The 57,443-nt window shown below is 61.2% G+C and carries 52 protein-coding genes (1 of these 52 only partly in view); 19 read left to right on the top strand and 33 right to left on the bottom strand.

The window, feature by feature from the left end:
- A protein-coding gene (locus tag BN1130_RS17015; RefSeq protein WP_042043426.1) for an MFS transporter crosses the window boundary here: on the top strand, positions 1–1,061 show its 3' portion. The gene continues 112 nt to the left of window position 1, outside the view; only the last 1,061 of its 1,173 coding nucleotides appear in the window; the start codon falls outside the window, past its left edge; the stop codon is at positions 1,059–1,061.
- A gap of 61 nt (positions 1,062–1,122) precedes the next feature.
- On the opposite strand, the gene cydX is transcribed toward BN1130_RS17015, so the two are convergent.
- From cydX to BN1130_RS17000, 3 genes are read right to left on the bottom strand one after another with little or no spacing between them, the layout of a single operon-like run.
- A complete protein-coding gene (gene cydX / locus BN1130_RS17010) occupies positions 1,123–1,236 on the bottom strand; it encodes a cytochrome bd-I oxidase subunit CydX (protein WP_005310033.1) in 114 nt (37 codons plus the stop codon).
- Between the two features lie 27 nt (positions 1,237–1,263).
- Positions 1,264–2,391, bottom strand: a complete 1,128-nt coding sequence (cydB, locus tag BN1130_RS17005) for a cytochrome d ubiquinol oxidase subunit II (protein ID WP_042043425.1) — start codon at positions 2,389–2,391, stop codon at positions 1,264–1,266.
- On the bottom strand, positions 2,391–3,962 hold the full coding sequence (locus BN1130_RS17000) for a cytochrome ubiquinol oxidase subunit I (protein WP_042043423.1): 1,572 nt from the start codon (positions 3,960–3,962) through the stop codon (positions 2,391–2,393). The genes cydB and BN1130_RS17000 overlap by 1 nt, the downstream gene beginning before the upstream one ends.
- Before the next feature lie 120 nt (positions 3,963–4,082).
- Here BN1130_RS17000 and BN1130_RS16995 point away from each other — a divergent pair, with 120 nt between their 5' ends.
- Positions 4,083–5,510: an aminotransferase-like domain-containing protein gene (locus BN1130_RS16995; protein WP_042043422.1), complete on the top strand. Its 1,428-nt coding sequence runs from the start codon at positions 4,083–4,085 to the stop codon at positions 5,508–5,510.
- 43 nt (positions 5,511–5,553) lie between these two features.
- On the opposite strand, the gene BN1130_RS16990 is transcribed toward BN1130_RS16995, so the two are convergent.
- Positions 5,554–6,012, bottom strand: coding sequence for a GNAT family N-acetyltransferase (locus tag BN1130_RS16990; RefSeq protein ID WP_042043421.1), 459 nt, complete (start codon positions 6,010–6,012; stop codon positions 5,554–5,556).
- 187 nt (positions 6,013–6,199) lie between these two features.
- Positions 6,200–6,850, bottom strand: a complete 651-nt coding sequence (locus tag BN1130_RS16985; RefSeq protein ID WP_042043419.1) for a tellurite resistance TerB family protein — start codon at positions 6,848–6,850, stop codon at positions 6,200–6,202.
- A 62-nt stretch (positions 6,851–6,912) separates the two neighbouring features.
- On the opposite strand from BN1130_RS16985, the gene BN1130_RS16980 reads away from it, so the two are divergent.
- The 5 genes from BN1130_RS16980 (at position 6,913) to BN1130_RS16965 (ending at position 9,377) form a co-directional block, all read left to right on the top strand.
- Positions 6,913–7,764: a DMT family transporter gene (locus tag BN1130_RS16980; protein ID WP_042043417.1), complete on the top strand. Its 852-nt coding sequence runs from the start codon at positions 6,913–6,915 to the stop codon at positions 7,762–7,764.
- Positions 7,761–8,075 (top strand): hypothetical protein, encoded by a 315-nt coding sequence (locus BN1130_RS16975; protein WP_157014071.1) that lies wholly within the window; start codon positions 7,761–7,763, stop codon positions 8,073–8,075. The genes BN1130_RS16980 and BN1130_RS16975 overlap by 4 nt, the downstream gene beginning before the upstream one ends.
- 70 nt (positions 8,076–8,145) lie before the next feature.
- The gene (locus BN1130_RS16970) at positions 8,146–8,613 is read left to right on the top strand and encodes an acyl-CoA thioesterase (RefSeq protein ID WP_042043416.1); all 468 of its coding nucleotides are present in this window, start codon (positions 8,146–8,148) and stop codon (positions 8,611–8,613) included.
- Between the two features lie 86 nt (positions 8,614–8,699).
- The gene (rsmS, locus tag BN1130_RS21805; RefSeq protein WP_084218245.1) at positions 8,700–8,855 is read left to right on the top strand and encodes a pleiotropic regulatory protein RsmS; all 156 of its coding nucleotides are present in this window, start codon (positions 8,700–8,702) and stop codon (positions 8,853–8,855) included.
- 54 nt (positions 8,856–8,909) lie between these two features.
- Entirely contained in the window at positions 8,910–9,377 is a 468-nt protein-coding gene (locus BN1130_RS16965; RefSeq protein WP_042043413.1) for a GyrI-like domain-containing protein, read from the top strand.
- A gap of 3 nt (positions 9,378–9,380) precedes the next feature.
- On the opposite strand, the gene BN1130_RS16960 is transcribed toward BN1130_RS16965, so the two are convergent.
- Positions 9,381–10,232 (bottom strand): LysR family transcriptional regulator, encoded by an 852-nt coding sequence (locus BN1130_RS16960; RefSeq protein ID WP_042043411.1) that lies wholly within the window; start codon positions 10,230–10,232, stop codon positions 9,381–9,383.
- 106 nt (positions 10,233–10,338) lie between these two features.
- Between BN1130_RS16960 and BN1130_RS16955 the strand changes: the two genes are divergently transcribed.
- Positions 10,339–10,815: a nucleoside deaminase gene (locus BN1130_RS16955; protein WP_042043410.1), complete on the top strand. Its 477-nt coding sequence runs from the start codon at positions 10,339–10,341 to the stop codon at positions 10,813–10,815.
- On the top strand, positions 10,808–12,061 hold the full coding sequence (locus tag BN1130_RS16950) for an MFS transporter (protein WP_042043409.1): 1,254 nt from the start codon (positions 10,808–10,810) through the stop codon (positions 12,059–12,061). The genes BN1130_RS16955 and BN1130_RS16950 overlap by 8 nt, the downstream gene beginning before the upstream one ends.
- A gap of 43 nt (positions 12,062–12,104) precedes the next feature.
- On the opposite strand, the gene rluF is transcribed toward BN1130_RS16950, so the two are convergent.
- On the bottom strand, positions 12,105–13,100 hold the full coding sequence (gene rluF, locus BN1130_RS16945) for a 23S rRNA pseudouridine(2604) synthase RluF (RefSeq protein WP_042043408.1): 996 nt from the start codon (positions 13,098–13,100) through the stop codon (positions 12,105–12,107).
- Positions 13,101–13,760: 660 nt separating this feature from the next.
- Between rluF and gdhA the strand changes: the two genes are divergently transcribed.
- Positions 13,761–15,104, top strand: a complete 1,344-nt coding sequence (gdhA, locus tag BN1130_RS16940; protein ID WP_042043407.1) for an NADP-specific glutamate dehydrogenase — start codon at positions 13,761–13,763, stop codon at positions 15,102–15,104.
- Between the two features lie 382 nt (positions 15,105–15,486).
- Positions 15,487–18,630, top strand: a complete 3,144-nt coding sequence (locus tag BN1130_RS16935; protein ID WP_042043406.1) for a DEAD/DEAH box helicase — start codon at positions 15,487–15,489, stop codon at positions 18,628–18,630.
- A gap of 200 nt (positions 18,631–18,830) precedes the next feature.
- Here BN1130_RS16935 and BN1130_RS16930 read toward each other — a convergent pair whose 3' ends face one another.
- From BN1130_RS16930 to BN1130_RS16915, 4 genes are all read right to left on the bottom strand, one after another.
- The gene (locus BN1130_RS16930) at positions 18,831–19,079 is read right to left on the bottom strand and encodes a DUF1272 domain-containing protein (RefSeq protein WP_042043405.1); all 249 of its coding nucleotides are present in this window, start codon (positions 19,077–19,079) and stop codon (positions 18,831–18,833) included.
- Between the two features lie 130 nt (positions 19,080–19,209).
- Positions 19,210–19,752, bottom strand: coding sequence for a DUF4823 domain-containing protein (locus BN1130_RS21800; protein WP_042043404.1), 543 nt, complete (start codon positions 19,750–19,752; stop codon positions 19,210–19,212).
- A gap of 36 nt (positions 19,753–19,788) precedes the next feature.
- Positions 19,789–20,094, bottom strand: coding sequence for a hypothetical protein (locus BN1130_RS16920; protein WP_232302042.1), 306 nt, complete (start codon positions 20,092–20,094; stop codon positions 19,789–19,791).
- A 206-nt stretch (positions 20,095–20,300) separates the two neighbouring features.
- Entirely contained in the window at positions 20,301–20,681 is a 381-nt protein-coding gene (locus tag BN1130_RS16915; protein ID WP_042043402.1) for a VOC family protein, read from the bottom strand.
- 435 nt (positions 20,682–21,116) lie between these two features.
- Here BN1130_RS16915 and BN1130_RS16910 point away from each other — a divergent pair, with 435 nt between their 5' ends.
- Complete coding sequence (locus BN1130_RS16910) at positions 21,117–23,183, top strand: putative bifunctional diguanylate cyclase/phosphodiesterase (RefSeq protein ID WP_042043400.1); 2,067 nt, start codon at positions 21,117–21,119, stop codon at positions 23,181–23,183.
- 145 nt (positions 23,184–23,328) lie between these two features.
- Here the strand turns inward: BN1130_RS16910 and speA are convergent, their stop codons facing one another.
- Complete coding sequence (speA, locus tag BN1130_RS16905; RefSeq protein WP_042043399.1) at positions 23,329–25,233, bottom strand: biosynthetic arginine decarboxylase; 1,905 nt, start codon at positions 25,231–25,233, stop codon at positions 23,329–23,331.
- 1,040 nt (positions 25,234–26,273) lie between these two features.
- On the opposite strand from speA, the gene pepT reads away from it, so the two are divergent.
- Positions 26,274–27,497, top strand: coding sequence for a peptidase T (pepT, locus tag BN1130_RS16900; protein ID WP_042043398.1), 1,224 nt, complete (start codon positions 26,274–26,276; stop codon positions 27,495–27,497).
- A 144-nt stretch (positions 27,498–27,641) separates the two neighbouring features.
- On the top strand, positions 27,642–29,393 hold the full coding sequence (olsF, locus tag BN1130_RS16895) for a bifunctional ornithine lipid synthase OlsF (RefSeq protein ID WP_042043397.1): 1,752 nt from the start codon (positions 27,642–27,644) through the stop codon (positions 29,391–29,393).
- Between the two features lie 64 nt (positions 29,394–29,457).
- On the opposite strand, the gene BN1130_RS16890 is transcribed toward olsF, so the two are convergent.
- The 4 genes from BN1130_RS16890 to BN1130_RS16875 form a co-directional block, all read right to left on the bottom strand.
- Positions 29,458–29,769, bottom strand: coding sequence for an Rdx family protein (locus tag BN1130_RS16890; protein WP_042043396.1), 312 nt, complete (start codon positions 29,767–29,769; stop codon positions 29,458–29,460).
- A 78-nt stretch (positions 29,770–29,847) separates the two neighbouring features.
- On the bottom strand, positions 29,848–30,969 hold the full coding sequence (locus tag BN1130_RS16885) for an adenosylhomocysteinase (protein WP_042043395.1): 1,122 nt from the start codon (positions 30,967–30,969) through the stop codon (positions 29,848–29,850).
- A 210-nt stretch (positions 30,970–31,179) separates the two neighbouring features.
- Positions 31,180–31,917 (bottom strand): hypothetical protein, encoded by a 738-nt coding sequence (locus tag BN1130_RS16880; protein WP_042043394.1) that lies wholly within the window; start codon positions 31,915–31,917, stop codon positions 31,180–31,182.
- Positions 31,917–32,477 carry a YceI family protein gene (locus BN1130_RS16875; protein ID WP_042043393.1) on the bottom strand — a complete coding sequence of 187 codons (561 nt, stop codon included), beginning with the start codon at positions 32,475–32,477 and terminating at the stop codon, positions 31,917–31,919. Before BN1130_RS16875 ends, BN1130_RS16880 begins: the two co-directional genes overlap by 1 nt.
- 108 nt (positions 32,478–32,585) lie before the next feature.
- Here BN1130_RS16875 and BN1130_RS16870 point away from each other — a divergent pair, with 108 nt between their 5' ends.
- Positions 32,586–33,491: a LysR family transcriptional regulator gene (locus BN1130_RS16870; protein WP_042043391.1), complete on the top strand. Its 906-nt coding sequence runs from the start codon at positions 32,586–32,588 to the stop codon at positions 33,489–33,491.
- A 43-nt stretch (positions 33,492–33,534) separates the two neighbouring features.
- Here the strand turns inward: BN1130_RS16870 and BN1130_RS16865 are convergent, their stop codons facing one another.
- Positions 33,535–33,939 carry a hypothetical protein gene (locus BN1130_RS16865; protein ID WP_042043389.1) on the bottom strand — a complete coding sequence of 135 codons (405 nt, stop codon included), beginning with the start codon at positions 33,937–33,939 and terminating at the stop codon, positions 33,535–33,537.
- 66 nt (positions 33,940–34,005) lie between these two features.
- Here BN1130_RS16865 and BN1130_RS16860 point away from each other — a divergent pair, with 66 nt between their 5' ends.
- Positions 34,006–35,745, top strand: coding sequence for a formate--tetrahydrofolate ligase (locus BN1130_RS16860; protein ID WP_042043388.1), 1,740 nt, complete (start codon positions 34,006–34,008; stop codon positions 35,743–35,745).
- 215 nt (positions 35,746–35,960) lie between these two features.
- Here BN1130_RS16860 and BN1130_RS16855 read toward each other — a convergent pair whose 3' ends face one another.
- Both BN1130_RS16855 and BN1130_RS16850 read right to left on the bottom strand, forming a co-directional pair.
- On the bottom strand, positions 35,961–38,048 hold the full coding sequence (locus BN1130_RS16855; RefSeq protein ID WP_042043387.1) for a methyl-accepting chemotaxis protein: 2,088 nt from the start codon (positions 38,046–38,048) through the stop codon (positions 35,961–35,963).
- Positions 38,049–38,345: 297 nt separating this feature from the next.
- Positions 38,346–39,995, bottom strand: coding sequence for a methyl-accepting chemotaxis protein (locus BN1130_RS16850; RefSeq protein WP_042043386.1), 1,650 nt, complete (start codon positions 39,993–39,995; stop codon positions 38,346–38,348).
- A gap of 3 nt (positions 39,996–39,998) precedes the next feature.
- Between BN1130_RS16850 and BN1130_RS22385 the strand changes: the two genes are divergently transcribed.
- Positions 39,999–40,313, top strand: coding sequence for a hypothetical protein (locus BN1130_RS22385; protein WP_157014070.1), 315 nt, complete (start codon positions 39,999–40,001; stop codon positions 40,311–40,313).
- On the opposite strand, the gene folE is transcribed toward BN1130_RS22385, so the two are convergent.
- Entirely contained in the window at positions 40,310–40,966 is a 657-nt protein-coding gene (gene folE / locus BN1130_RS16845) for a GTP cyclohydrolase I FolE (protein WP_042043384.1), read from the bottom strand. The genes BN1130_RS22385 and folE overlap by 4 nt on opposite strands.
- A gap of 217 nt (positions 40,967–41,183) precedes the next feature.
- Here folE and moeA point away from each other — a divergent pair, with 217 nt between their 5' ends.
- Both moeA and moeB read left to right on the top strand, forming a co-directional pair.
- Positions 41,184–42,410: a molybdopterin molybdotransferase MoeA gene (gene moeA / locus BN1130_RS16840; protein ID WP_042043383.1), complete on the top strand. Its 1,227-nt coding sequence runs from the start codon at positions 41,184–41,186 to the stop codon at positions 42,408–42,410.
- Entirely contained in the window at positions 42,407–43,201 is a 795-nt protein-coding gene (gene moeB, locus BN1130_RS16835) for a molybdopterin-synthase adenylyltransferase MoeB (RefSeq protein ID WP_042043382.1), read from the top strand. The genes moeA and moeB overlap by 4 nt, the downstream gene beginning before the upstream one ends.
- A gap of 48 nt (positions 43,202–43,249) precedes the next feature.
- Here the strand turns inward: moeB and BN1130_RS22680 are convergent, their stop codons facing one another.
- The 13 genes from BN1130_RS22680 to moaE all read right to left on the bottom strand — a co-directional run bounded on the left by BN1130_RS22680 (position 43,250) and on the right by moaE (position 57,203).
- Complete coding sequence (locus tag BN1130_RS22680; RefSeq protein ID WP_232302040.1) at positions 43,250–43,669, bottom strand: DUF1214 domain-containing protein; 420 nt, start codon at positions 43,667–43,669, stop codon at positions 43,250–43,252.
- Between the two features lie 11 nt (positions 43,670–43,680).
- Positions 43,681–44,709 carry a DUF1254 domain-containing protein gene (locus BN1130_RS16830; protein WP_198135298.1) on the bottom strand — a complete coding sequence of 343 codons (1,029 nt, stop codon included), beginning with the start codon at positions 44,707–44,709 and terminating at the stop codon, positions 43,681–43,683.
- Between the two features lie 9 nt (positions 44,710–44,718).
- Positions 44,719–45,897, bottom strand: coding sequence for an OmpP1/FadL family transporter (locus BN1130_RS16825; RefSeq protein ID WP_052448256.1), 1,179 nt, complete (start codon positions 45,895–45,897; stop codon positions 44,719–44,721).
- Positions 45,898–45,935: 38 nt separating this feature from the next.
- Positions 45,936–47,378, bottom strand: a complete 1,443-nt coding sequence (locus BN1130_RS16820) for a DUF1254 domain-containing protein (RefSeq protein WP_052448253.1) — start codon at positions 47,376–47,378, stop codon at positions 45,936–45,938.
- Between the two features lie 55 nt (positions 47,379–47,433).
- Positions 47,434–49,002, bottom strand: a complete 1,569-nt coding sequence (locus BN1130_RS16815) for an arylsulfatase (protein ID WP_052448252.1) — start codon at positions 49,000–49,002, stop codon at positions 47,434–47,436.
- A 35-nt stretch (positions 49,003–49,037) separates the two neighbouring features.
- On the bottom strand, positions 49,038–50,069 hold the full coding sequence (locus tag BN1130_RS16810; protein WP_198135297.1) for an anaerobic sulfatase maturase: 1,032 nt from the start codon (positions 50,067–50,069) through the stop codon (positions 49,038–49,040).
- 734 nt (positions 50,070–50,803) lie between these two features.
- Complete coding sequence (locus BN1130_RS16805; RefSeq protein WP_052448251.1) at positions 50,804–51,862, bottom strand: hypothetical protein; 1,059 nt, start codon at positions 51,860–51,862, stop codon at positions 50,804–50,806.
- Complete coding sequence (parM, locus tag BN1130_RS16800) at positions 51,855–52,898, bottom strand: plasmid segregation protein ParM domain-containing protein (RefSeq protein WP_232302038.1); 1,044 nt, start codon at positions 52,896–52,898, stop codon at positions 51,855–51,857. Before parM ends, BN1130_RS16805 begins: the two co-directional genes overlap by 8 nt.
- Positions 52,899–53,004: 106 nt before the next feature.
- Positions 53,005–53,781 (bottom strand): alpha/beta fold hydrolase, encoded by a 777-nt coding sequence (locus BN1130_RS16795; RefSeq protein ID WP_042043378.1) that lies wholly within the window; start codon positions 53,779–53,781, stop codon positions 53,005–53,007.
- A gap of 225 nt (positions 53,782–54,006) precedes the next feature.
- The gene (gene modC, locus BN1130_RS16790; RefSeq protein ID WP_042043377.1) at positions 54,007–55,062 is read right to left on the bottom strand and encodes a molybdenum ABC transporter ATP-binding protein; all 1,056 of its coding nucleotides are present in this window, start codon (positions 55,060–55,062) and stop codon (positions 54,007–54,009) included.
- Positions 55,059–55,739, bottom strand: coding sequence for a molybdate ABC transporter permease subunit (modB, locus tag BN1130_RS16785; RefSeq protein ID WP_042043375.1), 681 nt, complete (start codon positions 55,737–55,739; stop codon positions 55,059–55,061). The genes modC and modB overlap by 4 nt, the downstream gene beginning before the upstream one ends.
- Positions 55,740–55,944: 205 nt before the next feature.
- The gene (modA, locus tag BN1130_RS16780; protein ID WP_042043373.1) at positions 55,945–56,673 is read right to left on the bottom strand and encodes a molybdate ABC transporter substrate-binding protein; all 729 of its coding nucleotides are present in this window, start codon (positions 56,671–56,673) and stop codon (positions 55,945–55,947) included.
- A gap of 50 nt (positions 56,674–56,723) precedes the next feature.
- Positions 56,724–57,203: a molybdopterin synthase catalytic subunit MoaE gene (gene moaE / locus BN1130_RS16775; protein ID WP_042043371.1), complete on the bottom strand. Its 480-nt coding sequence runs from the start codon at positions 57,201–57,203 to the stop codon at positions 56,724–56,726.
- Positions 57,204–57,443: the final 240 nt, after the last annotated feature.

Below are 57,443 nucleotides of genomic sequence, written 5' to 3'. Positions count from 1 at the left end.
CCTCGGCGGGCCTGCTGGTCAGCCTCTATGCCCTCGGCGTCGCCATCGGTGCGCCGCTGCTGACCGCGCTCACCGGCAAGCTGCCGCGCAAGTGGTTGCTGGTGGGGTTGATGGCGCTGTTCACCATTGGCAACCTGCTCGCCTGGCAGGCGCCGGGTTACGAGAGCCTGATCGTCGCCCGCATCCTCACCGGCCTGGCCCACGGGGTCTTCTTCTCGGTGGGCAGCACCATCGCCACCGGTCTGGTGGCCAGGGAGAAGGCGGCGAGCGCCATCGCCATCATGTTCAGCGGCCTGACCGTGGCGCTGGTGACTGGCGTGCCGCTTGGCACCTGGATTGGCCAACAGTTTGGCTGGCGCGAAACCTTCCTGGTGGTGAGCCTCTTGGGCCTCATCGCCATGGTGGGCAGCCTGCTGCTGATCCCGAGTAACCTGCCCAAAGGTGCTGCTTCCAGCATCCGTGAGCAACTCTCGGTGCTGACCAAGAAGCCGCTGCTGCTGGTCTACGCCAAGACGGCACTGGGCTACGGCGGCGCCTTCACCGCCTTTACCTTCCTCGCCCCCATACTGCAACAGGTGAGCGGCTTCGGCGCCAATGCGGTGAGCCTGATCTTGCTGGTGTACGGAGTATCTGTTGCGTTCGGCAACATCTGGGGCGGCAAGCTGGCGGACAAGATGGGCCCACTGCCCGCCCTGAAGCTGATGTTTGCCGGGCTGGCGCTCATCTTGCTGATGCTCACCTTTACCGCGCCCCATCCGGTGCTGGCGGTGCTGACCGTGCTGGTGTGGGGCGCCTTCGCCTTTGGCAACGTGCCGGGACTACAAGTACTGGTGGTGAAACAGGCCGAGATCCATACCCCCAACGCCGTGGACGTGGCCTCCGGCCTCAACATCGCCGCCTTCAACGTCGGCATAGCGCTGGGATCCGTGGTCGGTGGTCTGGTGGTGGAACACCTGGGGTTGATGCACACCCCCTGGATTGGCGCGCTGATCGTGCTGCTGGCCTACGGCCTGACCCACGTCAGCGAGCGGCGCGAGGCCAAATTGGCGCTGGCGGTCTGAGCGCTGACAGATAAAAAAGGCCGACACCTGGTGTCGGCCTTTCTCGTTTTCAGGGGCGGGCTCAAGACTCCTTGAGATCCTCGTCCGCGGCCCAGCGCGCCTCCAGCCAGAGCAGGTTGACCAGGCCGCACAGCAGGGCAAAGCCCAGCCCCAGAATCCAGGTGAAATACCACATGTTGAAACTCCCTTGAGGTGAAGGCGGTTAGTAGAGGCTATGGCCCTGTTGGCGAACCTGCTGCGTGCTGACCTTGCCGCGCACCACCCGGTAGACCCAGAGGGTGTAGCCGATGTTGATGGGCATCAGCACCCCGACTATTCCCAGCATGATGAGCAGGGTGCCCTCGCTGGAGGTGCCGTCCCACAGGGTCAGGCTGCTCGACGGATCCAGCGACGAGGGCAGCACGAAGGGGAACAGCGCAATGGCCACTGTCAGCATCATGGCGGCGCAGGCGCCGCCGCTGGCAAGGATCGCCAGCCGCGATCTGCCGAGGTGGCTTGCCAAGGTACTCATCAACGGCAGCAGCAGGCCCAAGGCAGGCACAGCCCAAAGTACCGGGTGCGCCACGAAGTTGCCAAACCAGCCATCCGGCGCCGTCATCACCTGCTTCATCAGCGGCGTCAGGGCGCTGTTGAGATCCCCTATCTCCGCAATCTGGTATCCCCACATCTGGCTGAGCCAGACGCCGCCAAGGGCGAACAGGCCGCTGGCCAGGGGCCCGAGCCAGAGGCTGTGGCGGGCGCAGCGCTCGGCTATCACCCCCTGGGTCTTGCACTGCAGGAAGCTGGCGCCGTGGAGCATCAGCAGGGCCAGCGCCGTGCCCATGCAGGTCAGCAGCAGCGGCCAGTTAAACTCGAAGGCGCCGTAGTGGATGCGAAGGTGCGAGTCGAAGCGAAACGGCAAGCCTTGCAACAGGAAGCCCAGGGTCGCGCCAAACACCAGGGTCGGCAGCAGGGCGCCGGTCACCAGGGCGCGGTCCCACCAGCGGCGCCACTGGGCCGATTCCAGCTTGCTGCGATAGTCGAAACCCACCGGGCGCAGGAAGAGACCGAACAGCAGGAACATGAAGGGCACATAGAGGGCCGAGAAGGCGGCGGCATAGACCAGCGGCCAGGCGGCGAACAGGGTACCGGCGCCGGCGATGAGCCACACCTGGTTGCCCTCCCACACCGGGCCGACACTGTTGAGCAGCACCCGCCGCTCCTCATCGGTTTTGCCGACGATGGGCAACAGCAGGCCCACCCCCAGATCGAAGCCGTCCATCACCACGAAGCCGATGAGCAGGAACAGCACCAGACCCCACCAGATCACTTTCAGGGTTTCGTAATCCATCAGAGCGCACTCCCGCTTGCCAAGACTTCACCTTGATAACGACCCGTCTGCAGGCTGGCGGGCCCTTTGCGGATCACATGACGCAACAAGAACAGCTCCACCACCAGCAGGCTGGTATAGATGAGGCTGATGGCGATGAGGCTGAACCAGATCTGGCCCGGCTGCAGCAAGGAGACCGAGGCCGACACCGGCAACACCTCGCTGATGGTCCAGGGCTGGCGACCAAACTCGGCCACGAACCAGCCTGCCTCTATGGCAATCCAGGGCAGCGGTATGCACCAGAACAGCGCCTTGAGCAGACGCGGCGACTGCACCAACCGGCCTCTACACAGTTGCAGGAAGGCGGCGGCAAACAGCAGCAGCAACACCACCCCTATGCCCACCATCAGCCGGAAGCTCCAGAACAGCGGCGCCACCTGGGGCACGGAATCCGCCACCGCCCGGGCGATGGCCCCTTCGTCCGCCTTGGCTATGTCTTTGGCATGGGGGGTGAGCAGCAGGCCGTAGCCGAGATCGGCGCGGTGGCGCTCGAAGGTGGCGCGGGCGGCGCCGTTGCCACCATCCTGGCGAAGCGCCTCAAGCGCGCCATAAGCCAGCATGCCGCTGCGGATGCGCACCTCATGCTGCGCCTTGAGATCTTTGATGCCGGTCACCTGCTCATCCAGGGAGCGGGTGGCGATGATGCCCATCAGGTAGGGGATCTTGACAGCCCCGTGGGTGGTCTCGGCGCTCTGATCCGGCCAGCCGAACAGGGTGAAGGCTGCCGGGGCGGGCTCGGTCTCCCACTCCGCCTCGATGGCGGCGAGCTTGACCTTCTGCACCTCCCCGGTGCGATAGCCCGACTCGTCCCCGAGTACGATGACCGAGAGGATGGCGGCCAGACCAAAGCCGGAGGCGATGGCGAAAGAGCGCAGGGCGAAGCGCACCTCCATGGAGCGCAGCAGATACCAGCTGCTCACCCCCATCACGAACAGGGACGCGGCCACGTAACCCGCCGCCACAGTGTGCACGAACTTGACCTGGGCCACCGGGTTGAACAGCACGGCGGTGACGTCGGTCAGCTCCATGCGCATCGTCATGGGGTTGAACTCGGCACCGACCGGGTTCTGCATCCAGCCGTTGGCGATGAGGATCCAGAGGGCGGAGAGGTTGGAGCCGAGCGCCACCAGCGCCGTCACCAGCAGGTGCTGGCCCCGGGAGAGCCTGTCCCAGCCGAAGAAGAAGAGGCCCACCAGGGTGGACTCCAGGAAGAAGGCCATCAGCCCCTCCACCGCCAGGGGGGCGCCGAAGATATCGCCGACATAGTGGGAGTAGTAGGCCCAGTTGGTGCCGAACTGAAACTCCAGGGTGATCCCCGTGGTCACCCCCATCACGAAGTTGATGCCAAACAGCTTGCCCCAGAAGCGGGTGATGTCCTGGTAGATCACCTTGCCGGTCATCACGTAGGCGGATTCGGCGATCACCAGGATCCAGGACAGCCCCAGGGTGAGGGGTACAAACAGGAAGTGAAACATGGCCGTGGCCCCGAACTGCAATCGGGACAGGCTTACCACATCATCCAGGTTAATCATGCAGGACTCTCTATGTTGCATTTAACAGACAGCTTTTCGCCCGTTAAGTACAACACGCCCTATGACACCTATAACAGATGCAGTTATAGTGAAATACACCTATAACAGTTTAAGCCCACCATGTCCCGCTACGGCCAGCTGGCAGCCCTGCTGCAACAACAAATAGAGACCGGCCTCTGGCAGCCGGGGGAGCGCATTCCCTCCATTCGCCAGAGCTGCAAGACCCACACCCTCAGCCCCATGACGGTGCTGCAGGCCTACCAGCTGCTCGAAAGCCGTGGCCTCATCCTGGCGCGGCCCCAGTCCGGCTACTACGTCAAGGCCGCCAGCTCACCGCTGCGAGCCAGCGCCCCGCAACAGGCGCACTACACAGGCTCGGTGGATATCAACGATCTGGTGTTCGAGGTGCTGCAGGCGAGCAAGTCCCGGGAGCTGGTGCCCCTCGGTATGGCGGTGGCGGGTCCCGCCCTCTTCCCCCACCCCCAGCTCGGCCGGGCGCTGGCCAGCTGCATGCGCCGCCTCGACCCCTTCAGCACTGTGGCAGATCTGCCCCCCGGCAACGAGGCGCTGCGCCGCGCCATCGCCCAGCGTTATGCCAGCGACGGCCTGGCGGTGGACCCTCAGGAGATCATCATCACCACAGGGGCCATGGAGGCCCTCTCCCTCAGCCTGCAGGTGTTGACCGAGCCCGGAGACTGGGTGGTGGTGGAGTCTCCCACCTTCTACGGCGCCCTGCAGGCCATAGAGCGGCTCAAGCTCAAGGTGGTGGAGATCCCGGTGATCCCCGGGGTCGGCATCGATCTCGCCCTGCTGGCCGAGGCGCTCGCCCAGCGTCCCATCAAGGCGTGCTGGCTGATGGGCAACGTCCAGCACCCCCTGGGCCACACCATGCCGGATGGCCACAAGCAGGGGCTGATGGCGCTGCTCAACGCCCATGAGGTGCCCCTGGTGGAGGACGACGTCTACGCCGAGCTCTACTTTGGCCGCGAGCGCCCCAGCCCCATCAAACGCTGGGACGCCCGGGGCGACAGCCTGCTGTGCGGCTCCTGGACCAAGTGCCTGGCGCCGGGTTTTCGGGTCGGCTGGGTGGTGGCGGGACCCCATGCAGAGCGCATCCAGCGGCTGCAGCTGATGTCGACCCTGTCGACCAATGTGCCGAGCCAGCTGGCGCTGGCCGACATGCTGCGCCAGGGCGGGGTGGATGCCCACTTTCGCCGCCTGCGCCACACCCTGGCCCAGCGCCAGCAGCAGATGCGGACGGCCCTGCTGCGCCTCTTCCCGGATGAGGTACGCATCTCGATCCCGGATGGCGGCTACTTCCTCTGGCTGGAATTTGATGCTCGGCTCGACAGCCGGGCGCTGCATGCCCAGGCGCTGGCCTGCGGTTTCTCGCTGGCGCCGGGGGCGCTGTTCTCGAGCCAGGGCCAGCACAACCACTGCCTGCGCCTCAACAGCTCCCACCTCTGGCGCCCTGAGCTGGAAGCGGCCCTCACCCGGTTGGCGGCGCTGATCCAGCAGCAGCTCGGCCGCCATGAAAGCCGGACATAACAAGGCCCCATGACGGGGCCTTGTCTCCTGAGGGGAGGAGCGCTTATCGGGCGTAAATTTCGGACTGACGGGTGAAACCCAGGGATTCATAAAACGACCTGGCCCTGTCGTTGAAGGACATCACCTCCAGCCGGATTTGGCTCGCATTCTGGGCCTTGGCCCACTGATCGCAATGGGCGATCAATGCCTTGCCGATGCCGCCGGATCTGTGCTGCTCATCGACTACCACTGTGGTGATACGACAGATGGGGAGCTTGCTGATAAAGGGAATGGCTTCATTGATGTCAATTCTTGCCACCAGAAACCCCAGCACCTGAGCATGCTCCACCGCCACACAAAACAGCCGCTCTTCGCTGCCGATGGCGGCGAGCAGAAAGTCGCGGTCCTCCGCAGAGGGGCCACAAAACACCTCGGGGACATGTTCAAAGTGCATCACGCATATTTGCCGATTCAGTTCCGCGAGGGCGTCGATATCGCGCGCGGTTGCCTTGCGTATTTCCAATGATGGCTCCTTGCCGGTGAGTGACACATTCATCCCCTGCGATCTCTGGAGAAAGGCCAATCATAGGGGGAGTCAGCCACAACAAAAAGGGTCAATCGCATCCCAAATGGGCAGTGCCGCCAGGCAAACACAAAACATAACGCCCCGTGATTGGGGCGTTATCGACTATCCCGCTATTTGCCAACGGTCAGCTCGGGGCTCCCAGCTGGGCCACCTGTCGCTCTATGCTGCCCTTGAGGTTGTCATCGAGCTTGAGGGCCCTCGCCAGCTCGTCCAGGTAGCCGCGCTCCATGAAGTGATCCGCCTCTATGGTGAGCAGGGAGGCGAGGTAGACCTCGGTGGCCTGCTCCATGTCGGTCACTTCCCGTGCCAGCGCTTGCGGGTCGAGGGGGCGCGCCAGTTCGGCGTCAATCCAGCGCGCCGCATCGCTCTGACCCTGCTCGGTCAGATACTGCTGGATCTTCTGGCGCTCGGCGTCGTCGATGTGACCGTCAGCCCTGGCCGCCGCCACCATGGCGCGCACCAGCAAGGTGGCGCGAGCATCCAGCGCCTGGCCCTGCAGGCTGTCCAGTGGCTGGGTCGGTTGCGCAGCCCCGCCCTGCTGGGCCTGCCAATCCTGATAGAGCTTGTAGGCGAGGCCGCCGAGGGCCGCCGCGCCGCCCACCGCCGCCACCTTGCCGCCATATTTGCGGATCTTCTTGTTACCCAGCAACAAGGCCATGGCCCCGGCGGCCAGGCCACCTTGCGCCATGCCCTTCATCTGCGCCTTGCGGCTGTCACCGCCATCGTTCAGCCAGCTCTTGCCGCTGCCCAGCAGTTGATCGAGTATTTGTTTCATAGGCCCTCCTCGTTGCATAGTGACCCATGCTGGGTCGCGTCCACTGAACTCAAGGTGAATAAATGCCACTGCCACGCCTGCTGCTGCTGACCCTGTTGACGCTGATGGCGTTCGCAGCCAATTCGCTGCTCTGCCGCCTTGCCCTGTTCGACGAGCGGATGGATCCGGCGCTGTTCACCCTGCTGCGCCTGACCAGCGGCGCCCTGATGTTGCTGCTGCTCTGTGCGCTCCGTCGTCCCCCACAGCCCCGCCAGGGGGACTGGGGCGGCGCCCTGGCCCTCATCGGCTATGGTGCGGCCTTCTCTTTTGCCTACCTGACCCTGACCACGGGCACCGGCGCCCTGCTACTGTTTGCCGCCGTGCAGCTCAGCATGCTGGCCCCGCCCCTGCTACGCGGTGAACGCCTGCCCCCTCGCCAGTGGGCCGGTTTGCTGCTCGCCATGGCGGGACTGATCCTGCTACTGCTGCCCGGCATCACGGCGCCGGATCCTCTGGGGGCGGCTTTGATGATAGCCGCTGGCATCGCCTGGGCCTGCTACACCCTGCGGGCCTCACGCTTTGCCGATCCCATCGCCGCCAATGCCGGCCACTTCCTGCGCGCCAGTCTGCCGGCGGCCCTGCTCTACCTGTGGCTTGGGCACCTTGAGGCCAGCCCGCTGGCCATCGGCTACGCCCTGACCTCGGGGGCGCTGGCCTCCGGGCTCGGCTATGCACTCTGGTATCGGGTGCTGCCCCAGCTGGGCCGCACCCTGGCCGCCAGCGTCCAGCTGCTGGTGCCTCTGCTCGCCGCCCTCGGCGGGCTCATCTGGTTGGATGAGTCATGGTCAATGCGGCTGTTATTGTCATCCATAGCCATCTTGGGGGGCATCGCCCTGGTCATATGGGGACGGCCCTCTGCTGGAGACAAGTCATGAAGACGCACATTATGAAGCTCGCCATACTGCTGCTGGGTGGCAGCCTCTCAACCGGTCTGCTGGCCGCACTGGAAGATAGGGAAGCCCAGCAGAGTCAGCTGGACAGAGCCTGTCTCAACGCCCAACAGGCGTTGATCGACGAAGGTAAGGCCCAACGCATCAAGGCATGTGAGGAGCAAGGCGGCAAGGCCGCCAACTGTACGCAGACCTTTGCCAGCTTCGGGCAGCGTGAGGGAAACAAACGCCCGAACTTTGGCCAAATACCGGCCTGCCAGCAGGCCGAGCAGTACCGACAAAGCTATCGTCAGTGACATCACTACCCCGGGCAGGATCATCGTTATCTACAGCTCTTGCCCCCATTCGACCCCAGAAGGAAGTGCCATGAGTGCCCGTGAACTGACCCTGCAATTTCTCGCCGAGCCCGCCGATGTCAACTTCGGTGGCAAAGTCCATGGCGGCATGGTGATGAAGTGGATCGATCAGGCCGGCTACGCCTGCGCCGCCGGCTGGTGTGGCGGCTATGCCGTCACCGTCTATGTGGGGGGCATTCGCTTTTTGCGTCCCATCCAGATAGGCCAGCTGGTCGAGGTCCATGCCAAGGTGATCCACACAGGTACCACCAGCATGCACCTGGCCGTGGATGTCTATAGCCGCCACCCCACCGACCCGGCTCGCCACAAGACCACCCACTGCATCATCATCTTCGTGGCCATGGACGAGCACGGCAAGCCGAGCCCCGTGCCCCAGTGGCAGCCGGTGAGCGAGCAGGATCTACGCTTGCAGCAGTACGCCAAGAAGCTGATGGCCCTGCGTGAAGAGCTCGACAAGGAGATGCGTCAGCACATGTGAAGCCCTTCAAGTCCCGGGCAACCGGGGCGTGTCTTCACGGCCCGCGGCGGTATAATGGCGCCCCCTCAGCCCCATGAGAAACCAAGATGTCACTGGAAAATGCCCCCCCCGAGGTCAAACTCGCGGTGGATCTGATAGAACTGCTGGAAACCAACCAGATTGCCCCGGATCTTGTCCTGGCGGCGCTCGCCATCGTCCGTCAGGACTATGAGCGCAAGCTGGCCGCAGGGGCCGAGCACTAATCCCAAGACGGTTTTAGCCCGAGACCGCCCCCATTCCCGTCGAGGAAGCACAGCATGAGCCAACCCCAGCGTTTCGAACAAGGCCGTCCTATGTTGCTCGGCGGCCTGCGCCGTCAGCACGACGCAGCCAGTGCAGACATTGAGCGCCAATGGCGGGATGCCGGTCAGCTCTGGCCCCTGCCCGGCCAACTCGGTGAATATGCCTACGGGGTGATGTGCGGGGGCGATGACAGCCGTTTCGAATATATGTGCGCCCTGGAAGTGGCCAGCCTGGCGGCGCTGCCCACGGGGCTGGGGCGGATGCGGATCGAGGCCCAGACCTACGCGGTATTCGGCCATCAGGGCCATGTCAGCGCCCTGCCTGCCCGCTGGCAAGAGGCGCTGGCCTGGCTGGCAGCGTCTCAATATCAATCAGCCCATAAACCCGATTTCGAGCGCTATCCCCCGCAGTTTGATGGCATCAACGGCATCGGCGAGATGGAGATCTGGCTCGCCGTGGTGCCGCGTCAACAACTCGCCTGAGCCTCAATGCCGGTCATCCACAGTCATCACCTCATCACACAGGGTGATCAGCGCCTCGGCGAGCCGGGCCAGGGGCTCGCCCCGCTCACGGCTCACATGCAGGGCCAGTTCGACCGGGGCGAGGGCGGGCCAGTCACTCAGGCTAACCTGCCCCTCCTGCAACAACCGTTGGGGTAACAAACTGACCCCGATCCCGGCGCTCACCGCCCCCTGCAAGCTGGCCAGGCTGGCACTGACATAGGCGATGCGCCAGCGCAGCCCCATGGCGTCCAGCGCCGCCGTCATCTCGTCGCGATAGAGTCCTGCGCTTGGAAAGGCCACCAACGGCAGGGGATCCCGTCCTGCCGCAGGCCAGTCGCGGCTGTCGACCCAGGCGATCGGTTCGGGCCAGATTGCCCTGGGTTGGCCCTGGCCCCGCCTCTGCTTGACCAGCGCCAGATCCAGCTCCCCTGCGGCAAAGCGTTGCCACAGCTCATGGCTGAGTCCGCTCATCACCTCGAGCCGCACCTGGGGATAGTCCCGAGCGAAGCGGGCCAACACCCGGGTCATGGCGCCTGCGGCAAAATCTTCCGGCACTCCCAGCGTGAGCTGCTGGCTCGCCTCTGCCACCTGTTGCTCCGCCTGGGCGAGCAGATTCAGGATGCGCCGCGCCGTGCCAAGCAGGGTCTCCCCCTGAGCCGTCGCCGTGACCTGACCGCCGCGCCTGTCCAACAAGGCGCAACCGAGTTGAGTCTCGAGTCGCCGCATCTGCTGGCTGATGGTGGATTGGGTCAGATGAACCCGTTCACCGGCGCGGGTGAAACTGCCGGTATCGACGATGGCAACGAAGCTGCGCAGCAATTGGGGATCCAGCATGGGTGACTCCATTTGAAAAATTACTGATTGGCATTGAATCATTTAATTTCCCCATAATAGCGCGAGCGGCTAGCCTGTCACCAGACTCCACAAGCGGCCACCCCATATGACTGACACTTCCATACCCGATGGCTCCCTGGCGACCCATCAAGCCTGGCTGGTACAAACGGTCGAACTTGCCCTTGATCACCGACGCCAGGGGGGGCGCCCCTTCGCGGCCCTGCTAGTACGCGATGGTCAACTGCTGGCCAGCGCCGTCAATTTGATGCACCTGGCCGGGGATCCCACCCGCCATGCCGAACTCGAAGCGCTGCGCACCGCCAGCCAGCACGGCGCCCTCAAGGGCGCCGTGGTCTACGCCAGCGGCCACCCCTGCCCCATGTGCCTCTGTGCGTTGGTGATGAACGGCATCAGCGCCGTCTACTACGCCTTCGACAATCAGGATGCGGCCCCCTTCGGCTTTGACAGCGCCGCCAGCTACGCCCGGCTGAGGATCCCCCTGTCGCCCCCGCCGCTACCGCTCATCAAGCTGCCGAGCCCCATCAGTGCCGCCGCCCTCTACGGCCCTGACGCCGATGAGTAAGCCATCTATTCAGGAAGGCCGCGGTGCCCTGCTGGTGCTGGTGATGCTGATTGGCATCAACCTGCGCCCCTTCCTCACCGCCATCGGGCCGCTGGCGGAGCGGATCGACGGGCGTCTCGCGCTTGGCATGGACAATCTCGCCTGGGTGACCCTGCTGCCGCTGCTGCTGATCGGGGTCGGTGTGCTGTTCACCCCGGCCCTGCTGCGCCTGGCCAGCCCGCGCCAGCTGCTGGCCACGGCGTTGCTGTTGCTGGCACTCGGCAGCGTCCTGCGCTTCGATGTGAGCAGTGGCGCCCTGCTCATCGCCAGCGCCGCCCTCTGTGGCCTCGGCTCGGCCCTGGTGCAGGGGGTGTTGCCCGGTCTCATCAAGGGGGCCTTCGCCCAGCGGGTCCCGCTGGTGATGGGGATTTTTTCTGCCTGCATGATGGGGGGCGGGGCACTGGGCGCCATCCTCAGCCCCCAACTCGCGAGCCAGCTGGACTGGTCGCGGGTGCTCGCCCTGTGGAGCCTGCCGGTGCTGCTGGCGCTGATCTGGCTCGGCTGGCGGGTACGATTACCTGTGGTGGCCAAGGCCCTGCCACCACCGGGGGAGCCGCGATTGATAGGCCTGCCCCGCAGCTGGCTGCTGATCGGCTGCTTTGGCATCATCAACAGCGGCTATGGCATCGTCGTGGCCTGGCTGGCACCGGCCTACATGGCGCAGGGCCTGAGTGCCCAGCAAGGGGGAGAACTGGTCGCCTGGCTGGCACTGGCCCAGACCCTGAGCGGCCTCGGCCTGCCGCTGCTGGCGGCGCGCAAGCTGGACAGGCGCCCCTGGATGGGGCTCGCCATCTTGTTGCAGGTCGCGGGATTTGGCGGCCTCTGGCTCGCCCCGGAAGTAGCCCCCATCCTCTGGTGCCTGCTGTGCGGCGCAGGGCTCGGCGGCAGCTTCTCTCTCATCATGGTGATAGCGCTCGATCACCTGCCAGACCCCAGACGCGCCGGTAGCCTGAGCGCCCTGATGCAGGGATTTGGCTTCATCTTGGCGGCCACCGGCCCCTGGGTGGCGGCGCGCCTGCACCACTTGAGCGGTGACTTCGCCGCCGCCTGGCAGTGGCAGCTCGGCGGATTGGCGCTGATGAGCCTGTTGGTGCTGCGCCTCAACCCCTTGCACTACCCGAGCGCGATGCGACTGCCCGCAGTGCCCGCAGTGCCCGAGAGTGATGCCCCGGCCCCGCTGCCCGCCCATAGCAATACACCGGCCTGAGGCCGGTGTATTGGGAGAGATCACTATGGGATGAGGGGCGAGCTTAGCGCCCCTTCTTCTGCCGTCCAGCCTGGGGGGAACGCGGTTTGCCCGCAGCCGGTTTGCCACCCTTGGCCGGAGCGCCCTTGCCAGCGGCGCCTTTACCGGCCGCGACCTTGCCCGCTGGGCTCTTGTTCTCAAACGCCGAGGGGCCCGGCACGTTGGGACGGCCGCCAATCTCGTGGTCATCGTCCCGGCGCGGCTTCTTGCCCTGGGCCGGTTTGGCGCTTTGCGCCGCCGGGGTCTTGGGCTTCTCCCCCTTGGCCGGTTTCACCTCGGAGGAGGAGTCTTCAATCAGCTTGAACAGCTCGATCAGCTCATCGTCGGTGAGATCGCGCCACTCCCCCACCGGCAGCCCCTTGAGGCTGACGTTCATGATGCGGATGCGTTCTAGCTTGGTGACCTCGAAGCCGAAATGTTCGCACATGCGGCGGATCTGGCGATTGAGCCCCTGCACTAGGGTGATGCGGAACACGAAGGGGGCCTCTCGCTTCACCTTGCACTTCTTGGTGATGGCACCGAGGATCGGCACCCCGGCGCCCATGCCGCGGATGAACTCATCGGTCACCGGCTTGTCGACGGTCACCAGGTACTCTTTCTCGTGATCGTTGCCCGCCCGCAGGATCTTGTTGACCAGATCCCCGTGGTTGGTCAGGAAGATGAGCCCCTGGGAGTCCTTGTCGAGTCGGCCGATGGGGAAGATACGGGTGCTGTGGTTGACGAAGTCGACGATGTTGTCCTTCTCCCCCGCCTCCGTGGTGGAGACGATGCCCACCGGCTTGTTGAGCACGATGAACACCAGGCTGTCGGCTTCTCGCGCCTCGATCACCTGACCGTTGACCAAGACCCGATCCCCGGCAAACACCTGATCGCCGATCCCGGCCCGCTTGCCATTGATGAAGACCTGGCCCTGCTCGATGAAGCGATCGGCCTCACGACGGGAGCAGATGCCGCTCTCGCTGATGTATTTGTTCAGGCGCATGGATTCATCAGCCAGCATGGGTCACCTGCCAGAATATGGGGTTGAGGAGGGTTGTCGGCTGAGTCAGCCAGGTCATGGTCGGGTTAGTCTGCATACATGTCCATTTACAAAAAGAATCTACAAAAAGCATCTGCAAAAAAGCGTCTTCAAAAGGGTCAAAGCCTGCGCATTCTTCAAAAAAGCGCCGCTACAGTAGCATATTGCCCCGATCCATTCGCCGGATACTTCTCCCCCGCCCTCCCCAATAACGCGATCGCAAGGCCCGATATGAGGCCCGCAACGGCACAAGCACCCACTCCCACATTCAGCGGAGCACAGAGTGCGGCCAACAATGGGCACATCAAGACGCGGTGCAGGCCGATGACCTTGCCCACACTCCTCGCACGAGACCCATTCACTGGCTATGCAGCCAGCTTGCCCCTGTGTCACTTGGCACCAACAAAAACTTGCTATTTATTAATCAAAAATGCATAAAAAGATTTTCGTTCACGCGAATTATCTTGCTGTAAGCGCCACGATCGCCGTGGCTTTGGGCCCAAATAAAATATTATTTTTAAAACGGGCCATGGATTCGAATATTTACCCGCACTGACTACCAATTAAAAAATAACCTTTCATGCGGGGCCTGACTCGCTTTCTGACAGACGCCTATTTCATCATCCCATACAGGAGTTACCGATGAGCCATTCCCTTTCCCAGACGGATTTCCTGGCCCAGCTGGCCAACCGCAATCCTCATCAGCCCGAGTTCATCCAGGCCGTGAGTGAGGTGGTTGCCTCCATCTGGCCCTTCATCGAACGTCACCCCCACTATTTGCAGCACGGCCTGTTGGAGCGGCTGGTAGAGCCGGAGCGCCTGATCCAGTTTCGAGTGAGTTGGGTGGATGATCGGGGTCAGGTGCGGGTCAACCGTGGTTATCGTATCCAGCACAACTCGGCCATCGGCCCCTTCAAGGGGGGCATGCGCTTCCACCCCTCGGTGGATCTCTCGGTGCTCAAGTTCCTCGCCTTCGAGCAGACCTTCAAGAATGCCCTCACTACCCTGCCCATGGGCGGCGGCAAGGGCGGCAGTGATTTCGATCCCAAGGGCAAGAGCGAGGGAGAAGTGATGCGTTTTTGCCAGGCGCTGATGCTGGAACTCTATCGCCACCTGGGCGCCAACACCGATGTGCCAGCCGGTGACATCGGGGTGGGCGGGCGCGAGGTGAGTTACATGGCGGGCATGATGAAGAAGCTCACCAACAGCGCCGAGTGCGTCTTCACCGGCAAGGGACTCTCCTTTGGCGGCAGCCTCATTCGCCCGGAAGCCACCGGCTACGGCCTGCTCTACTTCGCCCAAGCCATGCTGGCCAATCGCGGACAATCCCTCGCAGGCATGACGGTCTCGGTATCGGGTTCCGGCAACGTGGCGCAATACGCCATCGAGAAGGCGATGGCGCTCGGCGCCCGGGTCATCACCGCCTCTGACTCCGGCGGCACCGTCTTTGATCCCGACGGCTTCACCCCCGAGAAACTGGCCCGCCTGATGGCGCTCAAGAACGAGCAGCGCAAGCGGGTCGCCGATTACGCCCACGAGCTGGGGTTGGAGTTCTTCACCGGCCGCTCCCCCTGGCACTTGCCGACTCAGATCGCCCTGCCCTGCGCCACCCAGAACGAGTTGGGGGAAGAGGATGCCGCAACCCTCATCACCAACGGCGTGCAGCTGGTGGCGGAGGGCGCCAACATGCCAAGCAGCGCTGCCGCCATTCAGCTCTTCCATGAGGCCAGGGTACTGTTTGCCCCGGGCAAGGCGGCCAACGCGGGGGGCGTGGCCACTTCGGGTCTGGAGATGAGCCAGAACGCCCAGCGCCTCGGCTGGAGCCGGGACGAGGTCGATGCGCGCCTCAAGGAGATCATGACCAGCATTCACGCCACCTGTGTACGTTATGGCCAGGATGACGACCATGTGAACTACGAAAGCGGCGCCAATATCGCCGGCTTCGTCAAGGTCGCCGACGCCATGCTGGCGCAGGGGGTCTGCTAATACTGCGGGAATGGCTTAGGGCCGATGCCTCAAGCACCCAAACACAACGCGGCAGCCCTTGGGCTGCCGCGTTTTTTATGTCAGCCAACGTGGGAGTATCACTAGGGGCTACAGACGTTTTCAGCTGATTTTTCAGAACTGAAAGACGGCGACTCATCCTCATCGTTAGTTCACCATAAGCGTTTGGACTCGGTGCCTGAATCGCCCCAGTTCCCTAGAAACCGGTACCATCACCTCCTCCTTGTCGCTAGCTACCGTCTGTTTGTACCGCTAGCCATCAGATTGATTTTCAAAGGAGTAGTATAAGAGAACAGCTTACTGATTTAGTTACAAAAAATGATATTCTGCTCTCCCTTATGCACAAGACTCAAGGTCAGCAGCGATGCAACAATGTGGTATTTATGAACAACTCATCACTCAACTGCTGACATCTCGACTCGACCGCGAGCGCTTTTACGTAGGGGAACGCCGGCTTGAATCAACCGAAGCGGCCGTCTGGTTATCACGTTTTCTTAGCCGGGTTTTGGAATATGCGGTGGGCTCGGTCACGGGAGAGGATCAGCTACAACGGCAGATTGAACTGGCTAACCAGTTATTACTGTGGCTAAAAGATCGCACGCAAGACCCGGACTTTATTAGCGAGAATCTCATCGATAGCCAGGGGAAAATACTGACAGCGCTCTACCAGTTGGATAACCCCATCTCAGCCAATTTAAAGCAATATGCCGAAGATGTTTTCCCTCTAACGGGCCTGACCCAGAGTGAGCTTTTTTGCGGCAGCAATGCGGGTTTGTCGATGGAATCAGAGATCAAACGGGAGATATTATCGGCAGATAGCATCTGCTGGCTGGTCTCATTTATCAAATGGGCAGGTATCCGTATTTTCCGCCATGAGCTCGAGGAGTTCACCCGCAGCGGCCGCCAATTAAAAGTGATTACCACTTCTTATATGGGGGCAACCGACGCCAAGGCAGTTGAATTTTTAGCCAGCCTGCCCAACACCGAAGTCAAACTCAGCTACAACACCCAGCGCGAGCGGTTGCATGCCAAGAGCTATCTCTTTTGCCGAAATACCGGCTTTCATACCGGCTATATAGGTTCATCCAACCTCTCTCATTCTGCCCTCACCAGTGGCTTGGAGTGGAACCTAAAAATCACCTCGCAAGAGATCCCTCATATTATCGAGAAATCCCTGAGTACCTTTGAAACCTATTGGGAATCCGATGATTTTGAACTGTTTGATGGCAAGCTAGAAAGCCGCACAAAATTACAGCATGCGCTGCAAGAGGCCCGTGGGGATGGGGATAAAAATAGTCCTGCCTATTTCTTTGATATCACGCCGTTTCCCCATCAACAGGAGATTCTTGAGCAATTGGCGATGGAGCGCTCTATACATCAGCGCTTTCGTAACTTGGTTGTGGCGGCCACCGGTACGGGAAAAACCCTGATCTCCGCCTTTGATTTTGCGCGTTTTCTGAAAACAAAACCCGACGCCAAGTTTCTGTTTATCGCCCACAAAGAGGAGATCTTGCGCCAGGCATTGGCCTCCTACCGCGGTGTGCTCAAGCAATCCAATTTTGGTGAACTCTTGGTCGGTGGCGCCGTGCCTACCCACTACCATCAGCTTTTTGCCTCGGTGCAATCCTTGAATAATCAGCTGACTAATTTTCGTCTTAGCCCAAACTATTTCGATTACATCGTCATCGATGAGGTTCACCATATTGCGGCAGACAGTTATCGTGGCTTGCTCGCCGCCTTTTCCCCTCACATTCTCTTGGGATTGACCGCCACGCCTGAGCGCCACGATGGCGGTGATATTCTTGCGGACTTTTGTGGCGTGATCGCAGCCGAAATCCGCCTACCAGAAGCCATCAATCGTCGCCATCTTTGTCCATTCCAATATTTTGGCATCGACGATGATACAGATTTACGCCAAGTCGCTTGGAAAAATGGCCGCTATGACATCACAGAACTCACCAATCTCTATACCCATAATCAGCAACGGGTGCAGAAGATAGTCCAGAGCCTCGATGAGATCGTCACCGATATTACCAAGATCAAAGCACTGGCATTTTGCGTGAGCCGGGACCATGCCGCCTTTATGTGTAAGGCCTTTTTACTCAAGGGCATCAAGGCGGACATTCTCACCAGCGATAACCGCGACGAGCGGCATAGTAAACAACAAGGTTTGCGCATAGGCGTTATCAACATTCTCTGCGTAGTGGATATTTTCAACGAAGGTGTCGATATCCCCGAAGTCGATACCTTGCTGTTTTTACGGCCAACGGAAAGCCTCACCATCTTCTTACAGCAATTAGGGCGTGGCCTGCGACTGGCAAACGATAAAGAGTGCTGCACAGTGTTGGACTTTGTTGGCAATGCCCGTGCGGAGTATGACTTTGCCCAGAAATTCCGAGCATTGGTGGGTAAAACCAATAAGGCAATTAGCCACGAAATCAAACAGGGCTTCCCCCATGCCCCCTTGGGATGCCGCATCGAGCTCTCGAAGCAAACTCAAGAGTTGATCCTGAGCAATATCAAGAAGGCGATCCTCAATACCTCGCGACTCATGGGCCTGATCCGCCGTTTCTCACAGGATTGCGATTTACCGCTGACCCTGGCGAACTTTTTGAACTTTTACCCTCATATCAGCCTTGAGGAGATCTACAAGCGCGGTAACTGGAACGTCTTGGTCAAAGAGGCTCACAACCACACCGTTTCTGAATTCACCGATGAGAAGTTGCACACCCTCTACACCCGTGCCATCAAAACTCGGCTGTTGGGCTGTGATGCGCTCCATTACCTTCAGTTCTTGCAGGCGTTGGTCGCAGGACACTTTGCACTCACTCCTGATCTGGATGAACGCATGGCCCTGATGTGCCATTACGACTTCTGGCAACAGAGCGGTCCCAAGGCGGGTTTTGCCACCCTGGCGCAGAGCCTTAAGCGGCTCGAACACCCGGAGCTCAGGGCTGAACTGGCAGACCTGTTACCCCTGTTGATCAATCGGGTTCAACACGAGCAGTTAGCAATGCCCCACCTTCCCGACAATCCGCTACGGCTACATGCCCGTTATGCCAGAGAGCAGGTGTTAGTTGGTTTTGGTGCCACCAATTTCGAACAGCAACCGTCAGCTCGTGAAGGGGTGTTTGTTATTGCAGAGCAGAATATTGAGCTGCTGTTTGTGACCCTAAACAAAACGGAGCAGCACTTCTCTCCCACCACCCGTTATCACGACTACGCCATTAACGAGTCGCTGTTCCATTGGCAAAGCCAAAATAGCGCTCGTCCAGATCGTGGTAAGGGGTTGAGTTATATCCAGCACAGAGATAGCGGTAAACGCATGTTTTTGTTTGTTCGTGAGCAGAGCAACGATGAGTTTGGCCGCACTCTTGGCTTCGTGAACTTTGGAGAGGTGGAGTTCGTCTCCCACAGCGGCAGCCAGCCAATGAACATTAAATGGCACCTCACCACTCCGATGCCACCCTTTATGTGGAAAGAAGCGGCCAAACTGGCAGTTGGTTAACTCCTGTTAGATAAATACCTCGCTCATCCGCGAGGTGTTTTCATGAGGGCTGGTACCCAATCATGTCGATACTGTCATCGATCAGTTTGCAGAAGATGTTTTGCGGCAACTTTTGTACCTAGGTTGTGACATAGTCGAGGTCAACATCGCCGCTAAGCAGACCAAATAACGATAGATCGGCCCCCATCAACCCCTCTCCTCTATCCTTGCTTGGCGCAGCCGGTGGCCTTGAGCACTCGCCGCCTGGAGGCTGGGTCTTTGAGCAGCCGCGCCGCCGGGCGAATAGGCCGTGCCACCAGGTTGCCGCCACAGTTGGGGCAGATCCCCCCAAGCCGCTGCTCGGCGCAGGAGGCGCAGAAGGTACATTCATAGCTGCAAATCAGCGCCTGATCCGACTCAGGGGGCAAATCCCGATCGCAGCACTCACAGTTGGGTCTCAGTTCCAGCATCTTGACTCCTGAGCCACCCCTTGAGGGCGACTGGTTGCTAAGGGCTATGGCTTCATGTGTATCGATTCAATCCCATCACCGCCGGACAGGATATCAGGCGAACGTCCGATGAAGGAGGCAGGGAGCCTCCTCAGAACAGGCTGTCTGTAAACGCCTCAAGGGGCGCGGGCAAGAGATCCTGGGGATGATCCCCCCCAAAAGTAGCGAGGCCGCTCTGGCCTTCAATCAGGGCCGAACGCAGCGCATTGGCACTGGCCACCTCGAACAGGGTCAGTTTGACGGTCACCTTGTCGGAGCGGGCGGACCACTCGGTAGCCCTGTCTTCCCAGTGCAGGATCTGGGGGTAGCAGAGCAGGTCATATCCCCCCTTTCGGGCACTAGACAGGGCTTCATTCAGGTTCTCTGTATGACGCGCCAACTCGACCCGGGTTAGCCGCTTGAGCAGCGGCGTGGCTATCGCCTGACTCAACATCAGACCGGAGCCCGGGTAATGGTGCTCTCCATAAGCGCCATCTCTGGCGAGGGCCACATAGAGGCTCTGCCCGGCCTGGATCCTGGGAGATGGCAGCTCTGGGGAGAGGTGCACCTGATGGCTGTCGGCACATCCCGTAAGCAGTTGGCCGACCCACACCAAGGCAAGCCAGAATCCAATATTGTTCGCAATCTGCCTCATCACGCCTCCTTGGCCATCATTGATGATGTCTGTTAGCTACTCAATACCGTCACATAACGTGTCGCGTCGAGCCAGCAGTCGCTCATCCGCAGAGTTCGTGGCCACGAGGATTGCCTGATTGCAGGCACGCTCTGCCGCTTGCTCTGACGTGGTACTGGCGCGACCAATCTCGGCGATCATGGGTTTGTCATTCAGGGCGGCGTGGCAATAGATCCGCTTGATGTTGGGACTGACCGCGTCCTGTTTGGCTGTCAGCGTCTGACAAAGCTCGCCAAAGAGCGAGGCCGCCTTGACGGTGCAGTGGCTAAACCGCACCACATCCTGCTCGTAGCGGCGGCACACGCTCTGCTCATTGACCCGCCAACGCACAGGTAGGAGAAGGGCACCTGCTCCCCTTGATATTCCACTACCTGAGTATTGAGTTCGGTTCCCATGCTATCGGTCAGCTGCTGCACCAGATTGAGATACGCCGAAAACAGATAACTGACCGGATCCACCCTCACCTCCTTGTGCATGACGCTCGGGCAACACGCGTCACTGTGCGCCCATTAGTTCCGAGACTCAGGATAGACGCTCACTTCGATCAGGTTGGCATCGGGGTCGAGGAAATAGACTGAACAGATCTCTCCCATGGCACCGGACTTGGTCACCGGCCCCTCAATCAGAGGGATCCCCTGCTCACTCAGATGGCGCATCACCTCGCCAAGGGGCCATTGGCTGATGAGGCAGAGATCCCCCGATCCCACCTGAGCCCGGTTACGCGGCTCCTGCCCCAGCAGCTGTAAATTGATCTTCTGGTTGCCAAAGCGCAGCGCCCGCCGTCCCGCTCCGAAGGTGATGGGCTCCATCTTGAAGACGCGGCTGTAAAACCCCACCGCCCGCTCTATGTCGCTGACCGTCAATACCAGATGGTCGATGTGACTGATCATGATGACTCCTTGTCTGCTCCGGTTACACCCTCTGCCATCATAACGACTCCGCAATCCCGGCGTCAGCTCATAGTCGATGCCGAGACTGAAATAACGGCGCAGCGCGTCGGCCTATCTATTTGTCACCAAACAGTGAGCGCAGCGCAATAACCATTTATTTCCAGTGGGAATATTTGGAACCCAGCAACCAGCAGTGCCACTGCCAAATATAAAAAGCCATGTGAAAGCGGTGATAATGAATATTAAATGTCATTAATATCAACTAGATGTGCAATACCTTCCGAAAGATGCTTTAACGTCACTCTCCGCCTCTATATCTCGCTGATTTATACCCGGCCTGGTGTACAATCGCCGCCCAATTTGCCAGATCACCTTTGCCATGGCTCAGGCCGGCGATTCATCCCAGGGTTATTAGACGTGCTCATGACGCCTCCCATGCTCGACAGTTATTACAGCCAGGAACTGGTTTTTTTCTCCATTCTGGTGGCGGTGCTCGCCTCCTATACGGCGCTGAACATGACGAGCCGGGTCAGCCAGAGTCAGGGGCGCGCAGCCGCTTTCTGGCTCACCGGGGGCGCCTTTGCCATGGGGCTTGGCATCTGGTCCATGCATTTCATCGGCATGCTCGCCTTCAAGCTGCCCATCGCCCTCGGTTACGATCTGGCATTGACCGGTCTCTCCCTCATCACGGCCATCGGCTCGTCCGCCTTCGCGCTCTGGCTGGTGAGCCGCGCCACCCTGCCCTTGAGCCATATTGCAGGCGGCGCCCTCTTGATGGGGCTGGGCATCGCCGCCATGCACTACATCGGCATGGCGGCGATGATGATGACCCCCGCCATTCACTATCTGCCGAGCCTGTTCGCACTCTCTATTGTCATCGCCGTGCTCGCCTCCGGCGCCGCGCTCTGGATAGCCTTTCGCCTGCGAGAGCACACCCAGCGCGCCTTCTTCAGCAAGGCGCTCGCCTCCCTGGTGATGGGATTTGCCATCATCGGCATGCACTACACCGGCATGGCGGCGGCCCAGTTCCCGGCCGATAGCCTGTGCGGCGCCCTCTATACCGGGCTGGATGCCAAGTGGCTGGCCCTGGTGGTCATCATCGTGACCCTGACGGTGTTTGCCATCGCCCTCATTCTCTCCATGCTGGATGTGCAAAATGCCCGCCTCTCCTCCTCCTTGCACCAGGCTCATGACGAGCTGGTCAAGCTGGCGCTCCATGACAGCCTGACCCGCCTGCCAAACCGCTTGTTGTTTGCCGATCGGCTGGCCCAGAGCATCAAGCGCTGCCAGCACAGTCGGCAGCGCTTCGCCCTGCTGTTTCTCGATCTCGACGGCTTCAAGATCATCAACGACGCCCACGGTCATCACACCGGCGATCTGTTGCTGCTCGACGTCACTGAACGCATCAAGGGGCTGCTCGGCAGCGGCGATACCGCCTCGCGCTTTGGGGGGGACGAGTTCGTGCTGGCCCTGGCGCCGGGAGAGATGGCCCAGACCCGCTTGTTCGCCGAGCGACTGCTGGCCGAGATAGCCAGACCCTATCAGCTCGAACACCACCACCTGCACATCACGGTCAGCATCGGCATCGCCATTTATCCGGATAATGGCACCAGCCTGCACGAGCTGACCCTCAATGCCGATGCCGCCATGTATTACGCCAAGGAGCGGGGCCGCAACGACTACTACTTCTTCGACAGCGCCATGAACGCCAATGCCCACCAGCAGTTTTTGCTGCAACAGGATTTGAGCCACGCCCTGGAGCGGGGCGAGCTGGCACTGCACTATCAACCCAAGTACGAGGCCAAGGGGGGCCAGGTGATCGGCGTCGAGGCGCTGCTGCGCTGGCAGCATCCCATCCATGGTGCCATCTCCCCCGCCACTTTCCTGCCGCTGGCGGAGAAGACCCGGCTCATCATTCCCATCGGCAACTGGGTCATCGATGAAGCCTGCCGCCAGATGAGCCGCTGGCTGGCGGCAGGCCATGAGCAGTGGAGCCTGGCGGTGAACCTCTCCACCATACAGCTGGCCAGTCCGGGATTGCTGGGGGTGGTCGAAGAGGCCCTGTGCCGTCACCGGCTGGAGGCCCGCCACCTGACCCTGGAGATCACCGAGTCCACCGCCATGGAGAATGCCGAGGAGAGTCTGCTCATCCTCAACCGGCTGGCCGAGCTGGGCGTCAAAATATCCATCGATGATTTCGGCACCGGCTACTCCAGCCTGCTCTATCTCAAACGCTTCCCCGCCAATGAGCTCAAGATAGACAAGGGGTTCATCACCTCCCTCGGCCAGACGGGAGAGGATACCGCCATCGTCAGCGCCATCATCGCCCTCGGCCACACCCTGGGGATGCAGATAGTGGCGGAAGGTGTGGAGACGACCCAGCAGCAGGCGCTGCTGGTGCGCCTTGGCTGCGACACCCTGCAAGGTTATCTGCTCGGCCGCCCCATGCCCGCAGACCGCTTGCTGGCCCACTGCGCCGCCAACGAAGCCATCCCGGCCTGAGGCTGGGCCCTTGTCCAGACTCGCAACCACTGATCTGCTGCTTGCTTTGCCATGAGCCAAGTGTTCAGGCCATAAAAAACGGCGCCAAGAGGCGCCGTTTTTGATCCCCGTCTTTCTACCGTGACGGGATGAACAAGCCGCTGGCTTATTCGTCTTCCAGATAGGCATAGCCTTGCAGACCCAGATCCAGCTCTTCGAGCAGGGCCTTGCGGGTCTCATCGTCCAGGGCAGGATGGGAGACGATGCGCTGATAGCTCTCGCGGATCACGGAAGGATCGATGTTGACGTAACGCAGCAGCTGCTCGACGGTATCGCCGCGCACCACGTTACGGATGTCCATCTTGCCTTCGTCATCCAGCCACACTTCCGCGCAGTGGGTGTCGCCGAACAGGTTGTGCAGATCCCCCAGGATCTCCTGATAGGCGCCGACCAGGAAGAAGCCGACGTGGCACTCTTCGTGCTCGCCATATTCCGGCATCGGCAGGGTGCTCTCCACCCCCAGGCCATCCACATAGTGCTCGACCTGACCGTCGGAGTCGCAGGTGATATCCATCAGGATACCGCGACGGGTCAGCGGGCGATCCAGGCCAGCCAGGGGCATAACTGGGAACACCTGACCTATGCCCCAGGCATCGGGCAAAGACTGGAACAGGGAGAAGTTGGCGAAACACTTGTCGGCCAGCTTCTCGTTCAAGTCATCGGCCAGGGCGCGGTGGCTGCGGTTGACCGGGTTGAGCTTCTCTTTGAGCTTCAAGCAGGTGTTCTGGTGCAGCGTCTCGGCCCAGGCCCGTTGCTCCAGGTTGAGCAGACCCATGGTGTACTGGGCGTTGACGTCGGTCAGGTCGGCCAGGGAGTCATGGAACAGCTCCAGCAGGGAGGGATCTTCCTCGTGATTGAGCTCAAGCCAGCCTTTCCACATGTTCTGCAGCAGGGTTGGTGCATCCGCATCAGGCGCATGTACCTCGCTCATCTCGGCCCCTTCGGCGCCGATGATGTTGGTGACCAGCACCGCATGGTGGGCGGTCAGTGCCCGGCCAGATTCACTGATGATGGTCGGGTGCGGCAGGTCAAACTCACGGCAGACGTCGCCGATGCCCCACACCACGTTGTTGGCGTATTCGGACAGGCTGTAGTTGGCGGAGCAGTGGCTCTGGGAGCGGGTGCCCTCATAGTCCACACCCAGGCCACCGCCCACATCGACCACGTCGATATCGGCGCCCAGACGACGCAGCTCGGCGTAGAAGCGGCCGCACTCGCGGATGCCACCCTGGATGTCACGGATATTGGCAATCTGTGAGCCCAGATGGAAGTGCAGCAATTGCAGGCAGTCAAGCTGGCCCAGGCCGCGCAGACGCTCGACCAGCGCCAGGATCTGGGAGGCGGAGAGACCGAACTTGGACATGGCGCCGCCGCTCGATTCCCACATGCCGGAACCGGTGGAGGCCAGACGGGCACGCACACCTATGTTCGGCTTGATGTTGAGGCGCTTGGCTTCATCGAGCACCAGCTCCAGCTCGGAGGGCTTCTCGACCACGATGTAGACCTTGTGGCCCATCAGGTTGCCGAGCAGGGCGTGACGCACGTATTCACGGTCTTTGTAACCGTTGCAGACGATGACGGAGCCGCGATCGTGATGATGGGACAAGACGGCCAGCAGTTCGGGCTTGGAGCCCGCTTCCAGACCCAGACGCGGTTTGTCGCTATAAGACTGGCTGATGGTTTCGATGACGCGGCGCTGCTGGTTGACCTTGATCGGGTAAACACAGAGGTAGTCGCCCTCATAGCCTGACTTCTCGATGGCCTGACCGAAGGCGTTGAACAGGGCATCGACCCGGCTCTTGAGAATGTCGGGGAAACGCAGCAACACAGGAGTGGTCAAGCCAGATTGACGCAGCTGCTCGATGGCGTCAGACAATACGATCTGTGCCTCGGGGCGAGTCTTGTCGGGCGAAACGGTCACATGACCGGCGTCGTTGATATTGAAGAAACCCGCACCCCAGTAGGGAACGTTGTACACCTTCAAAGAGTCCTTGCTGGACCAGTTAGTCATGGGCTATGCCTCGCAAATGAGCGGCGTGAAGCCGCCTTCGTTACCCTCAATCACATCCAGACCATCGATTGCAAATAGCGGCAAGCCAAGCTGCCTGCTGGGGCGAATAACGTAACGCGTCTTGCAAGGGCGGTTGGCCGCCATCTTGATCACGACTGTTGACGTCTGTCACATCCAGACTATCTATTTACCCATCGCGGCGAGCCAAGGCTGCCTGGTGGATTTTGGGACCTGGTGGATTTTGGGAAGTAACGAGTCTTGATGTGGGGCTTGTGGCTTTACATCAAGCTCAACGGTATGCGGCGCTGGGTGTCAGCTCCGCGGTACTTTGATGGCGCGCAGCATCAGCCACGCCGCGGCTCATCATGGCCTGGCAGTCACAACACCTTGGGAGCAGGATTTCAAGGAAGAGAGGGACGAGGCGTCATCGCAAACGCGAGCAGATGACGACAAGATACCGCAGCATGCATTTCCATCCACGACCGCCCATGACAAGGGGATGATGATGAGCCCAAGGGCCCACTCGGTCGCCTGAATGGTCAAAATGCCTGCTGTTCTCCCTGATACCGGCACCTAACCGATATAACAGAAATCCAATCCCTGCAGTGTCTGTCGTGTCTGCATGCCTCGCCCTATAGGCGGTCGAACGCAAGGGGGATGGGCGGCCTCGCCTGCCCGGGGTTACCCCTTGGATCGGCGCGGAGTTTACACACTTCTGCGCCGGGCTGACAATAAAAAACCTTGTTAAATTTTCGCTTTTTTGGAGTGAGCCCAATCTCGCTGCCAGCCAAGCCAGCTCTGGGGTTGGCCTCTGTTGCCCTCCCCCCGTGGCCTGGGGCTTTTTCAACCCGCCACCCCAGGCACTTCTCCCCCTTTTTTTGCCGCCCCGATCGCAGGCTGTGTCGCACGACAACCCCTGACCCCATTCTCGAGGGTCAAGGGCCCGTGACGGGGTTAGTCGCCAAAAAACTGCGCTGACGCAAGGCGAGGCGCAAAGGGCCGGCAGACAATGGCGGCTCATCCCTTGTCGAGGCCGTCCGATGGACCAGCTGCTTTCCCGCTTTCTGCACTATCTGAGCTTTCATACCCGATCCAACCCCAACAACCCCCTCTGCCCGAGCAGCCCGGGCCAGCGGCAATTCGCCCAGGCCCTTCAGGGTGAGCTGCACGCCATGGGCCTGAGCCAGGTGATCCTGGATGACAATGGCTATCTCACCGCCTGCCTGCCCGGCAACCAACCCAGTGCCCCCGCCATCGGCCTTATCGCCCACCTGGACACCGCCGATTACGAGGCCGAGCGGGTCAATCCCCAGCTCATCGAACAGTACCAGGGGGGCGATATCTGTCTCGGCAAGGGGGACGAGGTGTTGAGCATTCGCGAGCACCCCTGCCTCAGGCACTATCTGGGCCAGGATCTCATCACCACGGATGGCACTACCCTGCTGGGGGCCGATGACAAGGCCGGCATCGCCGAGATCATCACGGCGGTGGCCCGGTTGCAGGCCGAGCCCGCGTTGCCCAGGGGCGATCTCTGGCTCGGATTCACCCCGGATGAAGAGATAGGCCGCGGTGCCGATCTGTTCCCCCTTGATCGCTTCCCGGCTCGCTGGGCCTATACCGTCGACGGCGGTGAACTGGGGGAGCTGGAGTACGAGAACTTCAATGCCGCCAGCGCCAGGGTGCGTTTCACCGGCAACAACGTCCATCCGGGCACCGCCAAGGGCAGCATGATCAACAGTCAGACCCTGGCCGCGCGCTTTCACGCCGCCATGCCCGCCGAGCAGACCCCGGAGGCCACCGACGGCTATCAGGGCTTCTTCCACCTGGCGCAGATGCAGGGCTCGGTGGAGCAGAGCGAATTGCACTATCTCATTCGCGACTTTGATGATGAGGGCTTTGCCGCTCGCAAGGCCCTGCTCGCCGAGCGGGTCGCCGCCCTGCAAGCCGATGCGGCGGGGGTGCGCATCGAACTCGCTATCCGGGACAGCTATCGCAACATGAAGCGGCAGATAGCCCCGCACATGCACATCATCGCGCTGGCCGAGGCGGCCATGGTGGCCGTGGGCGTCACCCCCAGGATAAAACCCATTCGCGGTGGCACCGACGGCGCCCGCCTCTCCTTCATGGGATTGCCCTGCCCCAATATTTTCACCGGTGGCCACAACTTCCACGGCAAGCATGAGTTCATCCCGCTGCAATCCATGGAGAAAGCGGTGCAGACCCTGGTCGCCCTGGTGCACCTGAGCGCCCAGTACCAGGAGTGACGCCGCCGGGGTGGCCTGGTGCCGGAGTCTACCCAGCCGCCAGGCTCTCCCACCGCCCCTTGCCATCAAACTGTCACGGGGCTGCCATGGGGCGGGAACAGAACGGCGCCATGCTGGGGGAAGAGCCACAGCCGGAGCCGCCCCATGTTCAGCGTCGATGCCATTCTCAGCCAGCACTACCCCCATCTCAATCTGCCGGGCCCGGCCCGCCGCCTCCTCAGATGGTTATTGCGCGAGCGCGACTTCCAGCACTTCGCCGCCCAGTATCCCCATCTCAAGGGGCTGGATTTCGTCGAGCAGGCGCTCTGCCAGCTCGATTTCGACTATCACGTCAGCGATGCCCAGCTCGAGAATATTCCGGCCGAGGGGCGGGTCATACTGGTGGCCAATCACCCCATCGGATCCCTCGATGGTCTGGCGCTGCTGCGCCTGCTCGGTCGCATTCGTCCCGATGTGAAGATTGTCGCCAATCGGCTACTGGCCGGTCTCACCCCCCTGCAATCCCTGCTGCTGCCGGTGGACAACCTGGGAGGCAAGACGGAGCGCAGGGCCATCGTCGCCATGGGAGAGCATCTGGCCAAGGGCGGCGCCATCATCATATTCCCGGCCGGCGAGGTGTCACGCCTCGGTCTTAGGGGCATCAAGGATGGCCCCTGGCAGGGGGGATTTCTGAAATTGGCCAAGCGTACCCAGACCCCGCTGGTGCCAATCCACCTGGGGGCACGCAATGGCCTTGGCTTCTACCTCGGCTCCTGGCTCAACAAGTCCTGGGCAGGCCTGCTGCTGGCCGCCCAGCTGTTTCGCCAGCAAGGGGGGCGCATGACCATTACCATAGGGCAGCGCATCCCGCCCCATGCCTTGGAGGCGCTGCCAGCCAAGCCTGGGGCCAAGCTGGTGCGCGAACATCTCTATCGCATCGGCCAAGGCAAAAAGGGCCGCCTCCCGACCGAATCCCCCATCGCACTGCCGGGCGACAGGGCCCGGCTCAAACAGGCGATCGAGGCTTGCGAGCCCCTCGGCCAGACCCCGGATGGTCAGCGGATCTACCTCTATCGCCGTCATGAGCAGAGCCACTCCGAGATACTGCGCGAGCTGGGCCGATTGCGGGAGATTGCCTTTCGGGCCGTGGGGGAAGGGTCGGGGCGACGCCGGGATCTGGACAGTTTTGATGATGAGTACCATCACCTCATTCTCTGGGATCCGACCCGGCTCGACATCATAGGTGCCTATCGCTTCGCCCCGGTGCGCGAGATCCTGGCCAGCAAGGGGCTGAGCGGCCTCTACAGCCACACGCTGTTTGGCTTCGAACCGGCGTTGCTGCCTCAACTGGATCAGGCCATTGAACTGGGTCGCAGCTTCATTCAGCCCGCCTATTGGGGCAAACGCGGGCTGGATTATCTCTGGTTCGGCATCGGCGCCTACCTGGCCCGCTACCCGGATTACCGCTACCTGTTTGGCCCCGTCTCCCTGTCCGGCAGCCTGCCACCCCAGGCGCGGGATCTGCTGGTGAGTTTCTATCGTCAGCACTTCGCCCCCCAAGGGCCTGCCGGACAAGGATCCCCGGCCCCTTCTCGTCGCCCCTATCCCGCCACGGACACCCACTTCGCGGGTCTGGATTATGGCGATGCCCTGATAGCGCTCAAATCCCGGCTCGGCAACCTGGGCTGCGCCATCCCCACCCTCTACAAGCAGTACTCAGAGCTGTGCGAGCCGGGGGGCGTGCAGTTTATGGATTTCGGCATAGACTCGGACTTCAACCACTGCATCGATGGCCTGGTCTGGGTCGATGTCAGCCGCATCAAACCCCACAAGCGGGCACGCTATATCGACAGCCAGTCCCTTGAAAACCCCTCCATTGAACACTTGCGTGCGGTGCCCGCCACAACCAGCCCCTGATCACCAGTGCCGCATGCGAAGAGGGAGGCCATGGCCTCCCTCTTTCATATGCAGCCCGCTACCCTCATTCGCTGGCAGGTTTGCGATCCGAGTGACCGAGGTCGCGCTCAGGGGCAATGAGGTCCCGCACCCGCTGCTTGATCTCCTTGGCCTCGGGGAAGCCCTCATCCGCCACTCTGTCCCACACCAGCACCCCATCGACCAGGATACGAAACTCCCCCTTGCTGGCGGGCACCAGGGCCACCTCCCCCAAGTCGCTGTCGAAGGTGGAGAGCAGCTCCTGGGCCAGCCAGGCGGCCCGCAACATCCAGCGGCACAGGGTGCAGTAGCGGATCTCAATCCGTGGTTTGGGCAAAGACGACGATAACTCTGTCATTGGGTCACTCCCTGAAAATCGGTTAGCCCGTCGCGGCCATGGATCAGGTCTGGCCGTTGTCCGCGCTTAAAAAGAGGTCTATTGGCTGACCCCATGAAAATCGGCCAGCCAGTGGCGAGCAATATTGCGCATCAGATCCGGCGGCAGATCCCGCAACCCTGCCACCATGGGAAACTCCGCCAACAGCCGTACCCCCTCCATGATCTCCGCCAACACCAGGTAGACATAGCCTCCGATCACGGCGCCATGGACGAAGTTGACCGCCTCACCGCGATTGAGCAAAAAGATGACGCTGCCATCGGGACGGGTCAGCGCCAGCACGTGGGGGCACACCTCCTCGCTCGGCCAGGGCAGTTGTGCCAGGCAGAACGCGAACTCGTCATCGGCCGAGGTGACCGAGGCCAGCATGGCGCCGGGGCGCAGCGCCTCGAGATCGGCCAGATCGAGGGAGCCATTACCGGTGGAGCAGACCACCAGCTCGGCCCGGGACAGGGCTTGCTGCTTGTCTACCAGCCGAAAACCGTGGGAGAGCGCCTCCACCTGGCGCAGTTCATCGGTCTCCACCACCTCCAGATGCAGATTACGGCAGCGCAGCTCCCGGGCTATGCTACGCCCCACCTTGCCATAACCAAACAGGGCGGCCTGGCAGACATTGAAGGTGCGATTGAGGGTGCGAGCCAGGGATTCGGCGGAATAGACCACGCTCAGGCCAATCTGGATATCCTCGGCCTGCTTGAGGGGGCTGCGCGCCACCGAGAGCACGGGGGCCGACAGCGGCTCCAGCTCATAGCGCTGATGACCATTCTCCGTCATCTCCACCACCCCCAGAAAACGGGGGCCGAAAAACGCGGCGATCTGAGCCTGGGTGCGGGCGAAATAGCCACCGATATCCAGGATGATCAATCGCTCATGGGCCGCCACCAGGGGGGCGAGCTGAGTGATCACCTCTTGGGGACAGTTGCTCCACTGGCGGTTGAGATCCCGCACGGGAAAGTGCTGGCGGGCCCATCCCAGGGTGGCTTCATGAACGGATTTGGGTTTGGGCAAGATGGCGCCAATACGGCCAATCTGGGCCAATGCCTGGATGAAGTGGGGTCGATCGGGCAGCAAATGAGTTACCAGCACGATGCAGAGTCCCTCGATGGGGCCCTGCCTGGTAAAATGGCGAAAAAACAGATGCTCAGATCCTTGACTGCGCAACTGTGGCCTCCTTAGCACGCCGCAAACTGCAGGCAAACAGAAACCCGGCCTTGCCGGGTTTCTGAAAGTGTCCAAATTAGATATGCAGCCTTTTTAGCCCAAACGCGATTGAGGCTCAATCTTTATCGGACAAAACTATGCGCCAGATGGCAATAAGGTTGTTAATTGTCTGTTTTACAAACATTAACTGCCATTCTTAATCGCCAGAACTCAGTAGAGGGATGCCTGTGGCCAGACGAACCACAGGCTGAGCCCGGTGCCCATGGCGGCCGATACGATGAGCACGGCCCAGCGCACCGGCAGGGAACGCGTTCTCAGCAACCACTCGAACAGCGGCAACAACCAGACTGGCAACAGGGCCAGCAGGGGCACTTCCACATACTGCCAGGCCAGCATCTGCATGAAGGCCAGTGCCAGTCCCAACGGAGCCACTGCCCCCTTGAAACCGGTCAGCGTGGTCAGCAGGGCCCGCAGTCCGGCAAAGGCGGCCAGAGCACCGGCGAGCTGGGCGATGAGCAGACTGCCATCAATACCGATGACCAGGGCCAGCCAGATGAAAGCCAGGGTAAATCCCAGCCCTTCACGACTATCCCCATGGCGATGAGTCCAGCCAAGCCAGAGTACGGCGGCCAGCACTGCCAGCCAGAGCTCGGGGGTGCCCTGGATCAGGCTGGCAAAGCCCAGCCACCAGATGAGGGCGCCGAGCAGCGCGAACAGGCCCAGACCGAGCCAGCGGTTGGGCAGTTGGCTGACGAGGGCCACCGCCGCCAGGGTCAGCGGCAACCACTGCCAGGCCTTGACGGGCAAGAGATAGGTGCCGCCCAGCAGAGTGCCCACCAGCCAGAGCGCCAGGGCGCCCCACAGGTAGTCGAGTCTGGGCCAGCGCCAGGATAACAAAGCGGCTCCCAGAGGAGCCGCCAGTGTCTGCAGCAGGAGTGCAGCGCCCATTAGCGACGCACGCCTTCGACGAACAGTTTGATCTTCATCTCGTCAGGGATGTTCGGCAGCATGTAGTTCACCCCGAAATCGCTGCGCTTGATGGTGGTCGCTGCGTTGAAACCGCTGCGATAACCGCCCCAGGGATCCTTGCCTTCACCGATCTTGACCAGATCGAAGGCCACTTCCTTGCTGACGCCGTGCAGGGTCAGGGTGCCCTTGAGCACGCCTTTATCCTTGGTGCCTTCATAGGCGGAGCTGACGAAGCTCAGCTTGGGGTACTGTTTGACATCCAGGAAGTCCGGGCTGCGCAGGTGCTTGTCACGGGCCTCGTGGTTGGAGTCCACGCTGGCGGCATCCACCTCGAAGCTCGCCTTGGCGGCAGTCGGGTTGGCATCGTCCATGGCAAAAGTGCCGCTGAAGGTATTGAAACGGCCAACCAGCTCGGAGAAACCGAGGTGTCCCACCTCAAATTGCACCGTAGTGTGCGCCGCATCCACGTCATACTCGGCGGCCATCAGTGGCGTCGCCATCAGCAGGCTGGAGGCCAGCAACATCTTGGTCATCTTCATGTCTCGTTCCTTCATGGGTGGATTCATTAGCATTTGCCAGATACTAACTCACCGTGAGAGAGTGATAATCAGCGATTTATTAAAATAATTATTTACCGAGAGTTAACAATGGACCAGATAGCCGCCATGCGCACCTTCATCAAGGTGGTGGAGTGCCAGAGTTTTACCAAGGCCGCCGCCCAGCTCGGCATCTCGGTCGCCATGACCTCCAAGTTGATGCAGCAGCTCGAGGAGTCCCTCGCCACCCGGCTGCTGTCGCGCACCACCAGACAGGTCAATCCGACCGAGGCGGGCCAGTTCTACTACCAGCGATCCCAGGCGCTGCTTGCCGAGCTGGAAGAGACCCACAGCCAGTTGACCCACAACAACCAGCAGCCCCAGGGCACCCTCAAGCTGTCGGTGCCCATGGATTTTGGTTACCTGCATCTGGCCCCCGCCCTGCCGCGATTTCGTGAACGCTTCCCCGAGCTCAAGCTGGAGATAGAGTACAGCGACAGGCGGGTGGCGCTGGTCGAGGAAGGCTTCGATCTGGCCCTGCGCATCGGCACTCTGCCTGACTCCTCCCTGGTCGCCCGGCCCCTGGCAAACATGCGTCTCGAGGTGTGTGCAAGCCCCGGCTACCTGGCCAGACACGGCACGCCCCGGCACCCGGAGGATCTCAAGGAGCATGACTGCCTCATCTATACCCTGACCCAGCCGGACTGGGTGATGCATCGGGGGGAGGAGCGCCAGAGCGTGCGTCCTCAGGGGCCGCTCAGAGCCAACAATGGGGTGGCCCTGACCCGGGCCGCCTGTGATGATCAGGGCATCATATTGCAGCCGACCTTCATCGTCGGTGAGGCGCTGCGCGAGGGGAAACTGGTGTCACTGCTGCCCGAATGGGACAAGGGAGAGGTGGGATTGTATGCCCTCTATCCGCACCGGCGCTTCGTGTCGGCCAAGGTGCGTTGTTTCATCGAGTTCGTGCAGGAGCGCTATCTGGCCCCCCATTACTGGGATAATGTCACGCCCTGAGTCCCGCGGCACAGAGGGGAGTGGCGACGGTCTTTGTCTGCGCTCAGACAACCTCATCCGCCAACCTGGCCTGCAATTGCTCCCCGTCGCAGTCGATCTGCCAGCGCGGCAGTCGGGTGCGGATCCGGGCCAGCTGATCGGCCTTGAGCACATAGGGCAAGGCCACCGTCAGGGCGCGGCAATCATGGAGTGCCGCGATTTGCAGCAGCAGAATGAGGTTCGCCTCGTCACGGCGATTGCGGTTGATACGCCGCGCGACCTCATCACGAAAGTGCTGCTCGGGATCCCCCGTCATCGCCTGCCAGCCGAATCCGAACATCGGCATCACGGCACTGATGATGCCAAGAGCGGTCAGGGGCCGCTTGGGCGGGTGATAGAGGCCATTGAGATCGAAGGCGACCGGCTCCTGCATGGGCACGCGATCCCGGGATAAAATATTATTACTCATTGGCCTGACCTCTTGGTTCCTCTAGACTCCCTGACATAGTCGAACTCCTATGCCAACGAGGTGCTGATGCTAAGCGATATCGAGATCTCCCGCCAGTCCCCCCGCCTGCCTGTGACCCTCCTCGCCGAACGCCTCGGCATCGATCCCGCCCATCTCTCGCCGCAAGGCCACCACATGGCCAAGCTGGACCCGGCCTTGCTGAGTCAGGGCGAGCCGCGTGCCGGCAAGCTGGTGCTGGTCAGCGCCATCACACCGACCCCCCTTGGCGAGGGCAAGACGGTGACCACGGTCGGGCTCGCCATGGGACTCAACAAACTGGGCGAATCTTGCATCGCCACCCTGCGCCAGCCGAGCCTGGGCCCGGTATTCGGGGTCAAGGGGGGCGCCGCCGGAGGTGGTTTTGCACAAGTGGTGCCGATGGAGGCGATGAACCTGCACCTGACCGGCGACTTTCATGCCATCAGCGCCGCCCATAACCTGGCCGCCGCCGCCCTGGATGCCCGCCTGTTCCATGAGCGCAGACTCGGCGACCAGTTCACTGCCACGACGGGTCTGGCACGGCTCGAGATTGATCCGGCCAGGATCCTGTGGCCCCGCACCCTGGATATCAATGACAGGGCCCTGCGCCACATCACCGTAGGCCTCGGCGGCGAACTAGATGGGGTGCCCCGCTCCGACAGCTTCGTCATTACCGCCGCCTCCGAGCTGATGGCCATCCTGGCCCTGGCTCGGGACTTGCGGGATCTGCGCGCCCGCATCGGCCGCATCCAGCTCGCCCTCAATGACCAGGGCCAGCCCATCACCGCCGAGCAACTCGAGGTGGCCGGCGCCATGACGGTGCTGCTCAAGGAGGCGCTCAAGCCTACCCTGATGCAGACCACTGAGCAGACCCCGGTACTGGTCCATGCCGGCCCCTTTGCCAATATCGCCCACGGCAACTCGTCAGTGATAGCCGACCGCCTCGCCCTGCATCTGGCCGACTATGTGGTGACCGAGGCCGGTTTTGGCTCCGACATGGGGTTGGAGAAGTTCTTCAACATCAAGTGCCGTCAATCCGGACTTGCCGCCGATGCCGTGGTGCTGGTCGCCACCGTCCGTGGCCTCAAGGCCAACAGTGGTGAGGTCAATCTCGTCCCGGGCCAGCCGCTGCCCGCCAGCTTGCAGCAAGAGGATCTGCCCACCTTGCAACTGGGTTGCGCCAACCTGGTCTGGCACATCCACAATGCTCGCCGCTACGGGGTGCCCGTGGTGGTGGCCCTCAACCGCTTCCCCAGCGACAGCGAGGCTGAACTCGAGATGGTGCTCGCCGCCGCCAGAGCCGCGGGGGCAGAGGCTGCCCTCTCCCAGGCTTTCACCCAGGGCGGCGCCGGGGCCACCGAGCTTGCCAGGGCCGTGGTGAACGCCTGCCATCAGACCAGGTTACCCACGAGCGAGTCCCAGCGCCTCTATCCTGACAGCCTGCCGCTGGCCGCCAAGCTCGCCACCCTGGTCGAGTGCGGCTATGGCGGACGCGGCATCCAACTGTCCGAACAGGCCAAGGCCCAGCTCGCGGCCCTGTCGGCGGCAGGCTGGGATCATCTGCCGGTCTGCATCGCCAAGACGCCGCTCTCCCTCAGCCATGACCCGGCCCTCAAGGGGGTACCCACCGACTTCGAACTGCCCATCCGGTCGCTGACCCTGTGCGCGGGCGCCGGTTTCGTCTATGCCCTGGCGGGCCCGGTCATGACGATGCCGGGGCTCGGCACCTTGCCGGCCTATCGACACATCGATATCGATGAGAGGGGTGACATTGTGGGATTGAGTTGATGACGCAAGCCCCGGCTCCACTATCGACACATCGATATCGATGAGAGAGGTGACATTGAGGGATTGAGTTGATGACGCAAGCCCCGGCCCCACTATCGACACATCGACACATCGACAGCGTTGCAAAGAGTGGCATCATCGGATCAAGCGGATTACCCCCCACATGAAAGACCCCGCCACTGGGCGGGGTCTTTCACTGGCGTCAGGGCCATCCATCAGTAGTGGAAGCGCCCCAGCTTGGTCATCACCGCCTCGGTCAGGCCGTGCATCTGCCGACTCTGGGCGTCCTGCTCCCTGGCCACCTGGGCCCCGGCCGTCGCCACCTCATGAATGCTGCTGACATTGAGGCTTATCTCCTCGCTCACCTTGGACTGCTGCTCGGCGGCGCTGGCTATCTGGGCCGCCATGTCCTGGATCCGGTCCGCCGCCACCACTATGGTCGCCAGCTCCTGCACCGCCTGTTCGGCATCTTGCAAGGCCAGCGTGCTCAGATTACGCCCCTCGGCCATGGTGCCAACGGCCGCACTGGTGGTCTCCCGCAGGCTGTTGATCATCTGCTGGATCTCCTGGGTCGAGGCCTGCGTCCTGGATGCCAGACTGCGCACCTCGTCGGCCACCACCGCAAAGCCACGGCCTTGTTCACCGGCCCGGGCCGCTTCGATGGCCGCATTGAGCGCCAGCAGGTTGGTCTGCTCGGAGATGTTGCGGATCACATCCAAAATAGTGCCGATCTGTACCCCCTGTTGCTGTAAGGCGGTGATCTTCTCCGACACCTCCTCCACCTGCCCGCTCAGCTGACGAATGCCGTTGGCCGAGGCACTCACCACCTGCTGACCCTTGTGCACGGCCTGACGGGTCTCATCCACCGCCTGGGCCGTGATCTGGGCGCTGCTGGCGACCGAATCCGCCGTGGAGGACATCTCGTGGATGGCGGCAGCCACCAATTCCACCTGCTCCAGCTGATGATGACTGTTGCTCAGCCCCTGTTGAGCCTGGCGAGCCGAGCCCGCGGTCGCCTGTTGCAGCTCCCTCACGCTGGCGGCGGTATCGGTCACTATGCCTTGCACCGTGGCGACAAACTGGTTGATCCCCTTGGCCAGGGCCCCCGTCTCATCGGGCCGGTTCTGGCTCAGACGCTGGGTCAAGTCGCCCCCGGCGCTGGAGAGACGCGCCACCATGCGCGCCGTCTCCTGCACCGGCCGCGAGATGGAACCCGCCGCGAAGGCGAGGCAGACTAATCCCGCCCCCGCCACCAACATGCCTACCATCAGCTGGGTCCAGATCCCTTTGCCAAACGCCTGGGCCCGCGCCTGCGCCGTCAGCTCATACTCGGCATAAAGCGCGCTATTGGGCACCTCGATGGCAATCCCCCAGGCCTGCTTGACCTTGTTGAGACGGATGGGCGCGAAGACGCTCAACTGATCATCACTCTCCTCGCTGCCTGCCTGGCCTCGTTGCTGCTGGGCCAGCAACAGGGGATCTTGCAGGCGGCGACCGATGCCGCTCTCGTCGCCAGAGTCCGCGGCAAGGATGCCCATGGGACTGATGATGCGCACCCTCCCCTGACCATCGAATACCCGCTGGCTGATGTTGAGGGCGATCTGCTGCAGATAGTTGAGCGAGTAATCGACCCCCACCATGCCGAGGTATTGATCGCCATCGAGCACGGGGACCACGAAGGAGGTGAGCAGCGTCGGTTGACCATTGACCTGATAGACCGAGGGATCGACCGCGCAGGTCGCCTTGCTCTGCTGCGGGCACAGATACCATTCGGAGGCGCGGATCCCGGTCTCGCTCGGTGTCTGGCTATAGAAATCACCGAGAGGCTTCAAGCTGAAACCGGCCGGGCCGCGGCTCCAGTAGGGCGCGAAGTTGCCCGATCCCTGGCTATGCTGACCATTGCCGGTATGAGCCAGATCCTCGCCATCGAAGCTGTTGGCCTCCCAGCCGCTATAGATGCTGAGAAAGTCCGGGTTGCGATCGCCGATGTCCTTGAGCAGGGCAGTGACCTCGTCCCGGTTCAGGGGCTCAGGCTGATGGACATTGCCCGCCAGCAGCGCCGCCAGGGTCTCACCGGCATCGAGCGCCAGCTCGAAGGAGCGCGCCACTTCGCTCGCCTGACCATCCGCCAGGGTCAGTAGCCACTGCCTGGCCTGCTGCCGGGCACTGGCATGACTCTCCTGCTGGATCTTCTCCTGCAAGCTGGCCAGGGAGAGATAACCGTAACCCACGACGCTGAGGAGGGTGGCCAGCAGGATGCAACCCGCAAAAAACATGACCTGGTATTTGATGGAACGAAACATAACGAATGTGGCGCCTCCTGGGCCAAAAATTCAGGGATCATAAGGGGTTGAGGCAGTAACAGGAACTGGGATAGCTGAAATTAATCACTGTTTTGTGAGCGAATTCGAACATTTCCGACAATCCGCTGACAACGCTACCGCCGTGGCACCCCCTTGCCGGGGAAACCCTGGGTATTTGCGCGTCCAACGCCCGATCAGGCTACCAGCCTGGCCAAGGGGAAGCGCCGCTTTCAAGCCCTCAGCAACGACCAGGCCCCGCCGATGGGCGGGGCCTGGTTATCCAGCAGATGCCCGCAATCAGAGGGTGAAGCGCTGGGTCATATGGTGCAAGGAGGTGGCCAGCTTGCTCAGCTCGACACAGGCCTGGGCGGTCTGCTGCGCCCCCAGGGCGTTCTCGTCGGCGGCATTGTGGATGTTGACTATGTTGCGATTGAGCTCCTCGGTCACCGCGTTCTGCTCTTCGGTGGCGGTGGCAATCAGGGTATTCATGTCGGTTATCTCGGTCACGGCACCATTGATGATATCGATGCTGTTGCCCGCATCCCGTGCCAGGCCGACGCTCGACTGCATCTGATGACGGCTCAGTTGCATGGCATTGCCCGCCTCGGCGGCGCGGCTCTGCAGCAGCTCGATCATCTTGCTTATCTCGGCGGTGGAGTCCTGGGTACGCTGGGCCAGGGTGCGCACTTCATCGGCCACCACCGCAAAGCCACGGCCCTGTTCACCGGCCCGGGCCGCCTCGATGGCCGCGTTGAGCGCCAGCAGATTGGTTTGACCGGCGATGTCGCGGATCACGTCCAGCACCATGCTGATGTTGGCGCTGTCCGCCTCCAGCTGCGCCACCACGGCGCCCGCCTGCTCTATCTGCACTGACACCTCTTCGATGCTGCTGATGGCGCTGCGCACCACCTGATGACCCTCGGCCGAGGTGCGTGATGCCCCCTTGGCGGCGCCCATGGCATCCGTGGTGTTGCGGGCCACCTCATTGACGGTGGACTGCATCTCGTTCATGGCGGTCGCGACCTGGGAGACTTCGCTCTGTTGGCGAGCCATGCCGCTGGCGGACTGCTCGGAGATGGCACTCACCTCCTCCACCGCGCTGCTGAGCTGGCTCACCGAACCGGCAATCTCGCTCACCAGGTCGGCCAGGGCGCCCTGCATCTTGTGGATGCCGGCACCAAGCTGACCCAGTTCATCCCGGTTGAAGCGATGCTCCTGGATCCAGCTCTGCAACTCGCCCTTGCCCAGATCGCCGCCCGCGATGCGCTGGGTCTGGCGGGCCAGCATGATGAGGGGATCGCGGATCTGGCGGGTCAGCACCACAGAGAGCGCGATCACCAGCGCCAGACCAACCAGCAGGGCCAGGGTGACGCTCAGCTTGGCGGAGTCATACGCCCCCACTACGACCTTGCGGGAGGCGTCGGCATAGCCATGGTTGATGCGTACCAGATCGCCAACCGACTTGGCCAGGTTGGTGTAGAGGGTGATCCCCTCCCCCATGAAGAGATGCTGGGCCTCGGTCATCTGACCGGCATCCTGCATCTGCCTGATACGCTGGTGCAGGTCGAGGTATTTCTCCCAGTCCGCCTTGACGATGTCGAAGGTGCGGCGCTCCTCCACATCCTCCGCCCAGATGGTGGCATCGTGGGCCGCTATCTGCTGCCCGGCCTCCCTCAGGCTCTTCTCGCTCTCATTGCGGTAATGGGCCTGCTGCTGGGGATCGTCCGCCACCAGAAAGACATCCAGCTCATAGCGGCGCACCGCATTGATGGTCTCCCCCAGGGTGCTGGTGCGCACCACGGCGGGCAGTATGCTGTCGGTGAACCCGGTGGCGGCCCGGTTCATGGTGCTGAATTCAAACAGTGAAAAACCGCCGATAAAGGCCATCATCAGGCCGAGTACGGCAAAGCCGGCGGTGAGTTTCTTGCCTATCGTCATGGTGTTCATGGCATGTCCTGCATATGGGTCATCAAGTGGCATTCGTCGGCGCTGGCCCCAAAAGGCGCGAGCGCGCTAGCTGCCATCCATAGCAGTCATTCAAATCTCATCCGTATCGGCACGGACGAGGGGGCCAAACGGGTGTCAAACAGACCATCTCGCGGCACGGTGAGCTGTATCGGCGCACGCGGGCATCCCTTTAGGATTTTTTCAGAAAATAAACCGGGGTGGGCAGACGGGAGAGAAGAAGAAGAAGAAGAAGAAGAAGAAGAAGAAGAAGAAGAAGAAGTCGGGGCATGTCGGTGGGACATGCCCCAGGGTGACTAGCCTTTCAGGCCACCGAGAAACTCGGCGCGGGTATCGGGCTGGGTCTTGAAGACCCCTCCCAGGGAGGTGGTGGTGGTGTAGGAGGTCGAATCCATCACGCCACGGGCCTTCACGCAGTAGTGGGTAGCGGCGATGCTGATGGCCACATCCTTGGTACCGAGCAGGGTCTGCAACGCCAGCAATATCTGCTGGGTCAGCCGCTCTTGTACCTGAGGGCGGCGGGCGAAGAACTGGACAATACGGTTGATCTTCGACAGGCCGATCACCTTGCCACGGGGGATATAGGCCACGTGGGCCAGTCCGTCGATGGTGACGAAGTGATGCTCGCAGGTGCTGGTCAGGCTGATGTCCTTGACCATGATCATCTCGTCCACCTTCATCTTGTTCTCGATGACGGTCACCTTGGGGAAGCTGGCGTAGTCGAGGCCGGAGAAGATCTCGTTCACATACATCTTGGCGATGCGATGGGGAGTCTCGGCCAGGCTATCGTCGGCCAGATCCAGGCCGAGCGTCTCCATGATGGCACGCATGTGGCCCTCGATATTTTCCTTTTTTTGCTGGTTGTTCAGGGAATTGGAGACCAAGGGGGTCTCCAGTCCTTCGGCCTCGAGGGCCGCTCTGACCAGCAGGGCTTCCTGGCTTAAGCTCATCATCTTGTCTCTCTCCCACACAGAGGGAATATTATGGCCCACAGGGTTTGTGGCGGCATAGTAAACGGCGATTGGCCTCATAATTCAAGTCACCCGCACGCCCATGCCCTGACTTTATGTTAATACGAGGGGTTTTACTGCCCTAATCGCCTGCCCATTCGGGGGGGATTTTGGGATAATCCCCCCATAACCCAGTTTCCCTTACCAAGAGGTCATGACAATGGGATTTGATACCGCAGCCCTACTCCCCTTAAGCGATGCCCTGGCGAGCATGCTGAAACGACTCGATTGCAGCTGCGACGCCGAGTCCGTTGCCCTGCCCCAGGCGCTAGGTCGGATATTGGCCGACGACATTCTCTCTCCCCTGTCTGTGCCTCCCTTCGATAACGCCGCCATGGACGGCTACGCCGTGCGCCTGACCGATCTCGCCGCCGGCACCCCGCTCAAGGTGGCTGGCAAGGCGTTCGCCGGCCAACCCTATCAGGGCGAGTGGCCCGCGGGCCACTGTATCCGCATCATGACGGGGGCACCTGTCCCCCTGGGCACCGAGGCGGTGGTGATGCAGGAAGAGACCACGGCCGAGGGGGACAAAGTCCTCTTCCTGAGTCAGCCGGTTGTGGGCCAGAATGTTCGCCGCCGCGGCGAAGACATCCGCGAGGGCGCAAGCGTACTGGGGGCCGGCACCCGGCTCAGTCCACGGGAGTTGCCGCTGCTGGCCTCGCTGGGCATCGCCACCCTCAGGGTGCGCCGTCCGCTCAAGGTCGCCATCTTCAGCACCGGTGACGAACTCAAGCCGGTGGGCACCCCCCTTGCCCATGGCGACATCTATGACTCCAACCGCTACGGGGTCAGGGCCATGCTGGCGCGCATGGGAGTAGATTGCCTGGATCTGGGTATCATCCCCGATGACCCTGCCGCCTTGCGCGCCGCCTTCCTCAAGGCAGACAGTGAAGCCGATGCCCTGATCACCACCGGCGGCGTCTCGGTCGGCGAGGCGGATTTCACCAAGCAACTGCTGGAAGAGCTCGGCGAGATAGGTTTCTGGAAGCTCGCCATCAAGCCGGGCAAGCCCTTTGCCTTCGGCCGCCTGCCCCATACCTGGTTCTTCGGCCTGCCGGGCAATCCGGTCTCCGCCATGGTCACCTTCGATCAGCTGGTGCAACCGGCACTGGCCAGGCTGGCCGGGCAGCGCTGGGCCCCCCCCCTGCGCATCGAAGCCATTGCCAGCGAGCCCCTGAAAAAATCACCGGGACGCCTGGACTTCCAACGCGGCATACTGAGCCAGGGCCCAGACGGCCTGACAGTGCGCAGCACCGGCTCCCAGGACTCCGGCGTGTTCAGCTCCCTGGCCAGGGCCAACTGCTACATAGTGCTGGAGCAGGCACGGGGCAAGGTTGCCGCCGGGGAAACCGTCACCGTCGAGCCGTTCGGGAGCCTGCTGTCGTGAGCGAGATCCTCAGCGACGCCGAGCTGCTGCGCTATAACCGCCAGATAGTCCTGAAGGCCTTCGACTTCGAGGGACAGGAGGCGCTCAAACAGGCCAAGGTGCTGGTGATAGGCGCCGGGGGTCTGGGCTGCGCCGCCGCCCAGTATCTGGCGGTGGCCGGGGTGGGCCAGCTCACCCTGGTGGATTTTGACAAGGTGGAGCTCTCCAACCTGCAACGCCAGGTGCTGCACAACGACACCCGCATCGGTCAATACAAGGTCGACTCGGCAGCGCTGAGCCTGCGCGCCCTCAACCCCTGGCTCAAGGTCGAGACCCATGCCGCCCTGGCCGACGAGGCACTGCTCGATGCCCTGCTGCCGAGTCACCAGCTGGTGCTCGATTGCACCGACAACGTCACCATCCGCAATCTGCTCAACCAGCGGGCCCGCCAGCATCGGGTGCCCCTGGTCTCCGGCGCCGCCATCCGACTGGAGGGGCAGGTGATCAGCTTCAGCTGGCAAACGGATGAGCCCTGCTACGCCTGCCTCAGCGGCCTGTTTGGCGAACAGTCGCTGACCTGCGTCGAAGCGGGGGTGCTGGCGCCCATGGTCGGCCTGGTGGGCAGCCTGCAGGCCCTCGAAGCCATCAAGCTGCTTGCCGGCATGGGCCAGAGCCTGAGCGGCCGCCTGCTGATGATCGATGGTCTGTCCGGTGGTTTTCGCGAGATGAAGCTGCCCAAGCGCCCCGACTGCCCGGTCTGCTCACTCCTGAGCACGGCATCCTCATCATCTCTGCGGTCACTCTCCCCATAAAAGATCCCGGCCAGGGCCGGGATCTTTTAGTTGCTATCTACAACAGGTTTACTTAGCGGCTCGCACTATGGCTGGCGGCGCCCAGCTGGCGTTCACCAGCTCAGGTTTGGGTCCATAGGCACGCAGCGTCATGGCAAACTCCCCTGCCGGAGCTGGTAACCAGTTGTCCAACTTGTCTGCGCTGGGCTGATCATGCTGAACATAGAGGGTCAGGGAACCATCGGTATTGTACTTGAGCGACTTGTTCTTGGTCCCCGTCGAGTAACGTTTGAGGGCATTGGGGGCAAAGAAGTGGTACTTGTCATACATGGTCAGCGACCAGAAACCGGTCACCGGTGGCGTCTGCCCCTTGGCAAAGGTCAGGCTGTACTGATGGGCCCCGCTCAAGCGCTGACCCGCACCATCATGCTCGGCAAAAATGTAGCTGGTCTCATCGACGCCATTTTCGAAGATATTGGACTTGGCCACCGCCAAACGGGTCAGGTAATCCGTGCCCCACTTGGCGTTGTTGAGGGGGCGGGTCCAACCATGGCCAGCCTGACCCCATTGTTATTGAGCAAGAAGAGTGGATCCACTATCTGCTGCTCGGCCCGCTCAGCCACCTCGGCCAGGACCCTGGCGATGGCAGGATCCTGCTCGCCTGCCGCTATCAATGCCTTGAATTGGCCATACAGTGCCTCTTCCCCCGGCAAAGGCGGCACTTCCGCCAGCACTGCGTTCAAATCGCTGAAGAAACGCTTGGGCGTAACCCAGCTCAGTTCCCCCTTGCTATCCCCTTCTGTTTTGGGCAAGGGCAACGCCGGTAACTTGCTCCAATCGGTGCGCTGCATGGTGCCATCGAAACGTGACAACGGGTACATCATCACCTCAGACAGCACCGGCTGAATGGCCGCCCTGTCCGTCGCAGTATCCGCCATGAAGGCTCTGGGGATCACCACGCCAGTGTGAGTCGGAGAGCGGAATACACCGCTGATCCCCTTGGGGGTCTCTCCTTGCCAGTTCGGCCCCACCAGCAAATAGAAACCGGGTTTGGTGCCATGCACAGTACCTAACCTAGCGAAGCTGTCGGTGCGCTGATCCGCCACCTGATAGAGCCAGAAGCGATCGCCGAAGTCAGGCACCTGGATCACCACCGGCTCCTTGTCCAGCGCCAGGGCTCCAAAGCCATAGACCACATCCTGATTGGGATGGGCCACTATCTTGACGTTGGGGTCGATATAGTCGTTGAGCATGGCAAGCTCATTGAGGGGCGCCACCGGCGTCGGGCCCAGCAACGCTATCTGGGGCACCTGGCTATACATGGCCCTGCGGTTGTGCATGTTGACCAAGGGCCAGCCCCACGCATAGGCGAGCTGCCCTACCGCCTCGGCATAGCCTGGGGTCATCACAGTACCGGCCACAGGGCCTGGCACTGTGGCCGCAGGCTGAATCGCCTCTGCCGACACAGTGACCGAGCAGAGGGACCCGCACACGGCCGCACCCAGCAAGATTCTGGAAATAGTAGCCATCTGGCCTCCTTAGAAGCGGTAGTCGTAGTTCACGGTCATGAAATAGAGCGCCATGTTCTGGTACTCCCCTGAGAGCCCCTCTCCCTGCACCTGGGCATTTCCCAGATTGAGGTACTCAAGCGCAGTGCCCACACTCTGGTTTGCACTGAGCCGATAACGGGCCCCTGCGCCAAGGCGCCAGGCGCGATCGGATGGCAGGGTCAAAGAGGCATCGGACTGGCTCTGGTAAAAACTGGAGTCGTAGGCAATGCCCGTGCTGAGCAGCCACTCGGGCGAGAGTTGATACTGAGTGCCCAACGCCAGATGCCAGGTATCTTGTAATCGGTGCTTGCTCGGCACTTGATTGCCAGCGGCCTCAATACTGCCATCATCAAATTCACTCCAGTTCTGCCAGCCAATATTGCCCAACAAGGCCCAGCGTGCGTCGAGGCGCTGATAACCGCTCAGCATCAACTGACTGGGGGAGGACGTGCTGGCATCGATGGGGATATTGAAGGTGAGCGTCTGGGACGGCAGCGGCCCGGGCGGATCGATGGCCTTGCTGACCTGGGTCTCGATATCGTAATTGAAATGGGTGCGGCTGCTATACGCCAGACCAATGCGGCTGTTCTCGCTCCATTCATAAAGCAGACCCAATCTGGCATTCAAGGCCCAGTCATGGTCCTTGAGATCCTGCTCCCCGGTCTGGCTGTCTCGACTCAGGGAGAACATGCCGTAGTTGATGCCAAGCCCCCCACCGACGGAGAGTCGAGGTGAGAGCCGCACTGCCACCGTAGGTTGCAGTGTCAGTGCCATGAGAGAACTCTCTCGTACCAAGCCACTGCCTGCCCAATCCCCAAAGTCGAGACCCAGACCGAAGTTGCCATAAAAACCCACCCCAATCTTGACGTCCTGATTGATGCTATGGCTATAAAACAGACTCCCCTGAGGGGAGAACCCCACCACATTGCCCGGGCTCTTGCCAGGCCCATCCAGTTCATAGGAGGCATCGCCATAGAGCCCTTGCAGGCCGCCGCTGACCTGATCCCCGTCCAGTCTGGTCATACCCGCCGGGTTACCAAAGATGGTACTCGCATCCTGGGCCCTCGCCGCCATGCCAGCACCGGCCAGCCCAACATCATCGGTGGCTATCTCATAGAGGTAGAGGCCCCCGGCCAGACTCTGACCGGAATAAAATGCGGCCAACATGACCACTCCGAGCGGTGGATAGCGCATAGGATGTCCTCTCATTGTGGTGTCGTGACCTCGACTTGGGGCAGTTCATATTCACCAGACAGCACACTCTCTTGCGGCTGATAGAGGCGCAGCAACAAATAGAAGGGGCCTGCGGGGGTGGGCAGCCAATTGGCCTGCTTGTCACCCTTGGGTGCCTCGCGCTGCAGATAGAGATCGAATGAACCATCTTCAGCCATTTTGAGCCCCTGGGTATCGCTGCCCAGCTTGTAACGTGCTATCTCGTTGTGCACCAACATCTTGTCCACGGCGTTATACACGGTCAACGACCAGAAGGCGTTGGTGGGCGGCGCCTTCTTGAAGTGCAGAACATAGGGTTTATCGCCGCTGAGTTGCTCACCTTTGGCGTCGGTGGAGCGCAGCGGATACATGGCTTCTTTCTCTCCCTGGCCACCCAGATAGGGGCCAGACACCAGGGCCCGCAGCGGATAATCGGTACCGAAATGATCCAGACCACTGGCCCAGGCCCAACCGTTTCGTTGCACGGCAGAGGTTGCCAGCGCCGAGACGGCCACCTTGGGGCCATCAGTCAGGGCCTTGAGCAACCCTTGACGCTGAGGCTCAACAAGTCGGCTGGCATCGAATCCTTGCTCCGTCAGCCCAAAGCGGCCGAACTGAGCGAATAGTGACGTATCACGCGCTGGCACCCCATTATCTTTGAGTACGGCGCCCAGTTGGCGATAGAAGCCCAGGCCATCCTCCCCCATCTCGGGTAGCGCTGGCAGCACCTGGTAAGGGGCTGTGTATTGCTTGTTGTTCATCTGGGAGAGCGGCCGCAGTGTGAAGCCTTTTTGCAGCAGAGCCACAGGAGCCATATCCTCACCCTGTTTCACGCGAAGTCGCCCCCACAACCAGACTTTGCTGGTCGTCACGTCGAGTCGAGTGACCCCTGTAGGCAGAGTGCCCTGCCAGCCCGGCGGTACCAGGGCAAAATCTCCCGCTTTGGTGCCTGTGGTACGACGCCCGACATAGTGTTCAAGCTCCTGCCACATATTGAACACATCCACCACGTAGTAACGATCATGGGTGTCGGGCACGTGCAGTATGTAAGGCTCATCGAGCTTGACGATGGCGCTCAGATAAAGGGTGTCATTGTTGGCGGTGGGCATGTCTTTGGCATCAGGGGTCGCCAGCTCCCTTGCCCAGCCCAACTGATTGAGGGGGGCCCGGTAGCTGGTTGCAGCCTGGGAGGCGGACACCTGAGTGTATTCACGGGCAATACGCTCCATGCGCACCAGAGGATAACCCCAGACATAGGCATTGACGCCGTTGGCATAGGCATCTGCTGCGAGCCCTCCGGCGATGTTCTCTGTACTGGTGGGCATGGTCAGCAAGACATCCGTCTCTGTTTGCTGGGCATGGACGCCAGGCACCAGCAGTAGCGTCGTGCCCATGCCTGCCAGCAACAGGGCTCGCCATATTGACGTCAATTTCATAGGAGAACCTCTAAATTGGATACGGCGGCACCATGGCGCCGCCGTCAGGGCTTCATCAATTGGCATGTTTTTTAGCACTTTCCAACTGATTCAGGGCCGATGCTACCCCGATGCCACTGGAGCCTTTTTGCGCAGGCGGATACTCTTTCATGCTCTGCATAAAAGCTTTCACCGGCGGCATGATCTTGGGCAGCAGCCAACTCTTCTCTTTCATCCACAGTAAATGACCACCGGTCTCGGGGCTGCGCTCGTAAGGGTCCAGCTTGATATCGATCATCAAACCGCCCGGGATCTTGCGCGTGTCGTCCAACCACTTGTCCTTCACCGCCAAGTGGATCTTCCACTGCTCGACACGGATGGCGTTGAGATGAGTCTCACCAAAGTAGAAGAACTCATGGCGTTGGGATTTGCCATCGGACTTGGTCAACATGTCTATCTGGTTGTAACCATCGAGATGGTTCTTGTAGACCTTGTCACCCACTTTCAGTCCCTTGAGCAGATCCTGTTTGACATCAGGTTCACCGACAGCCGCCATCAGAGTGGGGACCCAATCTTCCGAAGTCATGAAACCGCTATTCCAGGTGTTGGCCTTGATGTGACCTGGCCAGCGCACCAACATGGGCACCCGGACCCCCCCTTCCCAAGTCAGCCCTTTCTCTCCCCGGAAAGAGGCGCTACCGGCCATGGGCCAGTGAGCCAGATTGACCCCGTTATCCGAGGTAAACATGACGATGGTGTTCTCGCTCAGCCCCTCTTTGTCCAGGGTATCGAGCAGTTTGCCGACCAGATGGTCGAGCTGCAAAATCGCATCGGCGTACTCGGTATGGCCACTCTTGCCGAGCCACTCCGGACTGACGTGGATCTGCTGATGCATGCGCGACGGGTTGTACCAGAGGAAGAAGGGACTATCTGCCGCTTTCTGCTTCTTGACCCAATCGATGGAAAGATCGGTGAAAGTATCATCCACCGATTCCATCAGCTTGCTGGTCAAGGGCCCCTTGTCTTCAATGGTCTGTTTGCCTACCCGTCCCCAACGTGGGTCCACAGTCGGATCATCCTTGTCGGACGCCAAGGCATGGATCATGTTGCGTGGACGGCCAACAAAATTGGGATCCTTGGGAAAATCCGGCTGCTCCGGCATCTCCATCATGTTCAGGTGGTAGAGAAAACCATAAAACTCATCGAAACCATGCAAGGTTGGCAGATACTCATTGCGATCGCCGACGTGGGATTTGCCAAACTGAGCCGTGGCATAGCCCTTGTCTTTCAGCAGTTGCGCCAGAGTGACGTCACTGTCTTGCAGACCAATTTTATCTCCGGGTTGCCCAACGGCAGTCAACCCCGTGCGAATAGGATACTGGCCGGTGAGAAAGGCGGCGCGCCCCGCCGTCGAGCTTGGCTGGGCATAATAGTCGGAGATCATCATCCCCTCGGTTGCCAGGCGATCGATGTTGGGGGTATCGACGGCCCCAATCCCTCGGTGATAGGCAGAGATATCCATGGGCGCCATGTCATCGACCATGATCATCACTATGTTGGGTTTGCTGGTATCAGCTGCCATGGCAAGTGACAAAGGGGACGTCATCGCCCCCAGTACCAGACTGGCCAATAAGGTTTTTTTCATGGTTTTCATCCTTTTTTACTTGATGACCCCGGGACTTAAAACAAACCGAGACGGCGCAGCAGCGGCACCATGTCGCTATCTATGTGGCGATAGAACCGCATAAAACCGCCGCATAAGTAGTTGAGCCCCCTTTGTCCTTCCTGGGTGCGGAGCAATCTGTCTTTCGGACATCCCCCCCAGCACAGCGCCAGGTAATCACAACGACGGCACTGATCAGGCAGCGTCAGATGCTTGGCCTGTCCAAAGGCAATCTGTTGATTGCCAAAAGCGAGATCGCCCAAATGCTGCTCGGCTATGTTGCCTATCCGATGTTCCGGGTAGACGAAGTGATCGCAGCTATACACCTCCCCGTCGTGCTCAAGGGCAAGCGCCTTGCCACAAAAAGGAGCCTGGGTGCACATCTGGGCAGGCATGCCAGCCGATTGCACCACGGCGGTTTCGAACAGGTTGACATGAACTCGCCCCACCCCTTCAGCCAGCCAGACATCCCAGACATCACAGAGGAATTGGCCGTAGTCGGCGGCGGCTACGCTCCAATCGGTAACGATGGACATGGGGTGGCCGGGCTCGGCCTCTGGACTGCCCTGCCATGGCAAGGCTTCGGTGGCTAGCGTCGTCACCGAGCCCTGGCGAAAGATCCTGGGCTCCACCACTGGGGTGAACTGGATACGGGTGCAACCTAGCTCCTCGGCGAGGAAGCGATAAACTCGCTCCCCTTGCTTGGCGTTATTGCGATTGACGACACAAAGCGCAGCAAACGGCACCTCTGCGCCGCGCAGCAACTCGACCGCCGTCATGACGCCATCGAAGGTCGGTCGGCCAGCCCGGTTCTTGCGGTGAATATCGTGCAGATCACGGGGGCCATCAATGGAGAGGCCAACCAGAAAACCATGTCGTTTGAGAAAAGCGACCCAAGCCTCATTGAGCAAGATGCCATTGGTTTGCAGATCGTTCTCGATCCGCTGCCCGGCCTTGCGATACTTGGCCTGCAGTGCCACCACTTTTTCGAAGAAAGGCAACCCGAGCAGAGTTGGCTCCCCCCCCCTGCCAGGAGAAGACCACCTCATCCCCTGTCTGGGCTTCTATATATTGGCGGATATGCTGTTCGAGCAGTTCGTCCGAAAGCCGAGGGGCGGCATCATGTTGGAACAGATCCCCCTTATGCAGATAGAAGCAATAGTCACAATCGATATTGCAGCGGGATCCACCGGGTTTGACCATGGTATGGAAGCGGTAATGCTGCCCCTTCGGAAGAGGGGGTAAATGGCTGTGGGGTAAATGCAACGATAACACCTCTCAAATCCATTGAATGCAGATGCGACAGGCTCCCAGTCTCGGCGTTATTCTTGCTGATGCATAGGAAGCAGCTAACTATAGCTTTTGGCTGGCGTAGCCGGATATGTATGCCCATATTCAGCAAAATAATTTCTTGCGAAATAAAGTGACCTTGACGGCAGAATCAACAATCTACTGTGGCTTTGCTTCAGACAAGTTAATCACCACCGAAAACACCATCAAAAATAAATGTAATTCAATAATTTAAATGGGAAAAATGAAAAACACACGCCACACTCCTGTTTTATTCGTCACCGAATGTCGCCGGCCAGAAAGTACACCACCCAAATACGCAAGCAATTTCACATTAAATCAATGCAATCTTCTACCCACACAGACTCATAGCGAGAGTTCAATTCATAAAGCCGCCGATATATCACCAGAAATAGACAGATATAAAAAAACCGAACCCAGGGGTTCGGTTTGTTTATTGGCGGATCGCTACATGAGCACCATGGGTCGGCCCTTAGAAAAGGCCCCTGGCTTTCACCTTCTTCATGTTGGCGACCTGGCTCGAGAGATCCTCGACCAATGGCTCGGCCGTCCGCTTATCCAGATCCACGGATCGGCCCGGCTGACTGGCCAGTCGCTGGATCAAGCTGTGCTGCTCGCGAATAAGCCGGGATTGCTCTTCCAGCTGACGGGAGAGCTGCAAGATGCTGCTGGCAAGCGGCGCCAGGTCCGGCTCGGCCGCCGCCGGCAGCCTGCCGGCGATGGCGTCTGCCAGCTGCTCAGGGTCCAGCGAACCCGGCAGCCCTTGCCGGATCTCGTCCCACAACTCGGTGGGTTGCTGCTCCCCGAGACGACTGACGATCTCATCGACTAAATTGCCCTGATCCGGCGTAGCAGCCTGCTGACCGAGACGACTGACGATCTCATCAACTAAATTACCCTGATCCGGCATAGCAGTCTGCTGGCCGAGGCGATTGACTATCTCATCGACTAAATAATCCTGATCCGGCGTAGCAGCCTGCTGGCCGAGACGACTGACTATCTCATCGACTAAATTACCCTGATCCGGCGTAGCGGCTTGCTGGCCGAGGCGACTGACGATCTCATCGACTAAATTGCCCTGATCCGGCGTAGCGGCTTGCTGGCCGAGACGACTGACGATCTCATCGACCAGCGCCCCGCTGTTTCCCTGCCCCAACCGGGGGCCCAGCCGTGCTACTATCTGATCGACCATGGCATCGCCCGCAGAAGGGGACGCCTCGCTCCCCTCCCCCAGGGTGAAGCCACAACTGGCAAAGGCGTGACGCAGGGTCATCAGGCTGACTTGTTCGGGCCCGAGCGCGTTGGCAACGGCCTTGCACAGGTTCGGTGCCAGCACGTACATGAACATCCCCGACAGGTAGATGTCCTTGTGGAAACGGCTCTTGGAGAAGTCGAACTCCTCCGCCCCATCCTGGATCTTGCGAGCCCGCTGGTACCAGTTCTGCAACACTCCGACCGCGTAGCGATCAGACTCCAGCGCACCCGGATCCATGTAAATGGAGAAGGTCATGCGCTTGAGCTGACTACTCATCAGCCACCTCGGCCATCACGGCCGCTTCCCGGTACACTTCCTCTTCTTCCGTGGTGTAGAGGCAGATCTCCCGGGCCAGGGCAGACTGTGCATCGTCCAGCAATTCAACTCTGTCGCCCAAGGTAGGATAAGCCTGTTTGATCGCCTCGTGGATGAGGGGGGCTCCACCGCCGACCAGATAGACCCGGTTCGGGTTCTTGGCGAACTTCTTCGCCTCGTGGGCGACCTGGCTGCCCAGCTCGTCTATCTTGTTCTGCATTTTTTCCAGGATCTTGGGGATCTGGGCCTCGTCGTTGACCACGTCCCGCACGAAGCTCATGTCGTGGCGACGCTTGATGAACTCGTTGGCCACCAGATAGCTGGAGTCGCTGTCGGCGGCGGCCAGGGCCTTGCGTACCGCATCCGTCACCATGGAAACACCTATCTCGTTGTTGCCATAGACGTCGGACACATCGTCGAACTCGCCGACGATGATGCCCATGTCCAGGGTGGTGCCACCGCAGTCGATCACCAAGGTCTTGGTGAACTCGTTGCAGCCCGAGCCAATCAGGCGGGAGAGGGCGGCAGGCAGGCTCTCCGGCATCACTTCCACACTGACGATATTGAACAGCTCCCCCTTGTTGAGGGAGATGGCACGAAGCAAGTTGCGCCGCTTCTTCTCGATTTTCTCTTCGTTGCGCTGGCAGTCATCCGGCTGGTAGAACTCCGTAATGGGCAGCGTCACTGTGATCGCCACATCGCACGGCGCCATGCCGGTCTGCAACAGGGCGTGGTGCACGGAGAGCAGGTTCAGGTCGTCGTACTGGTACTCCACATGGGTGGTGGCCAGTGACTTGTCCGAGGTGGCGTCATAGGTGTACTTGGTGTTGCCTATCTCGTAGTTGTAGATCTTCTTGTCTTTGCGCAATGCGGCGCTCTTCCAATCCTTGCGAAATGAGTTGGGGGAGATGATGGTCTTGAGCGCCTTGTTATCGATCCAGCTGACCTTGACGTTGGTCGAGCCATCATCGATGGCCATCTTCATTACTTCAGACATATGGGGAATACCTATGGGGGAGCAGACAACATGGTCCGATTGCCTTGCACTCTGGCAAGCCAAGGCGATCGAACCACTACATACACGGTTTATGAAGGCGACAAGTCTAATGTCTTTCTAAAATCCGTTGAAGCAAATGATTGAATCCGGAGGGATCTTCCGCAGGCCAGGCGTGGTGGCCACGGGGATTATGCACCGTTGCGTTGGGCAGGGCGGCAAACTGCTCCACCCGTTTGGCAAGCGGCAGGTAATCATGTGTCGTGGAGATGATGGCGACCGGCTGCCAGATGGCGCCGAGCCGGGCACGGGCCGACCAGCCGGGCAAGGCATCCAGCAGGGCCTTGTAGACCTTCTTGCGATTACGGCAGAAACGTTGCCGGAAGGTACGACGCATCTGGGCAAGTTCAGAGCCGGGAAAGAGCTCCCGACCCAGCCACCAGGCCAGCGGCCGCATGCCAAACCAGCGCAGCCACTTGAGGCGCTGGGCGTAACGCTCCTGCTCCCTGGGGTTCTCCAGCAGAAACTCGCTGAAGCCGTTGACCAGCACCAGACCGCGGATCTTGCCTGGCAGTTGCAAGGCCAGCTCCAGCGCAACCATGGCCCCCAGTGAGAGTCCCACCACCCAGGCAGGCTCTGGCTGTTCATCGAGCCAGCGTACCACGTCCGCCGCCAGGGTCCCGACATCGAAGGGCCCCTCTTGCAGGCTCTGGCCATGGCCACGCAAGTCGATGGCCACCACCCGATAGTCGTCGGAAAAATGTTCGAGCTGGGCCTGCCAGTCCAGGCTGGATGACCCCAGGCCATGGAGCAGCAGCAACAAGGGGCCCTCCCCGGCACTGCGCCAGGCCAGTCCCTGAGACTTCATGATTTGATTGCGACGCATCCATTTTCCTCAAACACGCTGTTCCAAGCCCTCGAGCCCTCTGCCGATGGCAGAAGGCGTCGAGCAGCCCAAGGCCGCCATAGCGCAGCTCATTGCCGCGAACGGCAGTCGAGGATCTGCCGCTCACCCTGCCACGCTCTAGCAAAACAGTGGAGGATAAGGGGTGACGGCAACGCCAGTGAGCGCTCCCGGGCGGTGACCAGCACCATGGCGGCCCAAGCGCCCTTATCCCTCCCCGACCAGACTCACCGCCTTGACATAGGCATGAATCTGCTGACCCTCGGCCAGACCCAAGCGCAGGGCTGAACGGCTGGTGATCCGGGCCAGCAGTATCTGCTCACCCAGCGCCAACTGCAACAGCGTCTGACCCGGGCGTACCTCACGCATCGCCAGCAGGCGGGTACTGAGGCAGTTGGAGAGACTGGAGTGCGCGATGGGGGCGGTCGCTATCACCAGATCCCGCCCCGCCACCTTGATCTGCAATGGGCCACTCTCGTCGGGGGCATGCTCCATGGTAACCATCAGGCTTTGCTCCCCGAGTTGCAGGGTAGCCATCTGTTCGGTGGCCTCGTAATGGGTCAGGATCGCCGTCAGCATGACCCCCACATCATCCCGACTGGCGAGGGAGAGGTCGGTGCGGGCGAAGATCTCACTCGGCCTGCCTTGCGCCTCGACCTGCCCCTCGGCAAGCAATACCAGCTGATCGCACAGCAAACTCACCTCCTCCATGGCGTGGCTGACGAAGACCATGGGAATGCCGCTCTCTTGCTGCAACCCCTTGAGCACATGGGCCTGATGGATGCGGCTGCGGCTGTCCAGCGCCGAGAAGGGTTCATCGAGCAGCAGCAGGTCGGGCTCCGCCAGCAGGGCCCGCCCCAGCGCCACCCGCTGGCGCTGGCCGCCGGAGAGCCCGTGGGCAGGTTGGCCGAGCAGATCGGCAAAGCCGAGCCGCATCGCCAGCGCCTCGGGCTGCCAGCGCCCTCGCCCCTTGCCCGCCGCCAGTTGCAAATTGCCAAGCACCGTCATATGGGGGAAGAGGCGGGAGTCCTGGAACACCAGCCCGATGCGGCGCGCCTCCGGCAGCAGGGCGGCCAGATCCCGCCCCTGCCAGCGCAGGACGTCCGAGGGGGCGCGGTCCAGCCCGGCGATGATGCGCAGCAGGGTGCTTTTGCCACAGCCTGAGGGGCCAAAGAGGCCGAGAATGCCGCCGAGGGGCAGCGCCAGATCGCACGCCAGGGTGAAGGAGCCGAACGCACGGTTGGCCTTGAGGTGCAGGCTCATCCGAACAGCCTCCGTTGCCGGCGTTGTAGCACGCCATAGACCAGCACCAGCATGATGAGAGAGAAGCCCATCAGGCCGCCAGCCAGATAGTGGGCATGTTGATAATCCATGGCCTCCACGTGATCGAACAGGGCGATGGAGAGCACCTGGGTCTCCCCCGGAATGTTGCCGCCAATCATCAGCACCACCCCAAACTCCCCCAAGGTATGGGCAAAGCCCAGCGCCGCCGCCATCACGAAGCTCGGCAGCGTCATCGGCAGAATGATGTGAAAGAAGCGCTCCAGGGGCCCCAGCCCCAGGGTGGCGGCCGCTTCAAGTTCTTTGCTGCCCATGTTGACGAAGGCGGAGGTGAGGGGCTGCACCACGAAGGGGAGCGAATAGAGGATGGAGGCAAACAGCAGGCCGAGGAAGCTGAAGGCGAGGGTTGTCCCGAAGGTCTCCCGCCACCAGGCGCCGAGGCCATACTCCGGGGAGAAGGCGAGCAGCAGATAGAAGCCAAGCACGGTCGGCGGCAGCACCAGCGGCAGCGCCACCAGCGCCTCCACCAGCGGCCGCAGCCGGTGCTGGCTGCGGGAGAGCCACCAGGCGAGTGGGGGTGACAGCAGCAGCAGGATACCGGTGGTACAGGCGGCCAGCTTCAGGGTCAACCAGACCGCGAGCAGATCCCCTTCACTCATGGCGCATCCTCGCGAGTGTGAATGACAAACACGGAACCCGAGGTAGCATGCCGCAACTCAGGTGCAAGCGAGATACCGCAAGCAGCTCCCCTTCATGGCAGGAGCCCCGGCTGGATTCAGACAGCAGCATGTTTTGCATCCTTATCTTGAAGACTGGCCAGCCCAGGGGCCGGCCAGTCACCATGCGGGGTCAGCACTCATGCCGTCACTGCGGCAGGGCATAACCCGCAGCCTTGATGGCGTCCTGACCCGGGCCCTTCAGCCAGGCCACCAGGGCTTCGACCGCCTCGCCCTTCTGCAGGACCAGGCCCTGCTGCTCGATGGCAGGATAGAAGGTGTTCGGCACGGCCCAGGCTTCCCCTGTCTTGCCCGCTTCCACCAGATTGGCCCAGGCGACAAAGCCCAGCTCGGCGTTGCCGGTGTCCACGAACTGCCAGGTCTGGCTGATGTTGGTACCGGTCAGCAGACGGTACTGCTTGGGATCGATGTTGAGCTGCTCAAGGGTTGCCATGGCCGCAGTGCCATAGGGCGCGGTCTTGGGGTTGGCGATGGCGAGGTTGCCCTTCCAACTGCGCAGGCTTGCCTCATCGGGGGCAGGTCCCCCCTTCTTCCACAGGCCGAGCTGGCCGATGGCGTAGGTGAAGCGACCGCTCCCCTTGCCCTCCGCCTCCAGTTTTTGAGGGGTGGCCACGTCGGCGGAGAGGAAGAGATCGAAGGGGGCGCCGTGGGTGATCTGGGTGTAGAGCACACCAGTGGCCGCCGAGCTGATGACGACGCTGTGGCCGGTCTTGGCGGTGAACGCCTTGCCGATGCGCTCCAGGGTGCCCTTGAAGTTGGCGGCCACGGCGACCTTGACCTCATCGGCCTGCACGGCGGTGGTGTGCAGCGCCGCGGCGCAGACGCCTGCAATGACAACAGATAACAGCGGTTTCATTCCCTTACTCCTGGTTGCGGATCCTTCGTGACCAGATCCTGTGACGGGGTCTATTCCCCTGATTGCCAGCGGGAAGCGGCGTCATTGTCGCTCTGCTTGGCCTCGACCCAGCGCTGTACCCCTTCGGCGGTCAGTTCTTTCTTCCAGAACGGTGCCCGGGTCTTGAGAAAATCCATGATGAAGTGGCAGGCATCGAAGGCCGCATCCCTATGGGCACTGCTCACCGCCACCAGCACAATCTGATCGCCGAGCAGCAGCTCGCCGATACGGTGGATCAGGGTACACTCCTGCAGCGGCCAGCGGGTACGCGCCTCGGTGACTATGTCCGTCAGCGCCTTCTCGGTCATGCCGGGGTAGTGCTCGAGCGCCAGTCCCAAGACCTGCTCCCCCTGATTGAAGTCGCGCACCTTGCCGACGAAGGTGACGATGGCCCCTGTGTCGTGGCGGGCGGCGAGGCGCTCGTATTCCTCCCCCAGGGAGAAGTCGGCCCGCTGCACCAGGATGCGATCCACTGTCATTATCTCGCTCATCCTCAACCTCCGGTCGTTACTGGAAAGAGAGGGAAGAAGGCCACTTCATCGCCACCGCACAGCTCAGTGGTGCGATCCACGGTCGTTATCTCGCTCATGGTCAGCCTCCGGTCGTTACTGGGAGGAGAGGGAAGAAGGCGGCCTCATCCCCGTCCCACAGCTCAGTGGTGCGATCCACGGTCGTTATCTCGCTCATGGCATCAGCCTCCGGTCGTTACTAGGAGGAGAGGGAAGAAGGCG

Source organism: Aeromonas rivuli (assembly GCF_000820045.1).
Lineage (GTDB): Bacteria > Pseudomonadota > Gammaproteobacteria > Enterobacterales > Aeromonadaceae > Aeromonas > Aeromonas rivuli.
Note: the sequence above shows the minus strand (reverse complement) of the source record. Positions and strands in the feature narration are given on the sequence as shown.

Coding starts and splice junctions, on each gene's coding strand:
- BN1130_RS21800 (WP_042043404.1), bottom strand. CDS start 19,752: ATGAGGCAGATTGCGAACAATATTGGATTCTGGCTTGCCTTGGTGTGG.
- parM (WP_232302038.1), bottom strand. CDS start 52,898: ATGTCTGAAGTAATGAAGATGGCCATCGATGATGGCTCGACCAACGTC.
- BN1130_RS16825 (WP_052448256.1), bottom strand. CDS start 45,897: ATGTTGGCCGCATTTTATTCCGGTCAGAGTCTGGCCGGGGGCCTCTAC.
- BN1130_RS16935 (WP_042043406.1), top strand. CDS start 15,487: ATGCAACAATGTGGTATTTATGAACAACTCATCACTCAACTGCTGACA.
- modC (WP_042043377.1), bottom strand. CDS start 55,062: ATGAGCCTGCACCTCAAGGCCAACCGTGCGTTCGGCTCCTTCACCCTG.
- moaE (WP_042043371.1), bottom strand. CDS start 57,203: ATGAGCGAGATAATGACAGTGGATCGCATCCTGGTGCAGCGGGCCGAC.
- BN1130_RS16870 (WP_042043391.1), top strand. CDS start 32,586: ATGGACCAGATAGCCGCCATGCGCACCTTCATCAAGGTGGTGGAGTGC.
- modA (WP_042043373.1), bottom strand. CDS start 56,673: ATGAAACCGCTGTTATCTGTTGTCATTGCAGGCGTCTGCGCCGCGGCG.
- BN1130_RS17000 (WP_042043423.1), bottom strand. CDS start 3,962: ATGATTAACCTGGATGATGTGGTAAGCCTGTCCCGATTGCAGTTCGGG.
- speA (WP_042043399.1), bottom strand. CDS start 25,233: ATGACTAACTGGTCCAGCAAGGACTCTTTGAAGGTGTACAACGTTCCC.
- BN1130_RS16950 (WP_042043409.1), top strand. CDS start 10,808: ATGAGTAAGCCATCTATTCAGGAAGGCCGCGGTGCCCTGCTGGTGCTG.
- BN1130_RS16815 (WP_052448252.1), bottom strand. CDS start 49,002: ATGAAAAAAACCTTATTGGCCAGTCTGGTACTGGGGGCGATGACGTCC.
- BN1130_RS16850 (WP_042043386.1), bottom strand. CDS start 39,995: ATGAACACCATGACGATAGGCAAGAAACTCACCGCCGGCTTTGCCGTA.
- modB (WP_042043375.1), bottom strand. CDS start 55,739: ATGAGTGAAGGGGATCTGCTCGCGGTCTGGTTGACCCTGAAGCTGGCC.
- folE (WP_042043384.1), bottom strand. CDS start 40,966: ATGATGAGCTTAAGCCAGGAAGCCCTGCTGGTCAGAGCGGCCCTCGAG.
- BN1130_RS16960 (WP_042043411.1), bottom strand. CDS start 10,232: ATGCTGGATCCCCAATTGCTGCGCAGCTTCGTTGCCATCGTCGATACC.
- BN1130_RS22385 (WP_157014070.1), top strand. CDS start 39,999: ATGTCCTGCATATGGGTCATCAAGTGGCATTCGTCGGCGCTGGCCCCA.
- BN1130_RS16820 (WP_052448253.1), bottom strand. CDS start 47,378: ATGAAATTGACGTCAATATGGCGAGCCCTGTTGCTGGCAGGCATGGGC.
- BN1130_RS16875 (WP_042043393.1), bottom strand. CDS start 32,477: ATGAAGATGACCAAGATGTTGCTGGCCTCCAGCCTGCTGATGGCGACG.
- BN1130_RS16880 (WP_042043394.1), bottom strand. CDS start 31,917: ATGGGCGCTGCACTCCTGCTGCAGACACTGGCGGCTCCTCTGGGAGCC.
- BN1130_RS16890 (WP_042043396.1), bottom strand. CDS start 29,769: ATGACAGAGTTATCGTCGTCTTTGCCCAAACCACGGATTGAGATCCGC.
- BN1130_RS16985 (WP_042043419.1), bottom strand. CDS start 6,850: ATGAAACAAATACTCGATCAACTGCTGGGCAGCGGCAAGAGCTGGCTG.
- BN1130_RS16970 (WP_042043416.1), top strand. CDS start 8,146: ATGAGTGCCCGTGAACTGACCCTGCAATTTCTCGCCGAGCCCGCCGAT.
- BN1130_RS16965 (WP_042043413.1), top strand. CDS start 8,910: ATGAGCCAACCCCAGCGTTTCGAACAAGGCCGTCCTATGTTGCTCGGC.
- BN1130_RS16955 (WP_042043410.1), top strand. CDS start 10,339: ATGACTGACACTTCCATACCCGATGGCTCCCTGGCGACCCATCAAGCC.
- BN1130_RS16795 (WP_042043378.1), bottom strand. CDS start 53,781: ATGCGTCGCAATCAAATCATGAAGTCTCAGGGACTGGCCTGGCGCAGT.
- BN1130_RS16865 (WP_042043389.1), bottom strand. CDS start 33,939: ATGAGTAATAATATTTTATCCCGGGATCGCGTGCCCATGCAGGAGCCG.
- BN1130_RS16830 (WP_198135298.1), bottom strand. CDS start 44,709: ATGGCTACTATTTCCAGAATCTTGCTGGGTGCGGCCGTGTGCGGGTCC.
- BN1130_RS16980 (WP_042043417.1), top strand. CDS start 6,913: ATGCCACTGCCACGCCTGCTGCTGCTGACCCTGTTGACGCTGATGGCG.
- BN1130_RS16860 (WP_042043388.1), top strand. CDS start 34,006: ATGCTAAGCGATATCGAGATCTCCCGCCAGTCCCCCCGCCTGCCTGTG.
- cydX (WP_005310033.1), bottom strand. CDS start 1,236: ATGTGGTATTTCACCTGGATTCTGGGGCTGGGCTTTGCCCTGCTGTGC.
- pepT (WP_042043398.1), top strand. CDS start 26,274: ATGGACCAGCTGCTTTCCCGCTTTCTGCACTATCTGAGCTTTCATACC.
- BN1130_RS16910 (WP_042043400.1), top strand. CDS start 21,117: ATGCTCGACAGTTATTACAGCCAGGAACTGGTTTTTTTCTCCATTCTG.
- olsF (WP_042043397.1), top strand. CDS start 27,642: ATGTTCAGCGTCGATGCCATTCTCAGCCAGCACTACCCCCATCTCAAT.
- BN1130_RS16810 (WP_198135297.1), bottom strand. CDS start 50,069: ATGAGGTGGTCTTCTCCTGGCAGGGGGGGGGAGCCAACTCTGCTCGGG.
- cydB (WP_042043425.1), bottom strand. CDS start 2,391: ATGGATTACGAAACCCTGAAAGTGATCTGGTGGGGTCTGGTGCTGTTC.
- moeA (WP_042043383.1), top strand. CDS start 41,184: ATGGGATTTGATACCGCAGCCCTACTCCCCTTAAGCGATGCCCTGGCG.
- BN1130_RS16805 (WP_052448251.1), bottom strand. CDS start 51,862: ATGAGTAGTCAGCTCAAGCGCATGACCTTCTCCATTTACATGGATCCG.
- BN1130_RS16975 (WP_157014071.1), top strand. CDS start 7,761: ATGAAGACGCACATTATGAAGCTCGCCATACTGCTGCTGGGTGGCAGC.
- rluF (WP_042043408.1), bottom strand. CDS start 13,100: ATGCTGGCTGATGAATCCATGCGCCTGAACAAATACATCAGCGAGAGC.
- BN1130_RS16915 (WP_042043402.1), bottom strand. CDS start 20,681: ATGATCAGTCACATCGACCATCTGGTATTGACGGTCAGCGACATAGAG.
- gdhA (WP_042043407.1), top strand. CDS start 13,761: ATGAGCCATTCCCTTTCCCAGACGGATTTCCTGGCCCAGCTGGCCAAC.
- BN1130_RS16930 (WP_042043405.1), bottom strand. CDS start 19,079: ATGCTGGAACTGAGACCCAACTGTGAGTGCTGCGATCGGGATTTGCCC.
- BN1130_RS16855 (WP_042043387.1), bottom strand. CDS start 38,048: ATGTTTCGTTCCATCAAATACCAGGTCATGTTTTTTGCGGGTTGCATC.
- rsmS (WP_084218245.1), top strand. CDS start 8,700: ATGTCACTGGAAAATGCCCCCCCCGAGGTCAAACTCGCGGTGGATCTG.
- BN1130_RS16995 (WP_042043422.1), top strand. CDS start 4,083: ATGTCCCGCTACGGCCAGCTGGCAGCCCTGCTGCAACAACAAATAGAG.